The following is a 57,671-nucleotide window of genomic DNA, read 5'->3' as shown; positions in this document are numbered from 1 at the left end:
AGTGTTAGTGTAGTGGGTGATTTCAACAACTGGACACAGGGTGGTAATTACCAAATGAACCGCACACCCGATGGAAACCGTTTCTGGCTGCGCATCACAGGCCTCACACCGAAAGTAGAATATGCTTACCAGTACATCATCGACGGTACGCTCAAAGTAGCGGATTACAATACGGAAAAAATACTCGACCCTGTCAACGATCCTGGTATTCCTGCTGCTACTTATCCATCGCTCAAATCGTATCCTACAGGGAAAACAACTGGTATCGTAAGTATTATGCAGACTGGCAAAGCCCAGTACAACTGGCAGGTGCCTGCGTTTACCAAACCCAATAAACAGAACCTGGTCATTTATGAATTGCTGGTGCGTGACTTCATTGCTGCGCAGAACTGGCAAACATTGAAAGATACCCTCAGCTATATCAAAAGGCTGGGTGTGAATGCCATTGAACTGATGCCGTTCTCTGAATTTGAAGGCAACAGCAGTTGGGGTTATAATCCCATTTTTTATTTCGCGCCCGATAAAGCTTACGGAACCGAAACAGCATTGAAGCAATTCGTCGACGAATGCCACAAGCAGGGTATGGCTGTAATCATGGACCTGGTGATGAATCATTCCTTCGGTCAATCGCCCATGGTGCAGATGTATTGGGATGCACAGAACAATCGTCCTGCTGCTAATAGCCCCTGGTTCAACCCGGTGGCTACCCATCCTTATAGCGTAGGGTACGATTTCAATCACGCATCACAAGCTACCAAAGACTTTGTTGATCGTGTAACGACGCATTGGATGTTGAACTATAAGATAGACGGCTTCCGGTGGGATCTGTCCAAAGGCTTTACGCAAACAAACAACCCCAATGATGTGGCTGCGTGGAGCGCTTATGATTCCAGCAGGATTGCCATCTGGAAAAGGATCTACGATCAAATGCAGGCTACTGTGCCTGGTAGTTATTGCATACTGGAACATTTTGCTGCCAACCAGGAAGAAATAGAATTGTCCAATTACGGTATGCTGCTCTGGGGTAATGCCAATTACAATTTCAACCAGGCCACCATGGGCTTTGCTACCGACTGGAATTTTCAATGGGGCATTTACCAGAACCGCAGCTGGAGCAAGCCCAACCTGGTTACGTACATGGAAAGTCACGATGAGGAAAGGCTGATGTACAAGAACCTCAACTATGGCAATGCCGCAGGCGCATACAGCGTAAAAGACCTGAATACTGCTTTGAAACGGAATGAAATGGCTGCTGCATTCTGGGCTATGATACCGGGCCCCAAATTGTTGTGGCAGTTTGGAGAGCTAGGTTATGATTACAGTATCAACCAGTGTCAGAATGCTACCATCGATAATAGTTGCCGCACATCTCCCAAGCCTATTCACTGGGAGTATGCTACCAACAGCAATCGCCTCTCTCTGTACAATGTGTATGCACAACTGATCAAGCTGCGCTTGCTGCCTGCCTATACTACTACATTCACTACCGGCAACCTGAGCTACGATTTGTCGGGAGCGTTCAAATGGTTACAACTCAATTCAGATTCTTTGAAAGTAATGGTACTGGGCAATTTTGATGTGAATGCGGCTACGGCTTCCATCAGTTTTCCTAGTGCAGGTACCTGGTATAATTATCTTACAGATGCTACGTACACTGCGCCTGCTACAGCACAAAGCATTACACTGCAACCCGGTGAATATTATGTGTTCACCAATAAGAATTTCAGGAATATAGTCGTAACTGCCATCAATGAACCTGGTACGCCTGTCGCTAATAATCACCTGGCCATACTGCCCAACCCGGTAAATACCAATGGTATCATCGAATATGAAATACCTGCAAGTGGTAAGCTCATGCTTGATGTATGGGATCTGTCGGGCAAACGGATGACAATATTGGAAGACGCTTATAAGACCAAAGGTTTTTACCGGGTGCCTTTTAATCGTAATGGTTTGCATACAGGTAACCTGGCCGCCGGAACATACTTACTCCGGATGCTCATCAACGGAAAGCAACAAACAATCCCCTTTATAATGAACAATTAAACAATCCCCTCATTTGCCAAAACTGAAAAAACAAAGTATATGAACGTAAAACGCTTGCTTCTATTAATGATCTTACCTGCGTTGTTGTTGCAGTTGTCTGCACAGGCGCAGCAAAGAACTGTTACGGGAAAAGTGACAGATTCAAGGAACGGCACGGCTTTGCAAAGCGTGTCGGTGACGGTGAAAGGATCTTCTGTTGGTACGCAAACAGCCGCCGATGGTAGTTTCAGCTTAAAAGTTCCATCTGGTGCTACCACACTGATGATCTCCAGCATAGGATATGCCAACAGGGAGGTGAAAATAAGCGATGGTGCGGTGAATGTTGCGCTGGAGCCCATCGATAAAGCATTGGGTGATGTGATTGTGATCGCTTATGGCACGCGCAAGAAAAGCGATCTTACTTCTTCTGTAACTGCTATCTCGGCCAAAGATTTCCAGAAAGGGAGCATCGCATCTTCCGAGCAGTTGCTGCAGGGTAAAGTAGCCGGTTTGGAAATCACTTCCGGTGGTGGTGCCGCGGGTGGCGGCAGCCGTATCCGTATCCGCGGAGGCGCTTCCCTCAACGCCAGCAACGACCCGTTGATCGTAATCGATGGTATTGCTGTAGATGGTAATGGTGTTGCCGGTTCTGCCAACTTGCTGAACACCATCAACCCCAATGATATTGAATCGATCAGCGTATTGAAAGACGCTTCCGCCACTGCACTGTATGGTTCAAGGGCATCAAATGGCGTATTGATCATCACTACCAAGAAAGGCTTCAAAGGGAAAGTGCGTTATAATTTCAATACCCAGGTTTCTTCCGGGTCAGTGGCTAAAACAGTTGGTGTGCTAAGTGGTGATGAGATCAGGAGCATCATCAATGCAGATGCTGCAGCCAGTGGAGATAATACGTATAAAAAATTACTGGGCACGGCAAATACCGACTGGCAGAAACAAATTTATAAGACAGCTATTGGCAACGATAACAATATCAGCGCCAGCGGTGGTATCGGAAATATTCCGTTCCGCCTTTCGCTCGGATACCTGAACCAGGATGGTATACTGAAAACAGATCATTTCGATCGTATGTCTTCTGCACTCAACCTCTCACCAAAATTCTTCGATAATCATTTATCGGTTGAAGTAGCAGTAAAAGCCAGCAGAACTACCAACCGCTTTGCCGACCAGGGCGCCATTGGTTCAGCTGTTGCTTTCGATCCTACACAACCTGTATATGCGAACAATAAATATGGCGGCTATTACGAATGGCTGCAGCCAGATGGCAAACCCATTGACCTGTCAACCCGTAACCCACTGGCCCTGCTGAACCTGAGAGACAACCGCTCTACGGTGAACAGGCTGATCGGTAATGTGCAGCTTGATTATAAACTGCATTTCTTCCCCGACCTGCATGTGCTGACCAACCTCGGAATCGATAATGCCAGTGGTAGCGGCAACGATAACACAGATTCTGTTTCTGCCACCAATTACAAAACGGCAGGCCGTTATGTGCACTATGAACAAAAGAAAAAATACACACTGGCCGGTGTATCGTTATTGTATAACAAAGATATCAGGAGCATCGATAGTAAACTTGATGTGTTAGTGAGCCATGAATACCAGGATTTCGTTACGGAAGTGAGCAACTTTGCTTCTTATGGTCAGAATGGTGTACTGATTCCCGGAAGCACGCCTACATTCGCTACCGACAGACCTGAGTTCCGTATGGAATCTTATTTAGGACGACTCAACTATTCACTTGCTGATAAATACTTCCTCTCAGCTTCAATCAGGAGAGATGCAAGCTCGAAATTCTCCACTGCCAACAGGGTAGGTTACTTCCCTGCCGTATCAGTTGCATGGAAAATAAATGAAGACTTTTTCAAAGGCAGCAGTGTTGTGAATGAACTGAAATTCCGTGCCAGCGTAGGTGTTACCGGTCAGCAAGACATTGGTAACTACTACGGATACCTGCCGAAATATTCCCAGAGCAGTAACACTGCACAATACCAGTTCGGTAATACTTTCTATAGCTTCCTTCGTCCATCTGCCTACGATCCGAATATCAAATGGGAAACTACCACCACTACCAACCTGGGTCTTGACTTCGCATTCCTGAACAACAGGATCTCCGGATCAGTGGATGTGTATAAGAAAAAAACAAAAGACCTGTTGAGTGTGATCCCTGTAGCGCCTGGTTCCAACTTTGATATCGCTTTGCTTACCAACGTAGGTAATATTGAGAACAAGGGTGTGGAATTCGCAGTGAATACCATTCCCGTAAAACAGAAAGACCTGGAATGGGATTTGGGATTCAACTTTACTTACAACAAAACAGAGATCACCAACCTGCTGAAACAGCAGGACCCTAACTTCAAAGGCATTGACGTTGGTGGTATCAGCGGTGGTACCGGAAACAACATCGGCAAATTTGCAGTGGGTTATGCGCCTTATGTGTACAATGTGTACAAGCAAATCTACGACAGAACCACCGGTAAACCCATCGAAAGCCTGTACGACGATTTGAACAGGGATGGCAGGATCGACGAATCTGACCGCTATTACTATAAGAAACCTTCAGCGGATATATTGCTGGGCATCAACACCCAGGTTATATACAAGCGCATCAGCGTAGGTTTCGCTGCACACGGATCGCTGGGTGGTTATCTCTATAACAACTTCAACTCCAATAATGGTGTTTTAAGGGCCATCAAGAATCCGATCAACTTCATTGGTAATGCTTCGCGCGACTACCTGTACACCGGATTCGTGAACAACCAATACCTGTCTGATTATTATATAGAGAATGCTTCTTTCCTGCGACTGGATAATATCAACTTCGGTTATAACGCCGGTAAAGTGTTCAATAATCGTGCACAGATGCGCATATCAGCGAGCGTCCAGAACGTGTTTGTGATTACCAAATACAAAGGACTGGATCCTGAAAACTCGAACAGCTCAGGCGTTGACAATAATATTTATCCACGCCCAAGGGTGTTCTCACTGGGGTTAAACTTTGATTTCTGATCCTGAAAAATGATTAGTATGCAAAATAATATCATAAAGAATACGATTATAGCGGCTGTTGCAGTTTTATCTGTCACCGCCTGCTCTAAAAAACTGGACCTGTTTCCGCAAAACGACCTGACGCCCGAGAAGACTTACTCCAGTGCGGCCGGTTATAAAAGCGTACTGGCCAAAATATATGGTTCACTAGCTATTACAGGTAACAACGGTCCGTCAAATAATCCTGATATCGGAGGTGGCCTCGATGAAGGTTCACAGGTAGCATTCATTCGCGGTTTTTTCAATTGCGAAGAGTTGCCTACCGATGAAGCGGTGGTAGCATGGAACGACCAGACCATCCACGATTTTCACGACCTGAAATGGACCAGCGCTGATCCTTTTTTGAAAGGCATGTATGCAAGGCCTATTTACAATATCACGCTCATCAACGAATACCTGCGGGAATCGACAGACGATAAGCTGGCCTCCAGGGGTATCACAGGTAATGATGCAGCCGATGTCAAAAAATCAAGAGCAGAAGCCCGTTTCCTGAGAGCTTTCAATTATTGGGTGATGATGGACCTGTTTGGTAACTCTACTTTTATTACCGAAGCAGATGGTATTGGAAGTGGAGGTAGCTTGCCCAAACAAATTAAACGGACTGATCTGTTTGTTTATATCGAAAAGGAACTGAAAGCGATCGATGGAGACCTGGCCCCCGTTAAAACCATTGAATATGGAAGGGTGGACCAGGGGGCTGCATGGGCGTTGCTGGCACGCATGTACCTGAACGCAGGCGTATATACCGGAACGCCCCGGTACAGCGATGCGATCACCTATGCGCAGAAAGTGATCGGCGGAGGTTATACACTGAAATCAGGATACAGCAAACTGTTCATGGCCGATAATGATAAGCAGAAAGATGAATTCATCTTCGCTATCAATTGCGATGGATTACATACACAGGCTTATGGTAATACTACCTTTTTTGTGCATGCGGCTGCGGGTGATGATGCTGCAGAGTACGGCGTAGGCGGTGGATGGTATGGTTACCGCGCTACATCGGCATTGGCCAACCTGTTTGCCGATAGATCGGGTAATACAGACCAAAGAGCACTCTTCACAACTTCCAAATTCGGCACATCCAATTCGCAAATGGCGATCAGCGATGTGAGCAATTTCGCAAACGGAGTGCATGTGAAAAAATACGTGAACATTCGTTCAGATGGCGGTGCCGTATCTGATGTTACCAAAACATTCTCTGATGTTGACTTCCCTGTTTTCCGCCTGTCTGAAATGTACTTGATCTACGCCGAGTCAGTACTCCGTGGCGGTACAGGAGGAGATGCAGCTACTGCTTTAACTTATCTCAACAAAATAAGATTCAGGGCCTATGGCGATAGTTATGGTACCAACAATGTTGGCCAACTGGCTGCGGGAGATTTGAACCTGCAACTGATACTGGATGAGCGCGCAAGGGAATTGTATTGGGAAGGACATCGCAGAACAGACCTGATCCGGTACAACCTGCTGACCACGAATACATACCTGTGGCCATGGAAAGGAGGCGTGTCTTCCGGAACTGGTGTTGATTCGAAATACAACCTATATCCGGTCCCTGCATCTAACAGGACTTCTAACAGTAACCTGGACCAGAACCCAGGGTATTAATTCTTAAACAGTCAACTTTTTGTCATGAAAAATATTTTTAAATACCTCTTCTTCTCATCCCTGCTCGCCATTACTGTTGCGTCGTGCAAAAAGGATGAAGCCAGGAATTATTTTGAAGGAGGCACGAATCCTGTGTTGACATCATCTGTGAGCAATACCATTGCACTGGACTATACCATGCGCGACCAGGAAGCGATCAAACTTTCCTGGACCAATCCCAATTATAAATTCACTTCAGGCATTGGATCGCAGGATGTTTCTTATTTGGTAGAGATCGATACCAGCGGCGCCAACTTCACCAATCCGGGCAAGCAAACGGTTGCTGTTAGCAAGGACCTCTCTTTGTCTATCGCACAGGGACAGTTCAACGACTACCTGTTGAATCAGTTGCAATTGAAACCCGGCATGTCACACAATCTTGAGATCAGGGTGAAATCTTATATGGCCAATAATGCTGCCATGCTGATTTCCAACGTGCTGAAATTCGCCGTAACACCGTACGCGATTCCTCCCAAAGTAACACCACCCTCTGGTGGCGTTTTGTACCTGGTAGGTGACGCCACGCCGGGTGGGTGGAATAATCCTGTGCCCGTGCCCAGCCAGCAGTTTACACAGATAAGCCCTACTTTTTATGAGATCACAGTGGCACTCACCGGAGGCAAGCACTATCTGTTCCTGCCTAAGAATGGCGACTGGAGCCACAAGTATGCTGTGAAAGACAATACCATTGCCGGTTTGGGAGACAGTGGCGGAGATTTTATTGCAGATTCTGGACAAGATATTCCTGCCCCCACTGCAAGCGGTACCTATAAAATACAGGCCGACTTCCAGCGTGGCAAATTCATCGTAACCAAACAATAAACGCAACGATTAAACAAAATGACTATGAAATATTTTGCAAAACTCAGTTTCCTCGCAGTGCTGTTGATTGGTTTCTTTACAGCCTGTGAGAAGAAGGTGGGCGATCTGCCATATTACCAGCCGGGAACTGCGGTTACATTGAGCAGTTCTTCCAGCACGGTTGCTGCTGCACCTGCAGATTCTTCAAAAGTAGCGCTCACGCTGACCTGGAGCAATCCCAAATATTCAGTAGACTCTTCAACGGTTAAATACATTGTTGAGATCGATTCCAGCGGAAGGAATTTCTCCAAATCAGTGAGCCGTACCCTCAGCGGTGCGCTGACCACTTCCTTCACCGCAAAAGACCTGAATGCGATTTTGCTGGGATATGGTTTCTCTTTTGGTGTGGCCTATGATATGAATATCAGGATCACTTCTTCTTATGCCAATAACAACGAATTACTGCGATCCAATGTGATCAAAGTAAAAATGACGCCCTACAAAATACCGCCGAAAGTTACTCCCCCTGCTTCCGGCAGGTTATTCATTGTAGGTAGTGCTACTGCCGGTGGTTGGAACAACCCCGTTCCAGCCCCGACTCAGGAGTTCACTAAAATTGATTCGGTTACTTACGGAGGTATTTTCAACCTGACAGGTGGTAATGAATATTTACTGTTACCGGTAAATGGCGACTGGAGCCACAAATTTTCCGTGGCCGATAAAACAGTTGCAAGCCTCAATGCAGGTGGCAGCTTCGGCGCCGACCTGAACGATAATATCCCTGGTCCGGCTACTTCCGGCAGGTATAAGATCATTGTAGATTTCCAGGCAGGTAAATTCACCGTTACACCATATACCGGGGTATTGCCCAGCAACCTGTTCATTGTAGGTGATGCTACTCCGGGCGGATGGAACAACCCGGTGCCGGTACCTAGCCAGCAATTTACACAGGTGAACTCTACCCAGTTCGAACTGGCCCTGTCTCTGACAGGAGGAAAACAATACTTGTTCTTGCCGGTGAATGGCGATTGGAGTCACAAGTTTGCTGTGCCAGATAATACCATCCCTTCTTTGAAAGCAGGCGGAACCTTTGCATACGATGCATCGTCGAATTTACCCGGACCGGATGCTTCGGGTAATTACAAGTTTGTAGTAAGGTTTATCGATAATAGTTATACAGTGACGAAGCAATAGCAAGCAGTGGTTTTTGGTTGAAAGAAGGGGGCATAAATGCCCCCTTTCTCATGAAAACAGGTGCTGACTTGTTATCAAACATTACATTGCTTACATTGCACCATTAACACCAACGCGATGTTGTATTCCATGACAGGTTATGGCAGGGCAGAGCAGACCCTGTTCGACAAGACTTTTCTTATTGAAGTTCGTTCGCTGAACGGCAAACAGTTTGACCTCCGGTTGAATATCCCGGCGCTGTTAAAACCTTTTGAATTCGATATACGCAATTTGCTGAATGAAGGGTTGCAAAGAGGAAGTGTGGAATGTGTGATCACCATCAAACAAAACGGTGCGTCCAAACCTGTTACCATCAATACCGATCTGGCCAAAGCTTATTACCAGCCCGTATCGGAACTGGCCAATGAGCTGAAACTCCCGCACGGAGACATTCTCAGCACCATCCTGAAACTACCCGATGTCATCACCCCTTCTACCGAAACATTGAGCGATGAAGAATGGAAAAGCTTTGAGCGTTTGATGAAAGCCGCTATTGGCGATCTCAATGAACACCGCAAGGATGAAGGTAAATCGCTCGAGACTGATCTACTCCTGCGGATTGCCAATATAGAAGCGCAACAACAAGCCATTCAGGCCCTGGAACCCAAGCGGAGAGCAAAGATCAAGGAAGGATTGGTTAAAGTGCTGGAAGACAATGTGGGGAAAGACAATTATGATCCCAACCGCATGGAACAGGAACTGATCTATTATATTGAAAAAATCGACATCAGCGAAGAACAGGTGCGACTGAAAAACCATTGCGATTATTTCCGTACGATACTGGAAGAAAAAGATATCAGTAAAGGGAAAAAGTTATCGTTCATATTGCAGGAACTCGGAAGAGAGATCAATACCACCGGTTCCAAAGCCTACGACTCACAGATGCAGCAATGTGTGATACTGATGAAAGACGAGCTGGAGAAGGCCAAGGAACAGGTATTGAATGTGTTGTAGCTTGCCCGTATCTTTGAAAAAAAATCTCCTTGAACAAACTCCCCATACTGCTGGTTGCCCTGGGCCTTTTGTTATTACAGGCCTGCGATACACTGGATGTTTATGAAAAGATGGCTTTTTTCCCGCAACATGAATGGAAAAGCAGCCAGAAACCCAACTTCCGCTTTCAAATAGAAGATACCGTATCGACTTATAATATCTATGTAGTGATCAGGCATGAAGACGCTTACCGCTACAACAATATCTGGTTGAACGTAACCACACAGGCGCCGTTTGATACAGCCAGGAAGCAGATGCTGAACCTCATCCTGGCCAATAATGCCAAAGGTTGGCTGGGCGTAGGCATGGGCGATGTGTTCGATCACCGCATCCTCATCACCCGCCATCCGGTGAAACTGAAAAAAGGAAATTATGTCTTCACCCTGCAACAGGCCATGCGCGAAGACCCCCTGCCATATGTACTGAATGCAGGCATCCGTGTTGAAAAAACCAAGCCATGAGTTTTTTTAGATCAAAAAAACTGGCCATTGTAACAATTGTATATTGGTTCCTGCTGCTGTATATGATAGCAGCCCTGTCGTGGTGGTTCATTGCATTGGAGAAACAAAACAAAGAGGTCAGCACCATCAGGCTCCAGGAACTTAAAAAAGACGATCCTGCTTATTTTGTTAAAGCAGTACAGATCGAAGAAGCGAAAAATCGGAAAACATCACAATACATTGGCGAAGGCATGACCTTCCTGGCGTTGGTAGTATTGGGCGCCGTGTTCGTATTCCGTACCACACGCAAACAGATCCGCTTTGTACAGCAACAACAGAACTTCATGATGGCTGTTACCCATGAGCTGAAAACACCCATCGCCGTTACACGTTTGAACCTGGAAACTTTACAACGAAGAAAGCTGGACGAAGAGAAGCAACAACAACTCATCAGCAACAGTCTCCAGGAAACCAACAGGCTGAACGCCCTGTGCAACAATATGCTGCTGGCCGCCCAACTGGAATCGGGTGTTGATTTCACCACCCAGCCCGAACTCAATTTTACCGACCTGGTAGAAGGCTGCATTGATGATTTTAAAAACCGGTTTCCCAACCGCGAGATCAAAGAGGAGATAGAAGAAGGAGTTTACCTGAAAGGAGAAGACCTGCTGTTACAGATGCTGGTCAATAACCTGGTAGAAAATGCGATGAAATACTCACCGCCTGCTTCAGCCATTATAGTGAAACTGGTTGCATCGGATGACGAAGTACTGCTGGCCGTGACAGACGAAGGCAGCGGCATCCCTGATACGGAGCGGAAAAAAATATTCGATAAATTTTACCGCATAGGGAATGAAAATACCCGCTCTGCCAAGGGTACGGGCCTGGGATTGTATCTCTGCGCAAAAATTGCCGAACGGCACAATGGCTCCATATCTGTGGTGCATAACCAACCACAAGGCAGTATTTTTACAGTATTATTCCAGACCTGATCCGTAGACCGTTCAAAAGACCGAAACAAATGAAAGATCATAAAGCGAGCATATTGCTGGTGGAAGATGAAGAACATCTTCATGAAACACTCAAACTGAACCTGGAACTGGAAGGTTATGAAGTGAGCTCTGCTTTCAACGGTACAGAAGCCCTCAAAAAAGTAGGCAACGAATATTTTGATCTCATCATCATGGACATCATGCTGCCCGAGATCGACGGCATCAGCGTAACGGAAAGCATACGCATCAACCACAATGAAGTGCCCATACTGATCCTGAGCGCTAAGAATACGGGCAGCGACCGCGTGTTGGGATTGAAAAAAGGAGCTGATGATTACCTCACCAAACCTTTTAACCTGGAAGAACTGTTCCTGCGGATTGAAAAGCTGATCGAGAAAAATAAAAAGCTGCAGGAAAAAGAAACGGTAGGGGATAACTATGAATTCGGCGGTAATCAAATCGATTTCAAAGCCCAGGATGCTATTGCCTGGAATGGAGAAAGAATTGAGCTGAGCAGGAAGGAAGCCATGCTGTTGAAGCTGCTGGTTGAGAACAAAGGAGAAGTAGTTACCCGCGAAAAAATATTGCAGGTAGTATGGGGTTATAATGTGTATCCCACCACCCGAACGATCGACAATTTCATCCTCAGCTTCCGGAAATACTTTGAACAGGACAGCCGGAACCCCCGCCATTTTCACTCGGTAAGGGGGGTGGGTTATAAGTATACCGACTAAACAATTTTTTCTCTCCTTTTACGTTATGTTTGTCACAAACCGAACCTGACAATGTCATTGCAAACGATCATAGATTTCCTGGAGCCTGTAAGTATTGCACAACTTTCCAATGATGAAGGGTTCAGAGATACCCAACTGGGTAGACATATAGCAGTATACGATGAAGTGTTCCCCGATATCGACCATGCAGACCTCGTATTGGTTGGCTGCGGAGAAATGAGGGGTGCAGGTATCCAGTACACCCATACAGATGCACCCGATGCCATTCGTAACGAATATTATAAACTGTTTCACTGGCATACCGATGTAAATGTGGCGGATATAGGCAACGTAAAATGCGGGGCCACTTTGCAGGACAGTTACGCTGCCCTGCGCATGGTAGTGAACGAACTGATTGCCCTGAACAAAAAAGTAGTGATACTGGGCGGGTCGCACGACCTCACCATGGCACAATATGCTGCATACGGACCGCTGAACAAGATCATCGACACGGTATGTGTGGATGCGCGGATGGACCTTGATATGGAGAGCGTATTGCCCGCCGATAATTTTTTGGTAGACTTGTTTACGGGTACACCTAACCACCTCAGGCATTACACGCATATTGGTTTTCAAAGCTATTTCCTGCATCCGCAGATGCTGGAAACGATTGATAAATTACGCTTCGATTGTTACCGCGTAGGAAAAGTGAAAGAACATATCGAAGAGATGGAACCTTCTATCCGCAACAGCGAATTGTTCAGTTTTGATATTGCCGCTATACAGCATTCACATGCGCCGGCCAACTACCTCAGTCCAAATGGATTCAATGGAGAAGAAGCCTGCACCCTCATGCAATATGCGGGTATGAGCCATATCTGTAACAGTATTGGCATCTATGGTTATGTAACTTCCCAGGACGTACAACAACTCACAGCGAAACAAATATCGCACATGCTTTGGTACCTGATGGATGGTATCAGCAAAGGCAAAAAAGAAGCCATGCTCACTGAAAGGACTGAGTTCAATGAATTCACCATGGCTTTTGCAGAAGTGGAAACAGTGTTCCTGCAAAGCAAACGCACCGGTCGCTGGTGGATGCAATTGCATGACGGACAATATGTAGCTTGCAGTTACCTCGATTATCTTACTGCCGGTAACAATGATATTCCCGAAAGATGGCTTCGTGCTGCTGAAAGAAGTTGATAGGCACGATCATTTTCCAAACATCCTGTCGAGATAGTCTTCTTTGAATTCCAGGAAAGTGGGACTGCCCGTAGGCGTTGCATTCGGACTGCTACAAGCAAACAATTCCTCTACCAACCTGAGCATTTCTTGTTGCGTTAAAGACTGACCGGCTTTGATGGCCTGTTGCCTGGCCATGCATCGCACCAGTTTCTCACGTTTACTGAATTTGATATCGCTGCTGAAATGTTTGAACTGTTCTATGAGCAGTTCAATGGCATGCTTTTCATTGCCTGGCACTATATCTGCCGGAATGCCCTGTATCACAAAACTATTGTTGCCAAAGGGTTCTACCTCATAGCCAATGCTTTGCAAATCGGGCAGGAGGTCCTGCAACAATGCGGCATCAGCTGCGGGTAATTCTAATGTAACGGGGAACAGGCTTTTCTGTGTGGGTATTTTGCTGCTGTGTGCTGCCGTGCTGTAACGGTCGTACAATATCCGTTCATGCGCCAGTTGCTGGTGCACCAAAATAAAACCGCTGAGGGTAGAAGCAATGATATACGTGTTATGCAATTGCAACAAAGGCGTATCGGGTATTACCACCCATTTTTTAGTTTCTTCAATAACAGGTGCAGTAACAGGTTGAGCAGGTTGAATGAAAAATTCTTTCCACGCCTTCAACTCACTTTTGTTTTCTTTTTCAATAAAATGCGCCTGGTTCTTCTGCGTGAAAGTCCTGTAGAGACTGGAAGAAACAGCTGCATCTTTCTGATCGGTTGTGAACGGTTTACTCACGGCATCGAGCTGTTGTATCTCCTGGTTCAAGGTAAAGTCAAGTGAAGGAGCGATGCTGAATTGTGCCAGTGCGTGTTTAACAGCAGCCTGCACAAAAGCATAAATGATCTTCTCATCTTCGAACTTGATCTCCTGTTTGGTAGGGTGTACATTGATGTCTACCTGCGCAGGATCAAGCTCAATATAAATAACATAACCAGGGAAGCTGTCTTTAGCGATCAATCCTTCAAAAGCCGTATTGACCGCATGATTGAGGTAAGCGCTTTTGATGAAGCGGTTGTTGACAAAGAAATACTGGTCGCCACGCGTCTTGCGCGCTGTTTCCGGTTTACCCACAAAACCGTAAATGTTCATGTAGTCGGTCTGCTCTGAAACACTTACCAGTTTTGCATTGTATGGATTGCCCAATACCTGCACGATGCGTTGTTTGAGGCTGCCTGGTTCCAGGTGAAATACTTCCTGCCCATTGCTGGTGAGCGAGAAAAAGATATGGGGAAAAGCCATCGCCACGCGAATGAACTCGTCTATGATATGCCGCAGTTCGGCAGCATTGCTTTTCAGAAAATTTCTGCGGGCAGGCACATTGAAGAAAAGGTTCTTCATGCTGATATTGGTTCCTGCCGGGGTGGAGCAGGGCTCCTGTTTGATCACCAGGCTGTTCTCTATTTCTACAAAAGAACCCAGTTCATCTTCCTGCCTGCGTGTCTTGATCTCTACCTGCGCAACGGCGGCAATGGATGCCAGCGCTTCGCCGCGGAAACCCATGGTTTTGATGCGGAACAGGTCGTCGATCTCACGGATCTTGCTGGTGGCGTGTCGCTCGAAAGCCATACGCGCATCGGCGGGACTCATGCCCTTGCCATTGTCTATTACCTGCACCAGCGCTTTACCGGCATCGGCCACCAGGAGGCGGATCTCGGTGGCGCCGGCATCCACCGCATTTTCCAATAATTCCTTCACTGCACTGCCCGGACGCTGGATCACTTCTCCAGCCGCTATCTGGTTGGCAATATTATCGGGCAACAACTGTATGATATCAGCCACAAAACTCCTGTTTGATAAAGTTTGTAAAAATACTACTCTCCCTGCTTATCCGCAGCCTCATTCAACTAATTTTGCCATTCAAAATCCAAAGAAATGAATGTAAGCGCGGATATCAGGAAGCTGGAAAGGCATTTTGTTCCGGCCGATTTTAAAGTAACTACCTGGGAAACACTGGAGCCCTTTTTTGTGGAATTGACCAATCGCCCCCTTCCTACAAAGGAAGCGTTGGAGCATTGGTTGAAAGATATCAGTGAGCTGGAAGCAGTAGTAAGCGAAGATGCCTGCTGGCGCCAGATACGCATGACCTGCGATACAACCGACCCCGCGCTGGAAGAAGCATTCACTTATTTCTGTATGGAGATACAACCGAAACTGCAACCATACAGTGATAAGCTCAACAGGAAACTGATCGATTGTCCCTTTACCACAGCGCTGGACCAACAGAAATATTTTACTTACCTGAGAAGCGTAAAGAAAAGCATCGACCTTTTTCGCGAAGCCAATATACCCATACAGGCCGAACTGAGTGTGATGCAACAGCAGTATGGGGCCATCGCAGGTAAAATGACGGTAGAAGTAAACGGGCAGGAATACACACTGCAACAGGCTGCGAAATTTCTCGAAAGCCACGACCGCGAGCTGCGCGAAACAGTTTACAGAAAGATACAAGACCGGCGGCTGCAAGATAAAGACGCCATGCACACGCTGTATTCCGGGCTAATAGCCAAACGCCACCAGGTAGCGCTGAATGCAGGTTTTGCGAACTACCGTGATTATAAGTTTGTTGAACTGGGCCGCTTTGATTATACCAAAGAAGATTGTTTCCAGTTCCATGAAGCCGTGAAGCTGCACGTACTGCCCTTAATTGAAAAGATCTACGAAAGGAAGAAACAAAAGCTCGGACTCGATACGCTGCGTCCCTGGGATACAGAAGCAGAGCCGGATGGTGTAATGCCGTTGAAGCCTTTTGCAGACGGGAAAGACCTCTATGAAAAATCAGTAGCGTGCTTTGAAGCATTGAATCCTTTTTTTGCCAACTGTTTGAGAAAGATGAACGAGATGCAGCATTTCGATCTTGAAAGCAGGAAGGGCAAAGCGCCCGGAGGGTATAACTGTCCGCTGGCAGAGAGTGGCGCTCCATTCATTTTTATGAATGCAGCCGGACAAATGAGCGATGTAACGACGATGGTACACGAAGGCGGACATGCTGTACATTCTTTCCTGGCCCATCACCTGGAGTTGAGCGCATTCAAAGAATATCCTATGGAGATTGCAGAAGTGGCCAGCATGTCGATGGAGTTGTTCACCATGGATCACTGGCAGGCTTTCTTTGATAAGGAAGAAGACCTGGTTCGCGCAAAAGAGCACCAGTTGGAAAGAACCATTACCATTTTCCCATGGATTGCCATCATTGATAAATTCCAGCATTGGGTGTACGAGAATCCAACACATACCGTAGAAGAAAGAACCGCTAAATGGATGGAAATACTGGAAGAGTTTTCTGCAAAAAGTATCGATTATACCGGGCTCGACCATTTCCGGCAGATCGGCTGGCAAAGGCAATTACATTTGTTTGAAGTGCCTTTCTATTATATTGAATACGGAATTGCACAGTTAGGGGCTATTGGTTTGTGGATGCAATACCAGCAAAACCCACAGCAGGCTTTGCAGCATTATATCCATGCACTGAGCCTGGGTGGAACCCGTACCCTGCCTGAATTGTATGCTGCCGCAGGTTTGAAATTCGATCTTTCACCTGCACACATCAAAACATTGATGGAGTTTACGACAAAGCAAATGGCTGAACTGATCGGTGATTAAGGTTTCGGCGGCTGCTGGTTCGGGTTTTGCGGAGGTTTCTGCCCCTGCCCACCACCACGGTTTTGTTGTCCGCCCTGTGGCCGCTGTTTTTGTTGTGGCCGCTGACCACCTTGATTGCCTTGCTGAGGAGGACGGTTTTGGTTTTGTTGTCCGCCTTGCCCTTGCGCTTGAGGTCTTTGACCTTGACCTTGTTGCCTGGGCCCTTTTTGCTGTCCGCCATTACGGCCTTCTTGCTGCTGCCGTTGCTGGTTTTTTTGTTGGTCGCGGCGGCGGCGATCGTTCTTTTCCAGGGTGCGAAGGCTGATCTGTCCAACCAGTTCCACAAAAGCAGTCTCCGTTTCTGTCTGCTTATTAGCCGATATTTCTACTGCCTGTAATTCCTCTGCCTTTTGCCCCTGTTGGTTCATCCGCTTGATTTCTTTCACGCGCTGGATGGTTAAAGGATAATGTTTGGTATTGTTGGGCAGGGAATACCACATGAGGTTTTTAAAGATATCTTTCTTCACCAGTTGAGCGGTACCCATCACTGTTTCGAGGGAATCGGCATAATCGGGGAAATGCTGCAATGCATCGAGATAAGTATCCAGCTCGTAATTCAGGCAACATTTCAAACGGCCGCATTGTCCGCTTAATTTGGTCTGGTTGATGGAAAGGTTCTGGTAACGCGCTGCAGTGGTGTTAACGCTTTTGAAGTCGTTGAGCCAGGTGCTGCAACAGAGCTCGCGGCCGCAACTGCCAATTCCACCTACTTTGGCGGCTTCCTGTCGGATACCGATCTGGCGCATCTCCACTTTTACCTTGAAGTCGCCGGCATATATCTTGATCAGCTCACGGAAATCAACGCGGTCGTCGGCGGTATAAAAGAAAGTACCTTTCTTGCCATCGGCCTGTATTTCCACTTCACTCAGTTTCATTTGCAGGTTCAGCTGCTTGGCGATGGCGCGGCTACGGGCTAAAATTTCTTTTTCGCGGCCCTTACTTATTTTAAAAGTCTCTATATCTCTTTCGGAAGCGCGACGAAGTATTTTTTTCATTTCAGGGTTCTGTTCATCCACCCCTTTCTTTTTCAACTGGAGGCGTACCAATTCCCCGGTAAGGCTCACTTCTCCTACATCAAATCCGCCTACCCCTTCTACCGACACATAATCGCCCTTTTCGAAGAACTGCAAAGTAGTATTGCGGAAAAACTCTTTCCGGCTGCCCTGTTTAAAGCTCACCTCAACTACCTTACAATTGCTTTCGGGATCGCTGAACGGGAGATTCATCAGCCAATCGTGCACATTCATCCGGTTACAGCCACCTGTGCTGCAACCCCCATTGCTTTTACATCCCCCCGGCTTACCACCAACTGCGGTTCCACAAGATCCACATCCCATTCGATATAAGTTAATAGGTTAACGACTTGGTTAGGAGAGGATGGCTTGTGTGGGGACTACAGTACTGCGCGTGGCTGCTGTTCTGTCACTTATGGTACATGCGGATTTCCGTTGTACAGCGATCAGGACGATATGTCATTTGTGCAACCTTGCATAGCATCAATGCTTTCAAAATTATAGTGATAAGCGTTGTACGTTCTGTTTCCCCCTACAGGTTCATGCTCTCCGGATCCGCTCCGGGCGAATCCTCAATTATTCAAAATTAGGGTTTTGTTCTGAATGATGTGGTATAGTTTGATGGTAAGGGCCTGGAACAGCATTTTGGCATTGGCATTCCGCTCAATATAGTAAGCTGCCCGGTCCAACTCCTCGATAATGGCTTGCTGCTGGCTTACCGAAGCGATCTTATTGAGGCGGAGGGCAAAATCCCGCTCATTATCGCCCATCATCAGTTGCCCGGCACCCAGTACCTTAATACGGACGCTCAGTTCCAGCAGGTGGTTGAAATAACGCAGGAACTGTTTCTGTTTCTCCCTTCCCAGCTTACTCACTTCCTCTGTAAACTTCACCTGGGCCAGGGGACCGCCTTTCAGGGTGGCATTCAGCCAGTCGCGCAGCAGGCTTTGCCAATCTTCATCGGAATGCTGCAACAACTGGAGGGCTTCGCGGTAATTGCCTTCAGAGATGCCGGCGATCTGACGGGCTGTTTCAACACTGGCCTGGGCCCTTTCTACCAGGGCTTGTTCCACCTCATTGTTTTCGAGCGAAGGGATTTTTACCAACTGGCAGCGGCTGAGGATCGTGGGCAATATCTGCTCATCGTTCTCGGCCACCAGTATAAATAAAGTGTTGGGGGGCGGTTCTTCTATCAGCTTCAGCAGTTTATTGCCTTCCTTGCCCAGGTATTCGGGCATCCACAGCACCAGCACTTTGTATTCACTTTCGAAACTTTTCAGGCTCAGCTTGCGGATGATGTCATTGCATTCATCAGCCGTGATATTACCTTGCTTGTTCTCAGCGCCGATGAACTGGAGCCAGTCATACACATTGCCATAAGGGAATTGTGTGATGAATTCGCGCCATTCACTGATATAATCGGTGCTAACGGGTTTATCGCCACTTTTCCTGGGGATCACCGGGTATGAAAAATGAAGATCGGGGTGGATCAGTTGTTCTGCCCGTTGGAATGCAGATTCTCCAACAACCTGCTCCGGAGTCAAAAAAGAAGGTTTTGATTCCAGTGCGGTAAATCCGCCGAACAAATCGGCCACTTCGGGAGATGCCACCGGCTGACTCACCACATATTGTGCAAATGCCAATGCAAGGGGTAGTGTTCCACTGCCTTCACGCCCTAGAAAAAGCAGTGCGTGACTGAGCCTGTTTTGCTCTACCATTTCTACCAGGTGCTGCTTCGTGGCGGACTGACCTATAACGTCTTTGAATTGCATGAAGGAGCAAAAGTAATACTGAAAGACCTATTTCAGGTACTTCAATATTTCCTCATCGTCGGGCTTTACTTTGCTGGGAAAATAAGCGATCATTTTTCCGTCTTCATCCAACAAAAATTTGTTGAAGTTCCAGGCAATGGTTGCATCCAGCACGCCATTCTGGTCTTTGCTGGTAAGCCATTTGTAAATGGGCGCTGTATCATCTCCTTTTACGCTAACCTTGCTGGCCAGGGGAAAAGTTACACCGAATCTGGCTTTACAGAACTGTTGTATCTCATCATTGCTGCCGGGCTCCTGTGAGCCGAAATTATTGGCCGGGAAGCCAACGATCACCAGCTTGTCTTTGTATGTTTCATATACTTTCTCCAGCGCCTCATATTGAGGAGTGTAACCACATTTGGAAGCTGTATTTACCACCAGTATTTTCTTGCCTTTGAATTTGGCAAAATCTATCACACCTCCATCAATGGATTTCACTTTGAACTGGTGTATGCTAGGGCTGACGGGCAAGGTGAATGCACTTAACAACGCGGCTATAGCAAATGTCATGAGGTATTTCATGGGTAATTATTTAAGTACTAAAGTTAACATGATTATAGGAAATGCGGATGTTCAATTTGATGAATGGGCGGCTATCAGATGGTATACGCCACGGCGCCAATGCTAACGCGCACATTGCCAGCTTTTAGCAGTGCAGCTCCACAGGCTTCCAGTGTAGCGCCGGTAGTGATCACATCATCAATGAGTAAAACGTGTTTGTTTTGAAGAGATGCCGGATCGTTGAGAGCAAATACATTTTCCATATTTTGCCAGCGGCTGAGCCGGTTCTGGTGCGTTTGGGTATCGGTGAACCTTGTTCTGCTGAGAGCATGGGCCAATAAAGGTTTGTTCCATACAGCAGCAATTCCTTCACAGATGAGTTGTGCCTGGTTATAACCCCTGCGGTATTCTTTTTTTCTGTTAAGCGGAACGGGTATCAGCAGGTCTATCGTTTCAAACCTGCCGCTGGCTTCCAGCATTCTTCCCATCATCCTGCCAAAAAAATAACCCAGCTCGCGTTGTTGTTTGTATTTGAGTTGCACCAGCAGGTGCTGCAGGAGTGAATGTTTGGTGAAATAATAAGCGGCTCCGGCCTGTATTACCGGCAGGCGGCCATAAAAAATCTTTTCAACAGGATTGCCTTGCAGGGGGAAGAAATTTGTTCCGGGTAATTGCAGCAGGCACTTGCCGCATAACAGGTTGCTGTGCTCGAGGATATCGGTACCGCATCCTTCGCAATTATGCGGGAAAAAAAGATGACCGAAGTCCGCCGCAATGGATTTCAGCAAAGCGATCATGCATCCAAAATAAGCGGTATGCGGTGATGTGCGAACAGGTATTTGCCGAAAATCTAAAACAGTTGGCGATACACTTCATCTACCCGGCCTAACGGAATGATCTCGATCCTGAATGATTTCGGGTTGAAACTTTTTCTGTTGTACTGCGAAACGATGATCTTTTCAAAGCCGAGTTTCTCTGCTTCAGCTATGCGTTGCTCGATCCTGTTTACGGCCCTGATCTCACCATTCAATCCTACTTCACCCGCAAAACAGATATGCGGCGGCAGGGGTATGTCTTCATAGGAAGAGAGCAGTGCGCAGATTACGGCCAGGTCAAGCGAAGGGTCTTCCACCTTGATGCCGCCGGCGATGTTTACAAAAACATCTTTCATACCAAACTGGAAGCCGCCTCTTTTTTCCAACACGGCAAGTAATAACTGCAACCTGCGCAAATCAAAACCTGTTACCGTTCTTTGCGGTGTGCCATATACGCTTTGTGTTACAAGTGCCTGCACTTCTACCAGCAAAGGCCGCATACCTTCGATCGTTGCAGCAATGGCGCTGCCGCTCAACTGCTCTTCACGCTGGGCAATGAGTATTTCAGAAGGATTGGATACGGTGCGCATGCCTTCACCCGTCATTTCATAAATGCCCAGCTCAGCTGTACTGCCGAAACGGTTCTTCAAAGTACGGAGGATGCGGTACACATAATGCCGGTCGCCTTCGAACTGCAATACGGTGTCTACCATGTGTTCCAGTATTTTCGGACCGGCAATGGCGCCGTCTTTCGTAATATGACCGATAAGGAAAACAGGTGTGCCTGTTTCTTTTGCAAAGCGATGGAATTCAGCGGCGCATTCGCGGATCTGCGATACACTGCCGGCCGATGAATCGATGAGATTGGATTGAAGGGTTTGTATCGAATCTACAATGACCAGTTTCGGTTTCAGTTTTTTGATTTCCTGGAAGATGGTCTGCGTAGCGGTTTCAGTGAGTAAATAAAAATTAGGATTGATGATCTTCAGGCGATCGGCACGCATCTTTACCTGCTGTTCGCTTTCTTCTCCACTGATATATAATACTACGAGTTCATTGGCTAATAATCCGTTTTGTAAAAACAAGGTACTCTTACCAATACCAGGCTCGCCTGCTACCAATACCAGGCTGCCCGGAACAATACCTCCGCCCAGCACGCGATTCAGTTCAGGATCTTTTGTAACGATTCTTTTTTCTTCACCGGCGCTTACCGCTTCCAATGCAATAACCCGGGAACCTTTTTTTTCTGGATGATAACCATCCCATTTCACTTCCTGTTGCCCACCTTTTTGCAATACTTCTTCGGTAAATGTATTCCATTGCGCACAGCCCGGACATTTGCCCAACCATTTGGCACTTTCATAACCACAATTGCTACAGAAAAAAGCCGTTTTAATTTTACTCATAAGAGGCTAAAGGTAAACAGCTAAAATAAAATGACATGAATCGTTGATACATTTCATGCTTTGATATGCGATGATTGAACTGCTACCATAATCATTAAAAATGATCAAAACAGGCAATCGAAATAAATGGAAGGAAAAAACGTTGCAGACCTGCTTAAGGATATGTAAAAGGGTCAGCATTACTGCCGACCCTGTTTACTTACTAACCCATTAAATTCTGCCACTAAATTACAAAAACAGGCCACATTGCAAAATTATTTTTTGTCCTTGTGCATAAATTAAATGCCCCCCGAAAGGGCCGCCCCGGGTTAATTTTTTGTTAGGTATTTTTTACACTTCAGCTGGCCAAAATACCCATGGAGAAAGGGTTTTACGAAGAAAATGAACATTTATTAAAATTTAATATATAGGATGGTGCCAGGTAGCGTCTAAGGCTTTTCATGCAGCAATTATTTTTTTAATATTATTATCAATAGAGATTTTCCAGTCATTGAATTCATAGAAAAAAATACACCCTGATGTGGGAACGGGTACCGCCAAAAGAAAGCGAAGGATACCGGCAACCGGCATCCTTCGCAAGTGTTAAAAAAATATTAAAAATTAGTTAAAACAAGTATGGCTTTAAAACTTGATCTCCTCATCCCTTTCATCAAAGAACCTGAATTCGATGAGTTGATAATTGGTATTGGCCTGCGCTTTCAGTTTCATCTTGAATTTCCGTTTCCATTTCTTCAGAATAGAATTGAAGAAGCCTTTGGTCAGGTGCGAATAAACGATCGGGTGCACCACCAGGGTAAGGTTATTGTGCGCGTGTGTAACCAGGTAGTGCAAACGCTTTTCAATCTCGTCTTCCAGCAAAAGGGTGGAAGTGATCTTGCCGGTTCCGTGGCAAACCGGACAAACCTCGGCCGTATTGATATTCACTTCCGGGCGCATGCGCTGACGGGTGATCTGCAGTAGTCCGAATTTGGAAATGGGCAATACCGAATGTTTGGCCCTGTCGGTCTTCATGAATGATTCTACCGCTTCCTGCACTTTCTTCTTATTGTCGGGCAGTTTCATATCAATGAAATCCACCACGATGATACCACCAATATCGCGTAGCCTCAATTGTCTTGCAATCTCTTCAGCAGCTTCGAGATTGGTGCCCAGGGCATTGTCTTCCTGGTTATTGCTCACGCTCTTGTAACCGCTGTTTACGTCTATTACGTGCAACGCCTCCGTATGCTCGATAATGAGGTAAGCGCCGCTGGGCAGGTTGACCGTTTTACCGAAAGAAGATTTTACCTGTTTGGTTACGCCATACTGGTCAAAGATGGGCAGTCCGTTGTTGTATAAGGAAACGATATCTGTTTTGTCGGGTGCGATGCGCTGTATATAACTCTGCGTAACGCCGAACAAATTTTTATCGTTGACAACGATCTTATTGAAATCGGCGCTCAACAGGTCACGCAGTATGCTGGTGGTCTTGTTCTCTTCGCTCATGATCCTGACAGGAGCGGCGGCCCCTTTCAGGTTTTTCTGAATGGTTTTCCAGGTTTCTGTAAGCGCCAGCATATCCTGGTGTAATTCGGCGGTGCTCTTGCCTTCGGCAGCAGTGCGCACGATCACGCCAAAATTCTTGGGCCGGATGGCTTCCACGATCTTGTGCAGTCTTTTTCTTTCTTCGGCCGAATGTATCTTTTTAGATACGGCTACGATCTCATTGAAGGGCGTTACTACCACAAAGCGGCCGGGCAATGATATTTCACAGCTCAGGCGCGGACCTTTAGCAGCAATGGGTTCTTTCAATATCTGCACCAGCACATTGGGCTTGCCATTCAACACTTCGTTGATCTTTCCCGTTTTAACGATCTCTGCTTCCGGTTGAAATTTGGAAAAATCGAACCCATTCTCCTCTTTGTTGTTCATGGCCAGTTGGGTGAACTTGATAATGGAACGGGCATAAGGACTCAGATCGGTATAATGCAGGAATGCATCTTTTTCGAAGCCAACATCCACGAAGGCAGCATTGAGACCCGGGATGAGTTTTTTCACCTTCCCCAGGTACAGGTCGCCCACAGCAAAATTGGCGTCGGTTTTTTCGTTGTGCAGCTCCACCAGTTTTTTATCTTCCAGCAACGCGATTTCCACGCCCGCAGGAGCAGCATTAATGATTAATTCTTTGTTCACAGAACAGCAACTTTTAAATACAAAATCACTTGCCGGTATGATCATACAGCAAATAAACCACACTTGAATCTGTGAAATCTGCCACCGGAAAAGGGAAGGATAAGGAAAAGTTGCACAGTGAAGAAAGGAAGTGGCTTATGTCAGATTAGTGTTAAACGCGACCCCGGCTTTGCCTGGATCGCGTTTATATCATGGTTAGAAAGAAGAAACGAATTATTTGTTCTTCTTCTTATGACGGTTTTTTCTAAGGCGCTTTTTACGTTTGTGGGTCGCAATTTTATGACGCTTTCTCTTCTTACCACAAGGCATACTCAAAGTAATTTTATACAGTTAAACAATTAAATTTCTATTTCTTCAGTTCAAGAATTCTTTTATCAATTTCAGCCTTTGCTTCCGGTATCCGGATCAGCTTTTCGGCCACCTCATACCACTGGATGGCATTTGCTTTTTCACCATGCAGGTCGTAACATTCGGCCAGGTGAAAAATCGCTTCCAGGTTATCGGGCTGGTGTTCCACTACGATCTTGAACCTTTCAATGGCTTTATCGTACTGGCCGCTTTTCTTTCCTCCCAGACCCAATATCATTTGCCCGTACAGGTTATCGGGATGTTTCGCAACGATCTCACGCACCGGTAAAATACCTTGCATAGGATTGTCGGAAATATTGCCGAACATATAACAGGCACCCAGTCCAATCCGGCTGGAATCATTGGCCGGATTGATGGCGAGGGCTTTCTCTAAAAGAACTTTTGCATTCGTCGCCAGCCAGTTTTGCATGGCCGGGTTCGTTTCTGCCATCAGGTTATCTAAAAACAGATGGGCGGCAAAGGTGAGGCTTTTTTCAGAATTTTCCAACTTCGCTGCTTCACCGGTATAATAAGCATAAGGTTCGAACACCCGGGCCGAGTCGCTCCAGAACCTGGCCAACTGGTGATAAACATGTATTTGCTGGTCTTTTATATCGCCCCTTACAACGGCGTTTTCAAGCCGGGCAAGGCGTTCGGCCTGTGCGGGACTGATGTGTTCCTTGGCTTTCGCCAATAAAGTTTCGAACCGGATAGATGGAGAGGAAGCAACATTTGCTGCAACCGTTGCGGTGGGCTGTTTATGCGGAGGTACGGTTATACCAAAGGTAAATAATAGAATGAATGCTAATAATGCACTACTAATCAGTAACCATTGCTGCTTTTTCACTTATCGATGAATTTCTGCAAAGTTACTCCGGCTTGTGCTTGCTTTTTACTTCATTCACAAATTCTTTCGCAGGCTTGAAAGCCGGTACATAATGCTCAGGAATTTCAACCGCTGTATTCTTTTTGATGTTGCGTCCGATCTTAGCCGCACGCTTCTTGGTAATGAAACTGCCAAAACCACGGATATAAATATTCTGCCCGTTGGAAAGGCTTTCCTTCACCTCTTTGAACATGGTTTCAAGGGTTACCAATACATCTACTTTTGGAATACCGGTTTTTTCCGATATCTGGTTGATAAGGTCTGACTTACGCATTGCGGAGGGGGTTTTTTGCTATTTAACTTAAAATAAGTCAAAAAATTTGGTATTTGCAAGTAAGATGGCGTAAAAATTATAGACGTTATTGATTGATAGATAAACGGTTCACCCCGGTGAAGCGGAACAGTTTCCGCCTGTTCAGCTGTTTTATCGCATATTTGCCCCAGGCATGAAGCAAAAATTTTCAAATATGCTCATGAAATGGCACCGGCTGCATAACAGCCGGCAGATGCCATGGAAGGGTGAAAAGGATCCTTACAAGATCTGGCTCAGTGAGATCATATTACAACAAACCCGGGTAGAACAAGGGCTGGCTTATTATAACCGGTTCATCCAGCACTATCCCACCATACAACAACTGGCTGCGGCGCCCGATCAGGAAGTGCTTAAACTTTGGGAAGGACTGGGCTATTACAGCCGTTGCCGCAACCTCTTACTGACTGCCCGCCGGATCGTGAAAGAATACAAAGGCTTATTTCCGCGCGACTATGAAACCCTGCTGAGTTTGAAAGGCGTTGGCCCGTATACCGCTGCAGCCATTGCTTCCTTTGCCTATAACCAACCTTATGCCGTGGTAGATGGCAATGTATTCCGCGTGCTGTCGCGCTTTTTCGGACTCGACACTGCCATCGATACCCTGCCCGGAAAAAAACTATTCACCGGATTAGCGGACGAAGTACTCGATAAGCAATACCCGGCGCTGTTCAACCAGGCCATCATGGATTTTGGCGCTACCGTATGCAAGCCTATGGCGCCTGCATGTATCGACTGCCCTGCGCGGAAAGATTGTGCGGCTTTTCTTACCGGTAACGTGAACCGGTTGCCTGTCAAGGAAAAGACCTTGCAACGCAAGCACAGATGGTTCTATTATTTCATATTCGAACACCGGGGGAACTGGCTGGTGAACCAACGGAATCAACGCGATATCTGGCAAGGCCTTTTTGAATTTTACCTCTTGGAAACAGAAGCTGCCTGTGAATGGAACGATAAAAAAGTGATGGAATGGCTGCATGACCAGTATGGCATCGCAGATGCATTATTGGTAAATATTTCATCTGTTCAAACACAGCAGCTAACACACCAGCAGATCAGGGGGCAATTCATAGAGCTGAAACTTTCCAGTAAGCCCGATTTCCTGAAATCATACCAGTGGCAGCCAAAGAACCGGCTGAAAGAACTTCCTTTTCCCCGTTTCATCACACAATTCCTGGAAGAACATGCTTCAATAGGCTCTTAAATTTTTTCACGCCTGTTCTTTTCTTGCATAAAAAATGTTATTTTTAAGAGTAATATAACCTGCGGCGAACTAAAAATCCATCGTATGAGAGGTGTTAACAGAGTGATGTTGATTGGAAACCTGGGCAAAGATCCTGATGTACAATACCTGGAAGGTAATATCGCGGTAGCCAAATTTCCCTTAGCAACAACGGAAACCTATAAAGACCGGGCGGGCAAGCTGATCTCGCAAACGGAGTGGCATACTGTGGTATTATGGCGCGGACTGGCTGAGTTGGCGCAGAAATACCTTCACAAAGGAAGTCTTATTTATGTTGAAGGACGTTTGCGCACGCGCAGTTGGGAAGACAAAGAAGGTAACAAAAAATTTGCCACGGAAGTGGTGGGAGATAACCTGATCATGTTAGACAAACGGGGCGATGGACATGGAGGGCATGGAGATCCGATCGAAGGATACAATGCCGACGATATCCCGCCGCCTTCGGCTGACCCCGGCGAGAGCCTGCCTTTTTGATATAAAGCATAAATGATATTTTTGCCCGTAACATGACCCCATTCTTAAATTAATTACACCTGCTTTGGATCATCACTCGGTTTTGAACTTTTCATTCCAGCCCTATTTGTTGTCTGCCATACAGACGCAGGGAACAACGGTATTGGTAATGATATTATTCGTGTTGCTGTTCCTTTCTTTTGTATTGTCGGGATCGGAAGTGGCTTTCTTTTCTCTAACCTACAAAGACATCAACCTGCTCAAATCCAAACAGCAGCCGCCTTACCAGCGCATCGTTGATTTGTTGGAGCAACCCAAAACATTATTGGCGTCCATGCTCATTGCCAACTGTTTCATCAATATCGCCATCATTATTATTTCCAACCTGCTCATCGATGACATGTTCAACTTTGAAAAATTCGATGCAGTGTGGGTGGAATTCCTGATTAAAGTAGTGGCGGTTTCCTTCATACTGGTTTTATTTGGAGAAGTGATGCCAAAGGTGCTGGCCACGCAAAACAATATCCGTTTTGCCAAAGACTCAGCTACCGTCGTACAGGGCGTATCGTATGCATTCGCGGGGCTGAGCAAAGGCCTGGTAAAATATTCCGATATCATTGAAAGAAAACTGGCAAAGCGTTCTAACGGCGCTTACACCCTGCAGGAACTGGATCATGCCATCGATCTCACGACAGACAATACCGCTACAGAAAATGAAAAGAACATCCTCAAAGGCATCGTGCAATTCGGCAACATAACAGTGAAGCAGGTGATGCGTACACGGATGGATGTGCATGGTGTTGATCACGAAATATCATTTGGAGAATTGATTGCCACAGTGCGCGACCTGCACTACAGCCGGATACCTGTTTACAAAGAAGACCTCGATGATGTAGCGGGTATGATCCATACCAAAGACCTGATAGCCCACCTGGATGAACCGGATAATTACAATTGGCATACCCTGCTCAGGCCACCATATTTTGTGCATGAGCAAAAACTGATTGAAGACCTGTTGCAGGAATTCCAGGCCAAGCACATCCATTTTGCTGTGGTAGTGGATGAATTCGGCGGCACCAGCGGCATCATTACCCTGGAAGACATACTGGAAGAAGTGATTGGAGAGATCAAGGATGAGTTCGATGAAGAAGACAGCGGCTATAAAAAGATAGACGACAATAATTATATTTTTGAAGGACGTACCATGATCAACGATGTATGCAAGATCATGGAACTGCAAACCGATACTTTCGACCAGGTGAAAGGAGAGAGCGATTCGCTGGCCGGACTGGTACTGGAACTGGCCGGAGAAATTCCGCAGCCCAACCAGGTGGTGAGCAGCGGCGATTTTATTTTCACGGTGCTGGAAGTAGCGAAGAACAGGTTGCAGAAAATTAAAGTATCCATTAAACCGCGCGAGGAAGTATATTGAGATGAAAGTTGTTCAATCTGTGTTGTTGTCTGTAGTAATGATCTGTTTTGTAATGGCTTGCAACAGCACATTCACCCCCAAACCCGCCGGCTATTTCCGGATCGATTTCCCTAAAAGAGCTTATCAGTTATTCGACCAGCCCGGTTACCCGTATTCATTTGAATATCCCGTGTATGCGCAGGTAATGAAGGATACCACTTTCTTTGGTAAGCCCAATGATGAGAACCCCTGGTGGATCAATGTGGATTTTCCGCAATTCCATGGCCGGATATACATCAGCTATAAAGAGGTAGGAAAAAACAAATTCGATACCCTGATCAAGCATGCGTATGTACTCACAGAAAAACATGCATCCAAAGCCTATTCTATAGACGATTCGGTGCTGGTTACCCCCAATGGGGTACACGGCGTTTTTTTTACGGTAGGCGGGAATGTGGCTACTGCCAACCAGTTTTTCCTTACCGACTCTACCCGCCATTTCCTGCGTGGTGCACTTTATTTCGATGCCACGCCCAATGCCGATTCGCTTGGCATTGTGAACCGTTTCCTGGTAGACGATATGAAACACCTGATCAATACCTTCCGGTGGAAGTCTGGCAATTAGTTATCTTTACAACATGTTAGCAATCGACAATAAATTGATCAGCGACGAAGTGCTGGAGGAGCAGTTTGTGTGCGACCTCAACAAGTGCAAGGGTGGTTGTTGTGAAGATGGAGATGCCGGCGCCCCGATGGAAAAATGGGAGTTGGAAAAGCTAAAGGAATATTACGAAGCGATCAAACCCTATATGACGGAAGAAGGGATCAGGGAAGTGGAAAGACAGGGCAAATATCTTTTCGATAAAGAATTTGGTTGGGTTACGCCCACTGTCAACAGCGGCATCTGCGCTTATGGCTACCGCGATCAACAGGGTATCATCAAATGCGCTATTGAACAGGCGTATAATGATGGTAAACTGGATTGGAAAAAGCCGTTGAGCTGTCACCTCTTCCCCATCAAAATACAAAAAAGCAAACGCGATCCCGATGTGGAATATTTGAATTATCAACCGCGTGAAGACTTATGCCAGGCCGCTTGTGCACTGGGTAAGAAATTGAAAGTGCCTGTGTATGTTTTTTTGAAAGATTCGCTGATCAGGAAATACGGTGAAGAATTTTATGAAGCGCTTTGCGCTTTGGCCGAGCACCTGCATAAATAACCCAACGCTTACGTAATAAACTACAACGGATGAAAGAAAATGCCGAATCATTCCTTGCCAAAAGCTCCGTTAAGGCGGCCGACCTGGATCACAGGCGCAAGATCAATTTCAACATCAGTAAGTATAATGCGGTGGTGCCACAAGGAAAGAAGCAATTCGATAATGTAATGCTGGCAAGGGAAAGGGCGAAGAATGCAAAATGGGAAGCGATAGAACACCTCGATCAATACCTCGAAGAATTTGAAAAGAAAATAACGGCCCGCGGCGCTAAAGTTATCTGGGCCGAAAATGCAGAGCAGGCATTGGACGCTGTTGGCGCCATCTGCAAAGAAAAGAACTGCAAAACACTGGTGAAGAGCAAGAGTATGGTAACGGAGGAAATACATCTGAACCGTTTCCTGGAATCGAAAGGTATTGAAAGTGTGGAAACCGACCTGGGTGAATACATTCAGCAGTTGGATGGAGAACCTCCTTATCATATTGTAACACCGGCCATGCACAAAAGCAAGGAAGACGTGGCCAGGGTATTTGCAGATAAGCTGGGAACGGCGCCGGGATTGAGTCCGGAAGAACTGACGATCATCGCACGTAACAAACTCCGCGAAAAATATGTACAGGCAGAAATAGGTGTAACCGGTGCAAATTTCATTGTTGCCGATGTTGGCGGTATCGCTGTTACGGAGAACGAAGGCAATGCAAGACTAAGTTGCGCCTGGCCCAAAACACATATTGTAATTGTGGGCATAGAAAAAGTAATTCCTTCTTTGGAAGATATTGCCTTGTTCTGGCCCTTGCTGGCTACGTATGGAACAGGGCAGCAGGTAACGGTTTACAACAGCCTTGTTATGGGACCCCGTCAGGCTAATGAAACAGACGGACCCGAAGAAATGTTTGTGATACTGCTCGACAACGGCCGTACCAACCTGCTGGCCAATCCCAAAACAAGAGAAGCTTTGTATTGCATACGTTGCGGCGCCTGTTTGAATGCTTGTCCGGTTTACAAGAATATCGGCGGCCATGCGTACGAAACTACTTACAGCGGCCCCATAGGAAAAGTGATCACACCTTATTTGAAGGGCATGGATGAATACAAACACCTGAGCTATGCTTCTTCTCTTTGCGGTAATTGCACCGAAGTGTGCCCGATACGTATCAATCTGCACGAACTGTTATTGGAGAACCGGCACGAAGCCGTGTTGCAGGGTACGAGTTCCATTGCTGAACGCCTGGCCTGGAAGGCATGGAAAGCCGCGAGCCTCAGCAGGAATATGATGAACATGGGCAATGGCAGGATCAAGAACTGGGTGGTGAACAAAGTATTCAAAGGGTGGACAGCCCATCGCAGTGAACTTGATTTCAGTCAGAAAACGTTCAATGAAATGTGGGAAGAAAAAAATAACAAGGCTTAGTGCCTGAAATGCCGCATGCCTGTCATTACCATGGACAGCTTGTGTTCCACACAATAAGCAATGCTGTCTTTGTCTCTCACAGAACCACCGGGTTGAATGAATGCTTCTATACCGGCGGCGTGTGCGATCTGTACACAATCATTGAAAGGGAAAAATGCATCAGAAGCCAGCACTGCGCCTTTTAAATCGAAGTTGAATTGTTTTGCTTTTTCAATGGCATGACGCAGGGCATCGATGCGGCTGGTTTGTCCGCAACCCTTACCTACTAACTGTTTATCTTTCACCAGGGCAATGGCATTGCTCTTCAGGTGTTTGCACACCAGGTTGGCAAAACTGAGGTTCTCTTTTTCAGAAGCCGTTGTTTCGCGGCCACCCACTTCTTCCCATTTGCTGTAATTGCCTGTATCGGCGCCCTGCTCCAGTGTACCGTTCAGCAATGATTTGGCGGGTGTTTTGAGTGCAGGACGCTGTGCATTCAATACCAACAGGATCCTGTTCTTCTTGCTTTTCAGTATCTCCAGTGCATCGGCATCGAATGTTGGTGCGATCAATACTTCAAAGAATATTTCATTGATGGCTTCAGCAGTTGCTTTATCGATGGTTCCGTTGCAAACCAATACACCGCCGAAAGCGCTTTCAGGATCACCGGCCAATGCAGCGTCCCAACTGGCTTTCACTGTAGGTCTTGCTGCAATACCGCATACATTGGTATGCTTGATGATGGCAAAAGTGGTTTCGGAAAATTCCTGGATGAGTTGCACGGCTGCATCTACATCTACCAGGTTATTATAAGAAAGTTCTTTTCCGTTCAGTTGCGTAAACAATGGTTCCAGGTTGCCATGGAAAACGGCCTGCTGGTGCGGGTTTTCGCCGTAACGCAGAGATTGTGTGTGACCGGGATTGAAATAATTGCTGATGGCAATATCGTAGTGCATCACCACTTCGAATGCTTTGGCGGCAAAAGCCCTGCGCTGCTCGAGGGTGGTAGCTCCTTTTTGTTCAACAAGCAGTTTTTCCAATGCAGTATAATCTTCTTTGGCTGCGATCACTACCAGGTCCCTGAAATTTTTGGCAGCCGCGCGGATCATGGAAGGTCCGCCTATATCGATCTTTTCAATGATGGCTTTCTCTTCTGAAGTATTCCGCAGGGTTTCTTCGAAAGGATAGAGGTCTACAATTACCAGGTCGATCTCTGGAATTTTGTACTCTTTCATTTCCTGCAGATCCTGTGCTTCACTTCTTCTACCGAGGATACCGCCAAAAACTGCGGGGTGAAGGGTTTTCACCCTGCCACCCAGTATTGAGGGGTAAGTAGTAAGGCTTTCTACCGCCACGCAGGGAATGCCCAGGTCTTCCAGGAATTTTTGGGTGCCACCGGTAGAATAAATGGTGATGCCTAATTCATGAAGATTTTTAGCAATGGGTTCCAGTCCGTCTTTGTAAAAAACTGAGATCAGTGCAGATTGAATGTTCTTTTGCATGGTGGTAGGGTCTTAAAAGGAGGTGCAAAGGTAATGTCTGCCGCTCAGAGTACAAGGCTTAACAGGCGAAAGAGTGGTAATAAAACCAGGCAAACCATTGCCCAGAGCAGGCCCTGTGGCTTTCTATGCATCAGCCACCAGGCCAGTGCGGCGATACATCCATATAAAACAATCGTTTGCCAGAGACCGGGGTCCAGGTTGTGTATGACAGCAAACGGAATGTTATCGGTACGGGTGATCAATGTGTTCAATTGGAAGATGAGCCAGCAAATAATTTTACCAGTGCAGGAGGCCAGCACGGGTAAAGGGGCAACTAACAATAAGAACAGGCATCCGTAGAGGATCAATCCGGATAAAGGCACCGCAAAGAAATTGGAAAACAGGAAAAGGGTAGGAAACTGGTGAAAATGATAGAGCAGCAGCGGAAAAGTCAGTATCTGTGCTGCCAATGTGATCGCATGCAGTTTCCACAACTGATCGAGTAATTTGTTTTCGAAATGAATGCTTTTATACAATGGCTGCAGAAATAATAAAATACCCAGCACGGCGCTATAGGAAAGCTGAAAACCGATATCCCACAAAAAGAATGGATTGTATACGAGCAGGCAGAATGCGGAAGCTGCGAGTGAATTCAGGGAATGCCCTTTTTTGCCCATCAGATCGCCTACAAGGATGAAGGAAAAGGTAACGGCCGAACGAAGGATAGAAGCTCCTGCACCGGCGAGCAGACTGAACCCCCACAGGGTACAGAAAACCAACAGGGGCGCTATCCTGCCAATAGCCGGAACAGCACGTAAAGGTTTCAACAGGAATACCAGCAGACCGTAGATCATACCCAGGTGCATACCACTGATGGCAATGATATGCACCACGCCAGTATTGCTGTAAGACTGCATCAGTTCTTTATCCAGGTCATTCCGGTAGCCGATCAGTAAGGCTTCCGCTACACCCGCTTCTGTGTGACCGTTGATATAGGTGCGAAATGTATGAATGACAAAATCCCTTACCCTGAACAGCATGTTGGTAACGGGCTCCGCTAATGTGTTGTTGAGTAATTCGTAATCATGAGAAGAGAGGAATGCCTGGTAATGAATGCCCTGGCTTGCACAATATTTGCGATAATCGAAACCTGCTCGCGCATCATTGGTAATTGGCTGCAAGGTTTTGTACAACAGCAGCTGTGATCCGTAAACGAGCCCATGGTGCAGGTCTTCTTTTTTAAAATACAGCAATACATCGCCCTGTACTTTTTTCCAACGGTTGACTTTCCCAGCGCCTGGTTGTTGTACATGCGTGATAGTGGTAAGGGCTTTAAACGACCGCCGTTTTTCAACGAGGGGCTCCTGTAATACGGCTATCAGTGTATCGCCCGGATGATAGTGGTTACCCAACCAGTTTGGCCGGTTTTGCCATTCATGTAAGTAGAAACTGGTCATACCTGCACTCAGTATCAGTAAGTGAACAGCTATGCCTGCTGCTTTTCTGAAACGGAATTTTTTTGTAACAGGCAAGAGCTGGTAAAAGAGAAAAAGACATGCTCCTGTTGCAGCCAGCAAACCAGCTATCATCCATGTTGGATGAATAATATCCTGTATGATGATGCCTGTAATGAGAGCCATCAACAGGCGAAGAAAAGGGCACTGTTTCCACGCAGGTATTCCGTATCGCTTCATGAAGCGAACATACTACGGGATACTTCGGACAGAACGGAGTATGGATGTGCTTACTTACTCAGGTTCATACTTCTTTCCTTGTACAATGTGCGGAAGTATGGATCCCTCAGGTCTTTGATGAAACGGATGGCTTCTCCGGTACTTTTCATCTCAGGTCCCAGCTCTTTGTTTACACCGGGGAATTTTTCAAAACTGAACACGGGCTCTTTAATGGCATAGCCATTGAGTTGCTTGTCCATCTGGAATTCGGTGAGTTTGGCCGCGCCCAGCATTACTTTGGTAGCGATGTTCAGGTAAGGGATCTGGTAAGCTTTGGCAATGAAAGGCGTGGTGCGGGAGGCCCTGGGGTTGGCTTCGATCACATATACTTTGCTGTCTTTGATGGCAAACTGTATGTTGATAAGACCTTTGATATTGAGTGACCTTGCAATTTTTTCACTGTAATATTCCATGGTAGCCACTACCATCGGGGAAAGGTTGAAAGCAGGAAGAACGGCATTGCTGTCGCCGCTGTGGATACCTGCGGGTTCAATATGTTCCATCACCCCCATGATGTGGAAGTTTTCACCATCGAAAATGGCGTCTACTTCAGCTTCCTGGCAACGGTCGAGGAAATGGTCGATCAGGATCTTATTGCCTGGTAAATGTTTCACGAGGCTGATCACGGCCTGTTCCACTTCATCATCGTTGATCACGATGCGCATTCTTTGTCCGCCCAGTACATAACTCGGACGAACCAGCACCGGGTATCCAACTTTATTGGCCACTTCAATGGCTTCTTCAGCAGTGTAGGCGGTACCATATTGAGGGTAAGGAATATCGAGTTCTTTCAACAGATCACTGAAACGTCCACGGTCTTCGGCAATATCCATACTGTCGAAAGAAGTGCCGATGATCCTGATGCCTTTCTCGTGCAGGCGTTTGGCCAGCTTGAGGGCAGTTTGACCACCCAGCTGTACGATCACGCCTTCGGGCTGCTCCAGTTCAATGATTTCCCACAAATGTTCCCAAAATACGGGCTCGAAATACAGTTTGTCGGCCATATCGAAATCGGTAGATACCGTTTCAGGGTTACAATTGACCATAATGGCTTCGTAACCGCACTCTTTGATGGCCAGTAAACCATGCACACAACAGTAGTCGAACTCAATGCCCTGCCCGATCCTGTTGGGGCCGCTGCCTAAAACAATGATCTTTTTCCTGGAGGAAGGGATTGATTCGTTGGAATTAAGTCTAGGATTCATTTTTGCGAAAGATTGCGCAAAATTAGGGGATTCGGGGGAATTAATTGGCAACAACTACCATCTCTTGCAACGCTCGCGCCATTCCTGCTTGAGTTTTTCCCTTTCTTCGGGACTCATATTGTGCCATTTCTCGCGCAGTTCGGATTTCCAGCCGCCATTGCCGCCGCATCCCGGGCCGCCCCAGCGGCCCTTGATACCTCCGAAGAGTATCTTTGATAATACCAGGAGCCCGATCGCCTGCCAGAAATCGATGACCGGAACGGTTACGATGCCCACCAGTACATGATTCCACAATTGCATGACCACATATCCCAGGAGGCTGGCTATGAAGAGGGCAATTACGATACATCCCAGGATTTTTTTTATCCAGAATTTTTTGTTCATTTCAATTCGTTTACTAATGATATAATAATTCGTTTTTAAGTGTAAGCAGTCTTTCCCTCAGGTGCAGCACTGCATAGCGCTTACGGCTGATGAGGGTGTTAACAGTTTCCCCTGTTTGCTCTGCGATCTCTTTGAATGGCACCCCTTCAATTTCGTTCAGTATGAACACATCGCGTTGGGAAGCTGGTAGTTCATTCAGCGCTGCGTAGAGCGTTTCCCAGAAAAGTGAACGGAGATAATCCGTTTCGGGAGAATTGCGTTCGTCGAAAAAAAGGTTGGTCCAGTCGAACTCCGTTTCGTCTGAGCCGCCTGTATACAAGTCCTCGAGCAACTCGGGCTTTTTCTTTCGGTTGCGGTCGGTGATCTTGTTCCGGGTAACAGTGAAGAGCCAGGCCGTAAGTTGCTCAATAGGTTTGGTATTACCGAGCAATTGGTAAAAAACATCCTGCAGGATATCTTCCGCATCGGCTTCATTGCCCACGCGTTTGCGTATGAAAGCCATCAATCGCTTGCTATACGTGTTGATGACCTCGGTAATATTGTTCTTGCGGGGTCCGCTCATGTCTGCTACTATCGTCAGCGCCTTATCCATTTGGAGAGGTAGACGGGGAGGAGGCGCTGATATTTTAAAAGTAGCGGAAATGTCTGGTTTCTGATTTGGCCATTTCCGATTTAGGGTTAGAAAAGTGTTTGTGGCGGAAGGAAACCGGGTTTCAGGAGGTTAAGGCCACAAGCGGCATTCAGACGGTCTACCAGGTAAACGGTGAGTTCGGGAGAAAAAGCTTCATCGTGCATGTGCATGAAAAAATACAATTCTTCCAGGCCCTGGTCGATCCAATATTGAATGCGGGCGATCCATTCGTCGATGCGTGTATAGTCGGTCGGGTGCAGGCTGTTGCCTACATAACGAATAAAAGCTTTGGGGATGGTCAATTGCATGTGCGCGCAATCTCTTCGTCCGCTCGTGTCTGTGATCACAGCGCCCAGCTTCCGTTCCGTTAAAAAACCGAACAGTTCTTTCCGGATGGCAGCATCACCGAACCAGGAAGGATGGCGTACTTCCAGGAAAAACTGCAGGTCTGTAGGAAGGGATTGGAGGAAATCGAATAATTCATTTTTCCTGCCTGGTGAAAAAGCATCGCTTACTTGCACGAAGATGGGACCCAGGTGTTCTCCGAAAGCCATGAGCCCTTTCAGGAATTCGGTGGTGATGAATTCTTTTCCCTGCAGGTTACCATAATGGGTAACGCCCTGGTACATTTTCGGACAAAACAGAAAATCCCTTCCTGCTGCTTTGGCTGCCCATTTACCAATGGCTGCTTCATCGTATACTTTGTAATGCGTGGCGTTGAGCTCGATGCAGTTGTAATGTTTTACATAGTGCTCGAGAAAATCCTTCTCCTTTGTTTTGGGCGGATAGATCTTGCCGATCCATTCTTTTCTTCCCCATTTGGCGCAGCCCAGGTAAAGTTTTGGAGCATCAACGCTGCGTCCACCCAGTACCTGCAGGTTCTCTTCCGGCTCTGCCGGCAATGAAAAATGAATCGACTCGAGTTCTGCTACCGGCACGCGTCCAAATTCCATATCGTTGGTTTAGGTGATGCGCTAAAGTTCGCCCTTTCCTGACAACTAATATCTATCAACTGACTTCACACAATTCTTCCCATCTCGTAGTATACCTGGGACTGCGTAGCTCCTGCCGCATTTTCCAGTTGCGGGCAGTACCGGAAGAAGCGAATTTGAGGATGTCGTCGCGCATGGCAAAGTTTACGTTATCCATGGTGCTCATGAGCAGGCGGCGGTTGTTGAGGGTTTCAGGCATGAACAGGTTACCCTGCACCGATTCGTCGGGCACGATGCCACTGAGCATCACACCTGCTTTTTTATAGGTTCTTCCTTCTTCATACAATTGTTCTGCCAGTTCTACTGCCGGTTTGATGAGTTCCTGTGTGAGGGAAGTGGCGAGCGGAAGGGTAACATGACTGCTGATGGTAGGTCCGTGTCTGAAATAAGTATTGTGCGATTGTTCTTTGGGAACGATGAATACACTCACCACTTTTGCGGCGCCATGTTGTCGCCTCAGTTTTTCTGCCGCGCGTGAAGTATAGGTAGCGATGGCTTCTTTGATGTCTTTCACATCATGCACCGGAGAGCCAAACATGCGTGTGGTGGCGATCATTTTTTTAACAAGCCGGTCTTCTCCCATTTCAATACAGGATTCTCCCCGCAATTCTTTCAGTAACCGGGTGCCTGTTACGCCGCCCATATATTTACGTCCCCAGGAAGGATCTTTGATGCTCAGTTCGTAAGCGTTGTTAATGCCTTGCTGCCGCAGTTTGTGGGCATAGCGGAATCCTACGCCCCAGATGTCTTCGATATCTGTTTTCACCAGGGCTTGTTGTATGGTGCGGGGACTATCCAGCACCAGCACGCAATCGGTGATGTCTTTGTGTTTTTTGGCCAGCCGGTTGGCTATTTTGCTCAGCACTTTAGTAGGTGCTACACCAATGGATACAGCGATGCCCGTCCATTGTTCTACCACAGTCCGTATCCGGATGGCCATTTCCCGTATCTGATCTTTAGGGATATGGTCCAGGTCGAGAAAGGCTTCATCCACCGAATATACTTCCACGCGGCCGGGAGGCAGGAGCAGGCGGAGTGTTTCCATAACGCGCCAGCTCAGATCACCATAGAGATGGTAGTTCGATGAGAAAGCAGTGACATTATGCTGCCGGATCAGGGGCTTTGCCTGGAAATACGGACCGGCCATGGCAATGCCCAGCGCTTTGGCTTCATCGCTGCGCGAGACGATGCATCCGTCGTTATTACTCAATACCACTGAGGGTTTGCCTTTCAGTTCGGGTTTAAACAGCCGTTCGCAGGAGCAATAGAAATTGTTGCAGTCAACGATCGCTTTCATAATTGGTGTATGCTGTAAACTACTACGCCCCATACGGCATAGTTAGAGAACTCATCAATCAGTATATCGCCGTAGCGTTTGTTCTCAGCTATTAGTGCAATACCCTTGATATGGGTGTGCAGGCGCCTGACCAATAATTCCCCGTTCACGATGGCTACGATCACTTTGCCGGTGGTGGCTTTGAGGCTGCGGTCCACGATCAGGGTATCGCCGCTGTAGATGCCGGCGCCGATCATGGCATCACTGTTCATGCGAAAGAAAAAAGTAGCGGGCTTGTTGTGAATGAGCTGTTCGTTGAGGTCGATACCTCTTTCCATATAATCATCGGCTGCTGCGCCAAAGCCGGTGGCATTGGCAGTGGGGATCTCCCACTGGCTGAATTGTTTGGAGCCTTTATAGGCGGCTCCGTACCACTGTTCCCCCTGCATAGAAATTAATTTTGTTTAACTAAATTATTTAGTAAATTTATGCTAAAATAATTGACAAACTAAAAAAATACCGGAAAATATGGAATGGAATTATCAACTCGTCACCCGCCTGGGAGCGGGCTCGCTGACCCTGGCTCATTTTTGGGCCAGGGAAGACATGGAAGAAACCTTGATCCGCTGGATGCACCGCATCATCAGCGCACAAAAGAGTTTCAGGGTTACGCTGCAGTCTCCCGCAGAAGAATCGGTTGTACGGATCTCCGACCGGCAGCCTTTGCAACAACTGGCCAGGGAATTGAAAATAGTAGATGACTATGTGCGGAGTTATGGTTGTCCGGATATGAAACTGATCACCAACCCCAGCCTCCCCGCCGGCACCTGCGATGCCTTGCCTGCTTCTTTCGAAATAACGGAACTGGTATTGGTACGGAGAAAACATGCATTCGATACGAGTCGCCAGGTAAATGTATTCGGCCTGCGGCCGGCCTGACCCAAAAACACAAGTATGCAAAATAGCATTCACCCCCTGGCAGATTGCCCGGTAAGCGATTACCTGCTGGTGCTGGAGCCACACGAGGCATTGCGGGCAACCATCATGGCGCTGAAACAATCTTTTGCCGAACGGTATGAATGTCCATCTGCCGTGCACAGCAAACCGCACATCACATTGTTGCGTTTCATGCAATTCAATATGCTGGAATCGCGTATCGTACAAAGACTGGATACCCTCATCAAAGAGAATCCGTCTTTTGTAGTAGAGCTGGAAAATTTTGGCAGTTTTCCCACGCATACCATTTATATAGAAGTGAAGACCAAAACGCAGATCACGGAACTGGTGCGGTCGTTGCGTCCGGTGCAGCGGTTGTTGAAATTCGATGCGGAACACAAACCACATTTCATTACCGAACCACACCTGACGGTTGCGCGGAAGCTGCTGCCCTGGCAATACGAGAAAGGATGGCTGGAGTTCAGTAACAGTCATTTCAGCGGACGGTTCATGGCCCAACATGTATTGCTGTTAAGAAAAGAGGCAGGTACTAAAAAATATGAACTCGTAAAACGATTCGAATTACTGAACGTAAAAAGAGTAGAACCAAAACAGGCGAGCCTGTTTTTTTAACGAAGAGGTTTTGTATATGGAAGAAGAACAAGAACAACCAACATCGCCTGACCAATATCTAAAAGGCAGGGGGGCGCAGTTCAATCCGCGTAACCGTTTCCTCAAAAATGAAAGGGTGCGGGAACATATAGAAGCCATTGATGACTGGACGGAGCACAACATTGCAACGGTGTACCTGGAAGACCAGGCCAAAGGTATTGTGAATAAAGTGGAGAGTCCCGATGTAGGGATGTTCTACAGTATGAATCCTTACCAGGGCTGTGAACATGGTTGTATTTACTGTTATGCGCGCAATGCGCACGAATACTGGGGATACAGTGCGGGACTGGATTTTGAACGGAAGATCATTGTTAAAAAAAATGCGCCGCAATTGCTGCGTAAATTCCTCATGAACAAGAACTGGCAATGCGTGCCCATCAGTCTGAGTGGTAATACCGATTGTTACCAGCCGGCAGAAAAAAAATATAAGATCACCAGGCAATTGCTGGAAGTGTGCAATGAATTCAACCAGCCGGTAGGTATGATCACAAAGAATGCCGGCATATTGCGTGATAAAGACCTGTTGCAGGAGATGGCACGTAAAAGACTGGTGAGTGTATTGGTGAGTATCACTTCCTTCAATGAAGATTTACGCCGTGCCATGGAACCGCGTACAACAACTGCAAAGCAAAGGCTGCAGGTAATAAAAGAATTGAGTGATACCGGCGTACAGGCAGGCGTGATGCTGGGTCCTATGATACCTGGTTTGAATGAGCATGAAATGCAACGCATCATGGAGGCCGCCAGTCAGAATGGAGCAAAGTTCAGTGCGTATACTTTTATACGGCTCAACGGCGCCATTAAACTTATTTTTCACGACTGGCTGTATAAAAACTTTCCCGACCGTGCCGATAAAGTATGGCACCTGATAGAGAATGGTCACGGTGGACAAGTGAACGACAGCCGTTATGGCGTACGCATGCGTGGAGAAGGACCGATCTCAGATTTGGTGCGGCAACAATTCATCAAGTATAATAAATTATACAAACTCAATGCAGAGCGTTGGGAACTGGATTGTTCGCAGTTCAGGAGGCCCGGTGAGCAAGGCCGGCTATTTTGAGGGTACTGTTTTGTGGATACCCGATTTGTCTTATTTTCAATACGCACAAATCTTCATCAAACCGGTTAATACCCATCAGTATTCCTGAACCCATATTGAAACGTACCCTTTCCCTGCGAACCACCATTGCTATTGTAATAGGCGGCGTGATTGGGTCGGGTATATTTATGAAGCCGGCATTGATGGCCGCACAATTGCAATCGCCACTGTTGTTATTGAGTGTATGGATGGTAGCGGGTATTGTTACTTTGTTCGGGGCTTTGTCGAATGCGGAAGTGGCGGTGATGTTTCCGGAAACAGGCGGACAATTTGTATTCTTTCAAAAAATGTATGGTCCCCGTTTTGCCTTCCTGTATGGATGGGCTGCTTTCGCCGTATTCAATACAGCCGGCAATGCCTCCATTGCTTATGTGTTTTCTCAGTATGCCAATTATTTCATTCACTTACCCAGGTTGTCGCTTGCAACGGAGCAGGCTTATCACCTGCATATACCCGGGGTAGGAACTATTTTTCCTTTGGAGCAGATAGGAGTAAAACTGCTTACCGTGTTCATCATTGTTGTATTAACCCTGATCAATTATTTCAGTGTAGGGTATGGCAGTATGGTACAGCGTTTTTTAACGGCATTGAAAGCAGTAGCCATTGTGCTACTCATTGGTGGTATCCTGTTTTCGGGGAAAGGATCCTGGGAACACCTGGTAACTGCTACGCCACAACACCTGCAGGGATTGAATTTTATTGGTATGTACATGGCTGCAGTTGCAGGCGCTTTCTGGGCTTATGACGGATGGAACAATATCACGTTCGTAGCAGGTGAGATCAAAGAACCACAACGGAATATTCCCCGCAGTCTTTTCACCGGATTGTTTTTCTGCATTATTGTGTATGTATTGCTCAACCTGGCTTTTGTATATGTATTGCCCATTCAGCAATTGGCAAACTCCTCTTTTGTGGCGTCTGATGCCGCTTCTGTTGTTTGGGGAATGAAAGGCGGTTCCCTGATCGCTTTGTTGGTGATGTTGTTTGTATTGGGTACTACCAATGCCAATGTGCTGGCTACCGCCCGGGTTACATTTGCAACTGCTGCATCGAGCAAAAAAACAAACTGGGTCGGGAAAATACAATCGCGCTACCATACACCTGGTAATGCTTTGCTGCTGAATGCTTGCTGGACGATCATACTTATTTTCAGTGGCTCTTTTGACATGTTGACTGATATGCTCATTTTTGTGAGCTGGTTTTTCTATGGTATGAGCGCGCTGGGGGTCTTTATACTGCGGTATAAAATGAAGGATTTTCCGCGTACCTACAAAGTATGGGGTTATCCTTTTGTTCCCTTCCTGTTTGTTGTATTCGCCTTCTTTTTTCTTGCCAGTACTTTATACACAGATATCATAAATTATAGAAACGGGCATACGCAAGTGATCAATTCATTATTGGGAATATTGATCACTTGCGTTGGGATACCTCTATATTATTTTTTCAAGAACCGGAAGCCTTGAAATACTTTACTTTTATCACTCTATCTAGGAACACTCCTCGGTTGGTTTAAAATACTGTCAGCATCAATTCTGGCATTTTTTATATAATACAACAGAGAATCCCTATTACTGGTGCTTTCGAATCGTTTATACCAAATGGTATTTTTTAATACACTGTCCATTGACGGGTTATGATAACTGAATGTCTGCTGCATGTCTTTTCTTATTTCTGTTATGCCGCTTATGCTACTAGTTGTTAAAAAGTGCATAGAAATTCCCAGGATAAAAAAAACAACTTGTAAAACGATACCGACTGCTACTATATATACAGCTATTCTGAAAAGTTTGCTTTCTACTAGTTTCATACTATTTTATTTTGAAAGTGTAATTGTGTATGGAAAAGGAGTGTTGAGATTTATTGAAATCCTCCATTGTTCTGGGATAGTAGAAATAAGGCCTAATGAAGATAAACCAACAGCATAATTCATATTAAAGTAGATGGTTAGAGTATTAGTGCTCTGAAAAAAATACGAATATACATCGTCCATCGAGCCAAGCGAGTACGTCCCTATAGCCCATGAAGGAGAGATATTGATCGAGAAATTTTTTGGAATCGATAGGCTTTGCATGCTCTGGTTGATAGTAAAAGACACCGTAGCTTTAGCGTATAAGCCATTAAAAAAAACCGAACCACTAAAGTCAGTCTTAAAAGTTTTAGTTCCATCAGCATTAATTGTTACAACTGTATTTCTTCCAGAACAAGATATTAGCGACGGCATTTCAACAATTGCTGCACCACCACCACCACTCGGCGGGACAGAAGATTGATCATAATTATACGAAAAAAAGTAATCCAAACTTTGATTTAAAAGCCAATAAAGACTCCAAAAATTCATTGGTGAGCCTGAAGGTAAATATCCGGTAACTTGAACATTTGGTAATGTGCATCCTGGATCAACGACATATAACTTTTTGATTATCGGAGAAGCCGATGTTGTTTGAACCTGAGTTCCTTTTTGCGCTGTTCCTGTAACTTTTCCATCAACAACAATAAAATTATTTAGAATACTATCATTAACAGCAGTGAGTAAGATTTCACCAGAAAATTTACCTTTTGCTGAAGAAGAAGCACTTTTAAGTTCCACCCAATTATAAGATTGTTTGCCATTTAGAACGCCAAATATTAAAAATTTTCCAGATGGCTTTTTGCTGTGAATCATTAATACGACTGGCTTTCCCTTTAGCTGTGTAATTTCCACTTTATTCCAATCGAGATCATTAAAATTGTTTGAAGACATCTTTTCCTGCAAAGTCGTATATGCGACTTTTTCTAAATCAGTTTTTTGAACTACTGGTGAATTTTCCTTTGAACAGGATGCGATTAATGCCGTACAAGATATTAATACCAAATAGACAGTGTTTAATTTTTTCATACTCTTTCGGTGTTTTATGTTAGTGCTATGGCTATTATTTTGACATTCTATTTTATAAAAAATAGAAATGGCAATGAATGTGAGCTTTTAATAGAATTCTTTTTGAATCTAAGAACAGTATAAAATTGGTTAGCTCTTAGATTCACATAATTCATCCAAATTAAACTTCATTACTACTATTCAGTATGGTAAACCGTAATAGTAAAGCCTCTGATTTTTTTAGGGGGGGGTAAACTAGGGTTTTGTGAAACCCAATCAGATGAGCAGCTTAATCATATATTAAAAGTAAGGTGAATAAATAATAACTGCAATTGTATTTTCACGGAATTTTGAATGGTGTTTTCACTGGGTTTAATGGTGTTTTCAACGCAAGCACCACTCGACTATATGTGACTTTAGTACATTCAATCGAGTTGTGTTCTTCGAAAAGAATTGATAATCAGTAAAATCTGTAAATCAGGCATTTCCGCTATTTTCGCCCAAAGTATACAGTTTATGGAGGCAGTTATTACGGCCATTGGGGAGCTTTTTGAAATCGTGCAACGCAGAAAAGCAGATCGCATTGAGAAGTTACCGCAAAGCGGGAGTGACAGGATTTATTTCAGGATATATGCAGGCATGGATAGTTTTATTGCTACCTATAACCTCAATAAAAAGGAAACGCAGACATTCATTTATTTCAGCAAGCATTTCAAAAATGCAGGCCTTCCGGTTCCCCTTATCCTGGGCGTTAATGAAGACGATACCCTTTATATCCAGGAAGACCTTGGCCGTGATTCATTGCTGAATAAACTGGAACAGAACGGACATGGCGATTATGCGTATGGATTATTCCAGAAAAGTTTGTCGGCCCTCGCTAAAATGCAAATACTGGGCGACAAGGGACTGGATTACGACTGGAGCCTTACGGCCAAGGAATTTGGCAAACAAGCTATCTTAAGTGACCTGTTGTATTTCAAATACTATTTCCTAGACACCCTGCAATTGCCTTACGATAAACAAGCCATGTTGGATGATTTCGAGGCATTGAGTACTTATCTCACGCATACTGAGTATAAGTATTTTATGTTCCGCGATTTTCAGAGCCGCAACATCATTGTAAAGAACGATGAAGTGAATTTCATCGATTACCAGGGCGGAATGAAAGGAGCGCTGCAATACGATGTGGCATCTTTGTTGTGGCAGGCGAAAGCAGAACTGAGCGAAAAATGGAAAGACGATTTACTGGACTATTACATGGACCAGATCGATCAATTGCTGGAGCAGCCGGTAGACCGCGTTACTTTTGTGAGTCAGTACAACGGATATGTATTGATCCGTTTATTACAGGTGATGGGCGCTTATGGATTCAGGGGACTGTTTGAACGAAAGGCACATTTCCTGGCCAGCATTCCACTGGCACTTCGCAACCTGAAATTTTTCATAGAGAACAAACGTATCGGCATTGTAATGCCTGAGTTTACGCGGGTATTGAAACTGGTGGTAACCGATGAAATGATAGAGCGGTTTGAACCGCCACAGGCCAATGAGCAAACGCCGTTACTCATTCATATTAACAGTTTCAGCTACCGGACAGGCATACCCAACGATGAATCAGAGAACGGAGGCGGTTTCGTGTTCGATATGCGGGGAATCCTGAACCCCGGCCGGTTCGATGAATATAAAAAACTAAGCGGGAAAGACAAACCTGTACAGGATTTCCTGGAACAACGCACCAAGATGAATGAGTTCCTGAACAGCGTGTGGGATCTGGTGGATATTACAGTAGAAACCTATCTGAAACGGGATTTCAGCAGTCTGATGATCAATTTTGGTTGCACAGGCGGACAACACCGCAGTGTGTATGCTGCCGAACAAACAGCCCGGCACCTGAAGAACAAATACAAAGTAAAAGTAGTGCTCACACATACCAACCAATTGAACTGGGTACAATAAATTACGCGCGTACTATGAAAGCCATGCTATTCGCCGCAGGTCTTGGTACCCGGCTCAAACCCTGGACCGATCATCATCCCAAAGCGTTGGCGTTGGTAAATGGTAAGAGCTTGCTGCAACGTAATATTGAATACCTGCAACAGTTCGGCATCAATGAGGTGATTGTTAATGTGCATCATTTTGCAGATCAAATTATTGATGCCATTACTCAAAACGAAGGATGGGGCAGCCGGATTACTATTTCCGATGAAACAGATGCTGTGTTGGAAACGGGTGGAGGATTGAAGAAAGCAGCCTGGTACTTTGAGGCGGAAAAAGATTTTGTAGTCATGAACGTAGACATTCTCACCGATATGCGGTTGGATGATATGATACGCCGGCACGAAGCGGAACAACCCCTTGCTACACTGGCAGTATCTGGCAGGACTACTTCACGCTATTTTTTATTTGATGCTGCAAGCAGGCTCAAAGGATGGCGTAATGTGAACAGCGGCGAAGAGAAACCGGCTGGATTACAGTCTGTAAAAGACTACTCACTGTTACAGCAGAAAGCGTTCAGTGGTATTCATGTTATCAATACCGGCCTTTTCGAGGCAATGAAACAGGAAGGAAAATTCTCCATGGTAGACGTATATCTTTCATTGATGGATCATTACCCCATTCAATGTTTCGACCACAGCGGTGCGCGTTTTATTGATGTAGGAAAACCTGAAAGTATTGCGAAAGCTGAAACATGGTGCAGCTAAACCTGTATCAACTATTGGTTACACTTTGATGTAAATTTTCCGCTTATCCAACAAGTAAACAATCAGCCAATAAAACGCGATCGTTACCAATGCATATACCAGCGAGCCTACCCGCAGGTCTGAAGCGATGTCTTTGCAGATATGATTGTAAAACCAGGCGAAAGGAGAAGTATATACTTTTTTACCGGCTTCATCCAGGTGATCTACCCAACGGAACATGGCCAATACTCTTGGTAAGAACCCACTCAATACAAATATGAACAGGGGATTTTTACCAAACACATCAAAGAACCGGCTCCAGGCGCCTTTGACAGCTTTGAATTCAACGAGGTAAATGAGTGTGCCGATGGTTAACATGGCCAGTCCGGTTGTATACAGTACATAACTGCTGGTCCATATTTTTTTGTTGATGGGGAATACCATATCCCAACAGAAACCTGCAAAGATCAACACCACCCCGGCAACAAAAAGATTGCTGAGCATTTCATAGGTCTTACCTTTTTGCTGGATGTATTGTCCCACCATGAATCCCAGGATCACCTGCACAACAGGCGCCATGAGGCTGCCCAATCCTTCCGGATCAAAAGCGAGACCTTCTCCCTTGTACATGTGCGCTTCACCCAGGATGTTTTTATCGAACTGTGTACCAAAATAACCTTGCAGGCTGTAAGGATCGCCGGGAGCGCCCAGCCAGTTGCAGATGAACCAATATAATAAGAGCAATATGCCACCTGTTACAAATGCGCCTTTTGTTTTTCCGTAGAATACAATAATGGAAGCGAAGAAATAACAAAGCGCTATTCTTTGCAATACACCCAGTATACGTACGGTATCCCAACTCTTAAAAACGATATGGTCGCCATCCCATTTAACAAAGGGACTCCAATTCAGGAACAGGCCGATCAGGAATATGAGCAGGGTCCTTTTGATCACTTTCTTCCAGAAAACACCCGCGCCGGCTTGTTCAAAACGGGGCATCACGAATGCCATGGCATTACCTACTGCAAAGAGGAAAAACGGAAATACCAGGTCGGTAGGTGTACAGCCGTGCCAGGTGGCGTGCTCAAGCGGACTATAAATATGTGCCCAGCTACCGGGGTTGTTGACCAGTATCATGAGCGCCACGGTGGCTCCCCGGAATACATCGAGCGAGTAATAACGTTGATTCATGGCAGGCGGGTTGATTACCGGATGAAGATAGTAAAGGAAAATGAAAATATAGCGCCCTGATGCGGCGCCAAGCAGGGTATTTGCTTATTTTGCGCCCGTTAAGAAAGCAGTACAGATGAGCAAAAATATTATGATCACCGGTGGCGCCGGTTTTATCGGTTCACATGTGGTCAGGCTATTCGTGAACCAATACCCCCAATACCAGGTCATTAACCTAGATGCCCTTACTTATGCGGGTAATTTAGAGAACCTGAAAGACATTGAAAACAAACCCAATTACCGGTTTGTAAAAGCCAATATACTCGACAGTGAAGCGCTTGAAAAAGTTTTCGATGAATATAGTATAACCGATGTGATCCACCTGGCAGCGGAATCGCATGTGGACCGCTCCATTGTTTCCCCGCTGGATTTTGTCTATACCAATATCATCGGCACAGTGAACCTGCTTAATACAGCCCGTAAAAAATGGGCGGCCGATTATTCCAAACACCGCTTCTATCATATTTCCACTGATGAAGTATACGGTAGCCTGGGTGAGACCGGTTTCTTCACAGAAGAAACAGCTTATGATCCCCGCTCGCCCTATTCGGCCAGCAAGGCTTCTTCCGATCATTTTGTGCGGGCCTATCATGAGACTTATCACCTGCAAACGGTAGTTTCCAATTGCTCCAATAATTATGGGCCTTATCATTTTCCTGAGAAGCTGATACCATTGTTCATCAACAATATCATCAACGGAAAACCTTTGCCGGTTTATGGTGATGGGAAGTACACGCGTGACTGGCTCTATGTAAAAGATCATGCAACAGCCATCGATGCGGTGTTTCACAAAGGCGTAACCGGTGAAACCTATAATATCGGTGGATTCAATGAATGGAAGAACATCGACCTGGTGAAACTGTTGTGTAAACTGATGGATGAAAAGCTGGGCCGCAGTGCCGGAACCAGTGAGCAACTCATCACTTATGTCAAAGACCGTCCCGGTCACGACAGGCGTTATGCCATCGATGCCGGCAAGATCAATAAAGCGCTGGGCTGGAAGCCATCGGTAACATTTGAACAGGGGCTGGCCGAAACGATCGACTGGTACCTGGCCAATACAGAATGGCTAAACCATATTACCAGCGGCAATTATCAACATTATTACGAATCAATGTATAGCAACCGCTGATATGAGAGTGGAATCTACAAAACTGGAAGGCTGCTTCATCATACATGATACTGTGTTCGGTGATCAGAGAGGTTATTTCTTTGAAAGCTTCAACAAAAAAACATTCTTGCAACAAACAGGAATCGATGTAAATTTTGTGCAGGACAACCAGTCGCGCTCACAGAAAGGAGTGCTGCGCGGGTTGCATTTCCAGCATGGCGAATTTGCCCAGAGCAAACTGGTGCGTGTGTTGGAGGGAAAAGTGCTGGATATAGCGGTAGACCTGCGTAAAAAATCGCCTACCTACAGTCAGCACATCGCTGTTGAACTGTCTGGCGAGAGCCGTACTCAATTTTACGTGCCCCGTGGTTTTGCACATGGCTTTGTAGTGTTGAGTGAAACCGCAACCTTCTTCTATAAATGCGATAATTATTATAACAAAGCTTCCGAGGGAGGGATTATTTACAATGATCCCGAATTAGGCATCGACTGGGGCCTGCCGCAGGAGCAACTGTTACTGTCGGAAAAAGATACGGTATTGCCCACTTTGAAAATGATTGCAAACGAACTTAACTTTTAAACCATGAAGGGTATTATTCTCGCAGGCGGATCCGGTACACGTTTGTACCCGATCACAAAAGGCATCAGCAAACAACTGATGCCGATCTATGACAAGCCGATGATCTATTATCCTTTATCGGTTTTGATGCTGGCGGGTATCCGGGATATCCTCATCATCACTACACCGGAAGACAGTGCTCAATTCCAGCGACTGCTGGAAGACGGGTCGGAGTTGGGTTGCAAGTTCTCTTATGCTACGCAGGCCGTGCCCAACGGACTGGCGCAGGCTTTTGTGATCGGGGAGCAGTTCATCGGGAATGACAAAGTAGCGTTGATACTAGGTGATAATATTTTCTATGGAGCCGGGTTCAGTCAGTTGGTGCAGTCGTTCAACGATGTAGACGGCGCAGCTGTTTTTGCTTATGAAGTGAATGATCCCGAACGATATGGAGTGGTGGAATTCGACGAAAAACAAAATGCTATTTCGATAGAAGAAAAACCCAAGGCGCCAAAATCGAATTACGCAGTGCCGGGCCTGTATTTTTACGATAATGAAGTGGTATCCATTGCCAAAAGCATTGAACCTTCGGCGAGGGGTGAATACGAGATCACTACGGTGAACAATGAATACCTGCAACAGGGGAAGCTGAAAGTGGGTATTATGAGCCGGGGAACGGCCTGGCTCGATACAGGAACTTTTGAATCTTTGAGCGATGCCTGTGAATTTGTAAGGGTGATAGAGAAAAGGCAGAGCCAGAAAATAGGCTGTATAGAAGAAGTGGCTTACCGAATGGGATATATCAACCGGGAACAACTGACGAAACTGGCTGATAAATATGCCAAAAGCGGCTATGGGGAGTATCTGTGCAGGCTGAAAAAATAGGCTCAATGAGTGCTTGTACAAGGAATGTTAATCCCATTTATTTCCTCTTTAAATAGCGTAACTTTAGGGCAGGAATCAAACGCATCTGTTATGTCAACCATAGAGTTTAACGAGATGTTGTTGAGTAATGCTGAGTTCCTGAAGCCTTTCACCGCTACCTTGACTCATGACCAGGATGACGCCCGTGATCTTTACCAGGAAACTTTGTGCAAAGCGTTAGCCAACCAGGATAAATATCATGAGGGTACCAATATCAAAGCGTGGTTGTACACCATTATGCGCAACATCTTCATCAACCATTATCGCCGCAGGGCTAAACAGCGTACGATATTTGATCATACTCCCAATGAATTTTTACTTAACCAGGGCGCGCATGCTGTTCACAATGAGGCCCTTTCCACTATCAGCCTGAAAGAAATGCAGGCGGCGATATACAAACTCCCTGCATTGTTTCGCAATCCTTTTCTTTTATATTTTGAAGGGTATCGTTACAATGAAATCGCAAAAGCGCTCCATGAGCCGCTGGGTACCATTAAAAGCCGTATTCACTTTGCGCGTAAGTTGCTGAAGAAGCAGATCAATAGGAGTTGATGAATGTTAGATTATTCTTCTCAGAACTAACAACTCTCAACTGATAACTCTCCTTGGGTTTCTGTAATTTTAATGAATGGAACAGGTAATATTGGTTGATGAAAAGGATATTGCGTTGGGAGTGATGGAAAAGATGGAGGCACATAAAAAGGCGCTGTTGCACAGGGCATTCAGTGTTTTCATTTTTAACAGCCGTGGCGAGCTCTTGTTGCAGCAGCGATCTGTTAACAAATACCACAGCGGCGGACTCTGGACGAATACTTGTTGCAGCCATCCGCGTCCGGGTGAAGATACTTTGCAGGCAGCTACCCGGCGATTGAAAGAAGAAATGGGCTTTGATGTTCCATTGGAAAAAGCATTTACGTTTATTTATAAAACGGAATTCGTGAACGGACTCAGCGAGCATGAATTCGATCATGTATTCGTGGGTTATTATGATGGCCAGATAACCCCGAACCCCCAGGAGGCGGAAAGCTATATTTTCCAATCTTTTTCACAAGTAGCACAGTTGCTGAAAGAGGAGCCCGCCCGGTTTACCACCTGGTTCCATATTGCATTTCCCCAGATACGCAACTGGTGGAATCACCGGAATGAAATCTGAGGTTTTAAAGGCTTTCCCCTATTTTTGCGCGGTTTCCGGGCATTATTCCCAACCGGCCTCGTAGTACAATGGATAGTATAAGAGTTTCCGAAGCTCCAGATCCAGGTTCGATTCCTGGCGAGGCCACACTATTATAGGCGCGGCTATTGCAATTAATTGTAAGCCAATGATTTGTGTGGTCCGCTAAAGCAGGGTGTCAAAACTGGTGTTACTTTACGATAAATATCCAGAAGTTAAATCCCAAAGAGCTGTTCATAGCCCACATTTATCCATCCAATATTTCCAAATGATTACCATTGCCATGGTATCCAGTTCACAATATTGCAGCAGTAGCTTTATTAACTGTTGCCTTCTTTCAGTATTTGTTGTAGCCCCAAACATGATTTCATTATAAGCCCTCATCGCACCTGTACCATCTTTTACAACTTCTTCTTTTTCAAGTTCACCAATAATTGGAGCAAGCGTATCGTAGGGGTTTAATTTTGCTTCATCGGCCGGCACATATTGTTCAAACCATGGAATAGCATGTAGATAGGGATTATTATTCCAAATGGCGGGCAATACTTTTTTGATTGAGGTTTTCCCATTCATATGAGGATGAAAATAGTATTTAAGCGTTAACTCATTCATATCAACAAAACGGCCAATTCGATTTTGCTTTTTGTCTGTGGTAATACCTGTGAGCCATTCACGTAACATGTCATTTTTATAATTGTAGACATCCATTTGTTCTAAGATGCTTCGCAGTATCGTGTTTTCAAATGATGACCACATGATGGGAGTTCCAGTTGTCCCTATTACCTGCATAAGCTGTTCTGCAAAACGAAAATTCGGGAAATCATATTCACTATTGATAAATTCCGAATGCAGGGGCGCATCTCCTGGTTTTTGTATAGTATGACAGCTCCATTGAAAAGCAATAAATTCGTATGGGCGCATTCTTTTATGATATGGGATTGCGCCTGTATATGTTTCGAAATCTATAAAATGTAAAGGATATTCTAGCTTATTCAAAGCATTCTTCATTTCGCTACTAATCCACTCTGAGTTTGCCTTGGTATTTTCAAACTGTAAAAGCTGCCTTTCTCCTCTTGTGCTGTATTCCCCTTTACTGTTTTTAAATCGCTCAATATCAAGATCGAAAAAAGATACCTTTCTATTGTTAATTAATTCATTTAAATAAAATCCTTTTGAGGAGCTGCCAATGGCACCTCCGAAATACAGGTCAAAAATATGCGGACTAATATCTGAAAGTTCTTGCCAACATTCGCGATAACCATTCTTTTCTTTTACTTCTCCAATGTTGAATTCGCAACTTTTACAATTTTTACTTATAGAATAATCTTTTGGTTGGATGCCATTTTCAAGAATATTAAGATATAGATTGGTTTTGTTTACAACAAAATCCATCATTTCATTCACTTCTTTATCAACAAGCGTTAGTGTTAGTAGGTTGTCCTTTTGAAGCAGAGAAATGTATTTTCCCTTTTCAACACTGTTTTCATATTTAAATTCTACCAATGGCTTTTGAAATCGTATTACATTTTGTGCAGGTAATTCTTCTATTTCAAACTTTTCGTCGTCCATTTTGGTTATTGCAAACCATCCTGCCAATCCGTCGATATCAGTACGTTTAGCTTTGTCGGGTAATAGTAAATAGGAATGAATTTCATAATCGGGGAAAGCTTCTTTTACTGTTAATGTTTGATAAGCTACGTCTTCAATGTATTCCTCTAATTTTTTCTTTGGATTATCTTCATCATCACTGTCGTACGATTTTGATTTTACCTCAATAATATGTAATATATTCTTTTCCTTTTTTAAGATGTCGGCTCTTACAACCTTCCCATTTGATGAAAAGGTCGCCTCAAATAGCGTAATATATTCGTTGTCTTTTAATAGTTGTCTGGTAATATGAATAGCGTCCTCAATAGAGTTTCCCTTGACTTCAATGCCATCTGGGTAAAGAAGTTGTGCATACTTTGAAACAATATAACCTCCCTGTGCCAACATTTCCATGTATTCATTGGCATCGTTCATGGTAGAATACAAAGCTTTTTTATAAACCAGCTTCTTGCAACAGGATGTTGCTATTTTATAGTCAGACTTTGAAAGTGACATTGATTAGAATTTTATACCTATTCTATTTTCTTCTGTGTGTTTTTAAACGGTGCTTTAAGTACATTGCCTCTGAAGCCTTATCAAAACACGGAAGGCGACAGTGGGATGTTATTCCATGCCATTTCTGTCTACAGGTTTTAATATGGCAGCTATTAATTTTTCAAAATTTTCTTTTCCCATAGATTCTTTAAAATAAGGACTTCTTGGAGTTTTATTTGCTGTGTTTTTAAGCTCAATAAAGTTTAACTCGGGTATTTGCTTTAATTCCTTAAATTTTGAATCAAATTTATAATAGGCATCATCCCATTCTTTTTGTGTTCTGGTAAATATAATCAATGCCCCTCTGTTTATTGCTTTTGATAGTAGATGCATTGAATACGTCTGTCCTTCCAAGCCTTCAATATTTTTAAAGCGAGCAGAATGATATGGGTGTAGTTGAATAGCGAAAATTCTTTCAGATAATGTTTTATCACCAATTCTGGGGTCGTCTATCAAATCTTTCATTCTCTGGCGAATCCATTTGCCCCCTCCGGTTTCTTTGAATTCAGGATTTAAATAATAATAAGGGTATTCTTTATTTGAGTGTGTAAGATTATTTCTTATCGCTGTTACTAAGTTATCATTATTATAATCCTCTCTTTCTGCGTCTCCTCCGTTTCTTAATCCTGGATTTGTAAAAAGTATAACAACATTTGCATTGGGATTCCCAATATAAGGTTCTGGTAACAGGTCTAGATCAATAAATAGTGGGTGAGGCCCAAGGGAAGCATTATGCTCATCGATAATTTCCTTGTCTTTTTCAAAGTAATTTTGCCCTTTGAGTTCTTCCCATGGATTTTTTTGTGAATTCATATATTTATATTTTGATGTCAAAATTATTTGTTCTCACTCCGCTCTATTTAAAGTTTCAAGTCTTCATTTTACCTTATTATTTTTTAATGCCTGCTCTAACTTTTTACATAACTCCTCCCTCAAATATTTAGGGCTGATCACCTCTATAACATCTGCGTGTTGCATTAGCAGGAGTTTCAAGTCAAAATTGATTTCAATATTTAAGCTCAAAAGAGCATCGCCATTGGCATAATTTCTTTCTTTTCGTTGAGATGAATGTAATGGCTGTGTTTCAAAATATGGGACTTGCGATTTCGAAACTCGAACTTTAACTAATTCAGGACTTTTATGGTTGGTTACTGTTATGCCAATTGTACGAGAGAAATAGGTATCGGGATCAAAGCCATCTGTTGTAAAAGCTTTTTTTGATAATAAGGTTATTTGTTCAATTCTGTCGATTGCCAGTGTAATTACATCTTTCTTTCCCACTACCCGACCAATTAAGTACCAACGATTGTGGTATTCTTTCAGGAGATAAGGATAAAAATTAAAGCACTTTGCAACTCCTGTGGCAAAACGGCGATATTCAATTTTGATTTCTGTACTGGATGCAATCGCTGCAAATAACTTATTGAAATACTCTTTCATCCCCCTCTGAATGGTATGATGTTCAAATCGGATGATTTTATCGTTCCCTTCTAAACGTAATTGTACTACTGAATTAAGCCTGGCAATTGTCTCTTCAAAATCAGCCATCAAGGAAACACCATCCAATTCTTGTAGTAAAATAACCATTTTTGAAAGTTTTTCGGCTTCTTCAACTGTAAGCGCAGAATAAGAGAAATGAAATTCGCCTGAGTATAAATACTCCCCTTTCTTACATTCAATAGGTGCATCGTATTGCTCCCTTAAATATTTGATAATGCTATAAAACGTGCTATTGCTGATTCCCGTACTTCTCACTTTTCGCCTGTCAAAAGCCCCTTTTTCATCCAATTTAGTATTAATTTCTTCTATCAGTGTTTTTTTTGTCCATATTTTTTGCTTACGCTGAAGGCATTGATCAAAAATTATCACCCGTTCCATGAATGATTTATTCACTGGCATATTTCCACTTTAAATAGGTAAGAGTCTGGAAGAATAGCTTTGTTCAGTAAATATAATAAAAATGAACATATTTATGATGTGTGAAAAATACATTTCAATGTTGAAATCCATTCATAACAAAAATGAATTTACTACTGGAGAATGGGCTTCTATTTATGACCTTGAACGAGGGATATTAGCAAGATTTGGACTTCCAAACTCCTTTAAGTTATCAAGTTTTGTACAAGAGGCGGCACTTGATTCCGGCGATGTAGGAGAAGAAAGCAATCGGTTTATACAATTGCTAACTAATTGCGCTTCAGATTATTTATTGGCGCCAATACGTTCCGACAAGGAGATAATGGAGATAGGGAGGCGATGTAAAATTCCTTTCGATAATGTATTACCTTATATGGGTATTGATACTCATTCGTATTGTGTTTTTGTATACGAAGAGCTTTATTGCCAGGGGAAGATAACGGTAAAGGAAGCGATTGAAGCGTTTAAAATGTCTATGGATGATGACGATAACCTGTTAAGTAAGTTTGTACAATTTGTAGGAGAATATAATTTACAAATCAATTTCGAAATTTATTTCAGGTTGCATCAAATGCAAATCCCATTTATTGAAGCATATCTGCAACATGAAATAGATATTAGGTCTAGAAATGCTGCTGACAATAAAGACTGGCATAAGCTATTTGCAAAGGGAAAAGGATTGCCTTTCATTATTTCCATACGACATTTTTTCATTTTTAAGCTTGAGTGTTATGAGCATGGAAATGATTGTTTTCTTAATATCATCTTTGAAGGCAATAATGATCAGTGGTATGGCATTATATAATGTACCCTATATGTAGGACAGATAATGTGTTCAACTAAGATATAAAAGACCTACTAATACTACTATTACCTTTCTTTTCTTTTTTTGC

Annotated in this window: 52 protein-coding genes and 1 tRNA gene (1 of these 53 running past the window's edge); 30 read left to right on the top strand and 23 right to left on the bottom strand. The window is 45.1% G+C overall.

The window, feature by feature from the left end:
* The 10 genes from BLU98_RS14775 to BLU98_RS14730 form a co-directional block, all read left to right on the top strand.
* Positions 1–2,046 carry the 3' portion of an alpha-amylase family glycosyl hydrolase gene (locus tag BLU98_RS14775; protein WP_092726170.1) on the top strand. 840 nt of this gene lie to the left of the window's left edge, so the window shows 2,046 of its 2,886 coding nt (coding positions 841–2,886); the start codon falls outside the window, past its left edge; it ends in the stop codon at positions 2,044–2,046.
* A gap of 39 nt (positions 2,047–2,085) precedes the next feature.
* The gene (locus BLU98_RS14770) at positions 2,086–5,055 is read left to right on the top strand and encodes a SusC/RagA family TonB-linked outer membrane protein (protein WP_257575020.1); all 2,970 of its coding nucleotides are present in this window, start codon (positions 2,086–2,088) and stop codon (positions 5,053–5,055) included.
* Positions 5,056–5,073: 18 nt separating this feature from the next.
* On the top strand, positions 5,074–6,705 hold the full coding sequence (locus BLU98_RS14765) for a RagB/SusD family nutrient uptake outer membrane protein (protein ID WP_092726165.1): 1,632 nt from the start codon (positions 5,074–5,076) through the stop codon (positions 6,703–6,705).
* A 24-nt stretch (positions 6,706–6,729) separates the two neighbouring features.
* On the top strand, positions 6,730–7,566 hold the full coding sequence (locus BLU98_RS14760) for a SusE domain-containing protein (protein WP_092726163.1): 837 nt from the start codon (positions 6,730–6,732) through the stop codon (positions 7,564–7,566).
* 24 nt (positions 7,567–7,590) lie between these two features.
* Positions 7,591–8,739, top strand: coding sequence for a SusE domain-containing protein (locus BLU98_RS14755; RefSeq protein ID WP_257575019.1), 1,149 nt, complete (start codon positions 7,591–7,593; stop codon positions 8,737–8,739).
* A 117-nt stretch (positions 8,740–8,856) separates the two neighbouring features.
* Positions 8,857–9,732 carry a YicC/YloC family endoribonuclease gene (locus BLU98_RS14750; RefSeq protein WP_092726155.1) on the top strand — a complete coding sequence of 292 codons (876 nt, stop codon included), beginning with the start codon at positions 8,857–8,859 and terminating at the stop codon, positions 9,730–9,732.
* Positions 9,733–9,761: 29 nt separating this feature from the next.
* Positions 9,762–10,232: a gliding motility lipoprotein GldH gene (locus BLU98_RS14745; protein ID WP_257575018.1), complete on the top strand. Its 471-nt coding sequence runs from the start codon at positions 9,762–9,764 to the stop codon at positions 10,230–10,232.
* Positions 10,229–11,203, top strand: coding sequence for a sensor histidine kinase (locus BLU98_RS14740; RefSeq protein ID WP_092726150.1), 975 nt, complete (start codon positions 10,229–10,231; stop codon positions 11,201–11,203). The genes BLU98_RS14745 and BLU98_RS14740 overlap by 4 nt, the downstream gene beginning before the upstream one ends.
* 29 nt (positions 11,204–11,232) lie before the next feature.
* Entirely contained in the window at positions 11,233–11,937 is a 705-nt protein-coding gene (locus BLU98_RS14735; protein WP_092726148.1) for a response regulator transcription factor, read from the top strand.
* 51 nt (positions 11,938–11,988) lie between these two features.
* Positions 11,989–13,122, top strand: coding sequence for an arginase family protein (locus tag BLU98_RS14730; RefSeq protein ID WP_092726146.1), 1,134 nt, complete (start codon positions 11,989–11,991; stop codon positions 13,120–13,122).
* A 9-nt stretch (positions 13,123–13,131) separates the two neighbouring features.
* On the opposite strand, the gene mutL is transcribed toward BLU98_RS14730, so the two are convergent.
* Positions 13,132–14,943 (bottom strand): DNA mismatch repair endonuclease MutL, encoded by a 1,812-nt coding sequence (gene mutL / locus BLU98_RS14725; protein WP_092726143.1) that lies wholly within the window; start codon positions 14,941–14,943, stop codon positions 13,132–13,134.
* 93 nt (positions 14,944–15,036) lie between these two features.
* Here mutL and BLU98_RS14720 point away from each other — a divergent pair, with 93 nt between their 5' ends.
* Positions 15,037–16,764 carry a M3 family oligoendopeptidase gene (locus BLU98_RS14720; RefSeq protein WP_092726139.1) on the top strand — a complete coding sequence of 576 codons (1,728 nt, stop codon included), beginning with the start codon at positions 15,037–15,039 and terminating at the stop codon, positions 16,762–16,764.
* Here the strand turns inward: BLU98_RS14720 and BLU98_RS14715 are convergent.
* From BLU98_RS14715 to BLU98_RS14680, 8 genes are all read right to left on the bottom strand, one after another.
* A complete protein-coding gene (locus tag BLU98_RS14715; RefSeq protein WP_092726137.1) occupies positions 16,761–18,140 on the bottom strand; it encodes a PSP1 domain-containing protein in 1,380 nt (459 codons plus the stop codon). The genes BLU98_RS14720 and BLU98_RS14715 overlap by 4 nt on opposite strands.
* A gap of 248 nt (positions 18,141–18,388) precedes the next feature.
* Positions 18,389–19,588, bottom strand: a complete 1,200-nt coding sequence (locus tag BLU98_RS14710; protein WP_092726135.1) for a DNA polymerase III subunit — start codon at positions 19,586–19,588, stop codon at positions 18,389–18,391.
* A 27-nt stretch (positions 19,589–19,615) separates the two neighbouring features.
* Positions 19,616–20,149 (bottom strand): glutathione peroxidase, encoded by a 534-nt coding sequence (locus tag BLU98_RS14705; RefSeq protein ID WP_092726131.1) that lies wholly within the window; start codon positions 20,147–20,149, stop codon positions 19,616–19,618.
* A 74-nt stretch (positions 20,150–20,223) separates the two neighbouring features.
* Positions 20,224–20,925, bottom strand: coding sequence for a ComF family protein (locus BLU98_RS14700; protein WP_092726127.1), 702 nt, complete (start codon positions 20,923–20,925; stop codon positions 20,224–20,226).
* Positions 20,926–20,978: 53 nt separating this feature from the next.
* On the bottom strand, positions 20,979–22,349 hold the full coding sequence (gene radA / locus BLU98_RS14695) for a DNA repair protein RadA (RefSeq protein WP_092726125.1): 1,371 nt from the start codon (positions 22,347–22,349) through the stop codon (positions 20,979–20,981).
* Positions 22,350–22,970: 621 nt separating this feature from the next.
* Positions 22,971–24,521, bottom strand: coding sequence for an Rne/Rng family ribonuclease (locus BLU98_RS14690; protein WP_092726230.1), 1,551 nt, complete (start codon positions 24,519–24,521; stop codon positions 22,971–22,973).
* Positions 24,522–24,867: 346 nt separating this feature from the next.
* The gene (locus BLU98_RS14685; RefSeq protein WP_092726122.1) at positions 24,868–25,716 is read right to left on the bottom strand and encodes a tetratricopeptide repeat protein; all 849 of its coding nucleotides are present in this window, start codon (positions 25,714–25,716) and stop codon (positions 24,868–24,870) included.
* 22 nt (positions 25,717–25,738) lie between these two features.
* A complete protein-coding gene (locus BLU98_RS14680; protein ID WP_026768907.1) occupies positions 25,739–26,029 on the bottom strand; it encodes an HU family DNA-binding protein in 291 nt (96 codons plus the stop codon).
* Between the two features lie 193 nt (positions 26,030–26,222).
* Between BLU98_RS14680 and mutY the strand changes: the two genes are divergently transcribed.
* The 6 genes from mutY to BLU98_RS14650 all read left to right on the top strand — a co-directional run bounded on the left by mutY (position 26,223) and on the right by BLU98_RS14650 (position 31,801).
* Complete coding sequence (mutY, locus tag BLU98_RS14675; protein ID WP_257575017.1) at positions 26,223–27,269, top strand: A/G-specific adenine glycosylase; 1,047 nt, start codon at positions 26,223–26,225, stop codon at positions 27,267–27,269.
* Positions 27,270–27,353: 84 nt separating this feature from the next.
* A complete protein-coding gene (locus tag BLU98_RS14670; RefSeq protein WP_092726115.1) occupies positions 27,354–27,782 on the top strand; it encodes a single-stranded DNA-binding protein in 429 nt (142 codons plus the stop codon).
* An 82-nt stretch (positions 27,783–27,864) separates the two neighbouring features.
* Positions 27,865–29,193, top strand: coding sequence for a gliding motility-associated protein GldE (gldE, locus tag BLU98_RS14665; RefSeq protein ID WP_257575016.1), 1,329 nt, complete (start codon positions 27,865–27,867; stop codon positions 29,191–29,193).
* A 1-nt stretch (position 29,194) separates the two neighbouring features.
* Positions 29,195–29,797, top strand: a complete 603-nt coding sequence (gene gldD / locus BLU98_RS14660; protein WP_092726107.1) for a gliding motility lipoprotein GldD — start codon at positions 29,195–29,197, stop codon at positions 29,795–29,797.
* Between the two features lie 13 nt (positions 29,798–29,810).
* Positions 29,811–30,392: a DUF3109 family protein gene (locus BLU98_RS14655; protein WP_026768912.1), complete on the top strand. Its 582-nt coding sequence runs from the start codon at positions 29,811–29,813 to the stop codon at positions 30,390–30,392.
* A 29-nt stretch (positions 30,393–30,421) separates the two neighbouring features.
* Positions 30,422–31,801: a LutB/LldF family L-lactate oxidation iron-sulfur protein gene (locus BLU98_RS14650; protein ID WP_092726104.1), complete on the top strand. Its 1,380-nt coding sequence runs from the start codon at positions 30,422–30,424 to the stop codon at positions 31,799–31,801.
* On the opposite strand, the gene purH is transcribed toward BLU98_RS14650, so the two are convergent.
* From purH to BLU98_RS14610, 8 genes are all read right to left on the bottom strand, one after another.
* A complete protein-coding gene (purH, locus tag BLU98_RS14645) occupies positions 31,798–33,282 on the bottom strand; it encodes a bifunctional phosphoribosylaminoimidazolecarboxamide formyltransferase/IMP cyclohydrolase (RefSeq protein ID WP_092726100.1) in 1,485 nt (494 codons plus the stop codon). The genes BLU98_RS14650 and purH overlap by 4 nt on opposite strands.
* 44 nt (positions 33,283–33,326) lie before the next feature.
* Positions 33,327–34,955, bottom strand: a complete 1,629-nt coding sequence (locus tag BLU98_RS14640) for a ComEC/Rec2 family competence protein (RefSeq protein ID WP_092726096.1) — start codon at positions 34,953–34,955, stop codon at positions 33,327–33,329.
* A 50-nt stretch (positions 34,956–35,005) separates the two neighbouring features.
* A complete protein-coding gene (locus BLU98_RS14635) occupies positions 35,006–36,199 on the bottom strand; it encodes a carbamoyl phosphate synthase preATP-grasp domain-containing protein (RefSeq protein ID WP_092726094.1) in 1,194 nt (397 codons plus the stop codon).
* A gap of 54 nt (positions 36,200–36,253) precedes the next feature.
* Complete coding sequence (locus tag BLU98_RS14630; protein WP_092726092.1) at positions 36,254–36,583, bottom strand: hypothetical protein; 330 nt, start codon at positions 36,581–36,583, stop codon at positions 36,254–36,256.
* A gap of 13 nt (positions 36,584–36,596) precedes the next feature.
* Positions 36,597–37,175, bottom strand: coding sequence for an RNA polymerase sigma factor (locus BLU98_RS14625; protein WP_092726090.1), 579 nt, complete (start codon positions 37,173–37,175; stop codon positions 36,597–36,599).
* An 86-nt stretch (positions 37,176–37,261) separates the two neighbouring features.
* The gene (locus BLU98_RS14620) at positions 37,262–38,167 is read right to left on the bottom strand and encodes a DUF72 domain-containing protein (protein ID WP_092726088.1); all 906 of its coding nucleotides are present in this window, start codon (positions 38,165–38,167) and stop codon (positions 37,262–37,264) included.
* A gap of 55 nt (positions 38,168–38,222) precedes the next feature.
* Positions 38,223–39,503 carry a Y-family DNA polymerase gene (locus BLU98_RS14615; RefSeq protein ID WP_257575015.1) on the bottom strand — a complete coding sequence of 427 codons (1,281 nt, stop codon included), beginning with the start codon at positions 39,501–39,503 and terminating at the stop codon, positions 38,223–38,225.
* Entirely contained in the window at positions 39,500–39,931 is a 432-nt protein-coding gene (locus BLU98_RS14610) for a LexA family protein (protein ID WP_092726084.1), read from the bottom strand. Before BLU98_RS14610 ends, BLU98_RS14615 begins: the two co-directional genes overlap by 4 nt.
* 79 nt (positions 39,932–40,010) lie before the next feature.
* Between BLU98_RS14610 and BLU98_RS14605 the strand changes: the two genes are divergently transcribed.
* The 4 genes from BLU98_RS14605 (at position 40,011) to BLU98_RS14590 (ending at position 43,652) form a co-directional block, all read left to right on the top strand.
* A complete protein-coding gene (locus BLU98_RS14605) occupies positions 40,011–40,421 on the top strand; it encodes a hypothetical protein (protein WP_026768920.1) in 411 nt (136 codons plus the stop codon).
* A gap of 15 nt (positions 40,422–40,436) precedes the next feature.
* Positions 40,437–41,051, top strand: a complete 615-nt coding sequence (locus tag BLU98_RS14600; protein WP_092726083.1) for a 2'-5' RNA ligase family protein — start codon at positions 40,437–40,439, stop codon at positions 41,049–41,051.
* Between the two features lie 16 nt (positions 41,052–41,067).
* Positions 41,068–42,150 carry a PA0069 family radical SAM protein gene (locus BLU98_RS14595; RefSeq protein WP_092726228.1) on the top strand — a complete coding sequence of 361 codons (1,083 nt, stop codon included), beginning with the start codon at positions 41,068–41,070 and terminating at the stop codon, positions 42,148–42,150.
* A 95-nt stretch (positions 42,151–42,245) separates the two neighbouring features.
* Positions 42,246–43,652, top strand: a complete 1,407-nt coding sequence (locus BLU98_RS14590) for an APC family permease (RefSeq protein WP_257575014.1) — start codon at positions 42,246–42,248, stop codon at positions 43,650–43,652.
* A 20-nt stretch (positions 43,653–43,672) separates the two neighbouring features.
* Here BLU98_RS14590 and BLU98_RS14585 read toward each other — a convergent pair whose 3' ends face one another.
* Positions 43,673–43,996, bottom strand: coding sequence for a hypothetical protein (locus tag BLU98_RS14585; protein ID WP_092726077.1), 324 nt, complete (start codon positions 43,994–43,996; stop codon positions 43,673–43,675).
* Between the two features lie 6 nt (positions 43,997–44,002).
* Complete coding sequence (locus tag BLU98_RS14580; RefSeq protein WP_092726074.1) at positions 44,003–45,064, bottom strand: hypothetical protein; 1,062 nt, start codon at positions 45,062–45,064, stop codon at positions 44,003–44,005.
* Positions 45,065–45,559: 495 nt separating this feature from the next.
* Here BLU98_RS14580 and BLU98_RS14575 point away from each other — a divergent pair, with 495 nt between their 5' ends.
* Together BLU98_RS14575 and BLU98_RS14570 are read left to right on the top strand one after the other, a co-directional pair.
* On the top strand, positions 45,560–46,999 hold the full coding sequence (locus BLU98_RS14575; protein WP_092726070.1) for a RapZ C-terminal domain-containing protein: 1,440 nt from the start codon (positions 45,560–45,562) through the stop codon (positions 46,997–46,999).
* Positions 47,000–47,013: 14 nt separating this feature from the next.
* Positions 47,014–47,745, top strand: a complete 732-nt coding sequence (locus BLU98_RS14570; RefSeq protein WP_092726066.1) for a nucleotidyltransferase family protein — start codon at positions 47,014–47,016, stop codon at positions 47,743–47,745.
* An 18-nt stretch (positions 47,746–47,763) separates the two neighbouring features.
* On the opposite strand, the gene BLU98_RS14565 is transcribed toward BLU98_RS14570, so the two are convergent.
* Complete coding sequence (locus BLU98_RS14565; protein ID WP_092726062.1) at positions 47,764–48,915, bottom strand: acyltransferase family protein; 1,152 nt, start codon at positions 48,913–48,915, stop codon at positions 47,764–47,766.
* A 115-nt stretch (positions 48,916–49,030) separates the two neighbouring features.
* Between BLU98_RS14565 and rfbB the strand changes: the two genes are divergently transcribed.
* The 6 genes from rfbB (at position 49,031) to BLU98_RS14535 (ending at position 52,827) form a co-directional block, all read left to right on the top strand.
* Positions 49,031–50,086 (top strand): dTDP-glucose 4,6-dehydratase, encoded by a 1,056-nt coding sequence (gene rfbB / locus BLU98_RS14560; protein ID WP_092726060.1) that lies wholly within the window; start codon positions 49,031–49,033, stop codon positions 50,084–50,086.
* A gap of 1 nt (position 50,087) precedes the next feature.
* Entirely contained in the window at positions 50,088–50,645 is a 558-nt protein-coding gene (gene rfbC / locus BLU98_RS14555; protein ID WP_092726058.1) for a dTDP-4-dehydrorhamnose 3,5-epimerase, read from the top strand.
* Positions 50,646–50,648: 3 nt separating this feature from the next.
* The gene (gene rfbA, locus BLU98_RS14550) at positions 50,649–51,509 is read left to right on the top strand and encodes a glucose-1-phosphate thymidylyltransferase RfbA (RefSeq protein ID WP_092726054.1); all 861 of its coding nucleotides are present in this window, start codon (positions 50,649–50,651) and stop codon (positions 51,507–51,509) included.
* 24 nt (positions 51,510–51,533) lie between these two features.
* On the top strand, positions 51,534–52,100 hold the full coding sequence (locus BLU98_RS14545) for an RNA polymerase sigma factor (protein ID WP_092726053.1): 567 nt from the start codon (positions 51,534–51,536) through the stop codon (positions 52,098–52,100).
* 76 nt (positions 52,101–52,176) lie between these two features.
* The gene (gene idi / locus BLU98_RS14540; protein ID WP_092726051.1) at positions 52,177–52,701 is read left to right on the top strand and encodes an isopentenyl-diphosphate Delta-isomerase; all 525 of its coding nucleotides are present in this window, start codon (positions 52,177–52,179) and stop codon (positions 52,699–52,701) included.
* A 54-nt stretch (positions 52,702–52,755) separates the two neighbouring features.
* Positions 52,756–52,827: transfer RNA gene (locus tag BLU98_RS14535), tRNA-Arg, on the top strand.
* Positions 52,828–52,953: 126 nt separating this feature from the next.
* On the opposite strand, the gene BLU98_RS14530 is transcribed toward BLU98_RS14535, so the two are convergent.
* The 3 genes from BLU98_RS14530 to BLU98_RS14520 form a co-directional block, all read right to left on the bottom strand.
* Positions 52,954–54,822, bottom strand: a complete 1,869-nt coding sequence (locus tag BLU98_RS14530) for a DUF2779 domain-containing protein (RefSeq protein ID WP_092726047.1) — start codon at positions 54,820–54,822, stop codon at positions 52,954–52,956.
* Positions 54,823–54,930: 108 nt separating this feature from the next.
* Complete coding sequence (locus BLU98_RS14525; RefSeq protein WP_092726044.1) at positions 54,931–55,674, bottom strand: hypothetical protein; 744 nt, start codon at positions 55,672–55,674, stop codon at positions 54,931–54,933.
* A 63-nt stretch (positions 55,675–55,737) separates the two neighbouring features.
* Positions 55,738–56,760 (bottom strand): helix-turn-helix transcriptional regulator, encoded by a 1,023-nt coding sequence (locus tag BLU98_RS14520; RefSeq protein ID WP_092726040.1) that lies wholly within the window; start codon positions 56,758–56,760, stop codon positions 55,738–55,740.
* 97 nt (positions 56,761–56,857) lie between these two features.
* On the opposite strand from BLU98_RS14520, the gene BLU98_RS14515 reads away from it, so the two are divergent.
* A complete protein-coding gene (locus tag BLU98_RS14515) occupies positions 56,858–57,583 on the top strand; it encodes a hypothetical protein (protein WP_257575013.1) in 726 nt (241 codons plus the stop codon).
* The last annotated feature ends 88 nt before the right edge of the window (positions 57,584–57,671 follow it).

Source organism: Hydrobacter penzbergensis (assembly GCF_900106985.1).
Lineage (GTDB): Bacteria > Bacteroidota > Bacteroidia > Chitinophagales > Chitinophagaceae > Sediminibacterium > Sediminibacterium magnilacihabitans.
The sequence above is the reverse complement of the archived record's forward strand: the minus strand, read 5'-3'. Positions and strand labels throughout refer to the sequence as shown.

Excerpts from the sequence above, each read along its gene's own strand:
- BLU98_RS14770 (WP_257575020.1), top strand. The coding sequence starts at position 2,086 with ATGAACGTAAAACGCTTGCTTCTATTAATGATCTTACCTGCGTTGTTG.
- BLU98_RS14765 (WP_092726165.1), top strand. The coding sequence starts at position 5,074 with ATGCAAAATAATATCATAAAGAATACGATTATAGCGGCTGTTGCAGTT.
- BLU98_RS14760 (WP_092726163.1), top strand. The coding sequence starts at position 6,730 with ATGAAAAATATTTTTAAATACCTCTTCTTCTCATCCCTGCTCGCCATT.
- BLU98_RS14755 (WP_257575019.1), top strand. The coding sequence starts at position 7,591 with ATGAAATATTTTGCAAAACTCAGTTTCCTCGCAGTGCTGTTGATTGGT.
- BLU98_RS14750 (WP_092726155.1), top strand. The coding sequence starts at position 8,857 with ATGTTGTATTCCATGACAGGTTATGGCAGGGCAGAGCAGACCCTGTTC.
- BLU98_RS14740 (WP_092726150.1), top strand. The coding sequence starts at position 10,229 with ATGAGTTTTTTTAGATCAAAAAAACTGGCCATTGTAACAATTGTATAT.
- BLU98_RS14735 (WP_092726148.1), top strand. The coding sequence starts at position 11,233 with ATGAAAGATCATAAAGCGAGCATATTGCTGGTGGAAGATGAAGAACAT.
- BLU98_RS14730 (WP_092726146.1), top strand. The coding sequence starts at position 11,989 with ATGTCATTGCAAACGATCATAGATTTCCTGGAGCCTGTAAGTATTGCA.
- BLU98_RS14720 (WP_092726139.1), top strand. The coding sequence starts at position 15,037 with ATGAATGTAAGCGCGGATATCAGGAAGCTGGAAAGGCATTTTGTTCCG.
- BLU98_RS14715 (WP_092726137.1), bottom strand. The coding sequence starts at position 18,140 with ATGGGATGTGGATCTTGTGGAACCGCAGTTGGTGGTAAGCCGGGGGGA.
- BLU98_RS14710 (WP_092726135.1), bottom strand. The coding sequence starts at position 19,588 with ATGCAATTCAAAGACGTTATAGGTCAGTCCGCCACGAAGCAGCACCTG.
- BLU98_RS14705 (WP_092726131.1), bottom strand. The coding sequence starts at position 20,149 with ATGAAATACCTCATGACATTTGCTATAGCCGCGTTGTTAAGTGCATTC.
- BLU98_RS14700 (WP_092726127.1), bottom strand. The coding sequence starts at position 20,925 with ATGATCGCTTTGCTGAAATCCATTGCGGCGGACTTCGGTCATCTTTTT.
- radA (WP_092726125.1), bottom strand. The coding sequence starts at position 22,349 with ATGAGTAAAATTAAAACGGCTTTTTTCTGTAGCAATTGTGGTTATGAA.
- BLU98_RS14680 (WP_026768907.1), bottom strand. The coding sequence starts at position 26,029 with ATGCGTAAGTCAGACCTTATCAACCAGATATCGGAAAAAACCGGTATT.
- mutY (WP_257575017.1), top strand. The coding sequence starts at position 26,223 with ATGCTCATGAAATGGCACCGGCTGCATAACAGCCGGCAGATGCCATGG.
- BLU98_RS14670 (WP_092726115.1), top strand. The coding sequence starts at position 27,354 with ATGAGAGGTGTTAACAGAGTGATGTTGATTGGAAACCTGGGCAAAGAT.
- gldD (WP_092726107.1), top strand. The coding sequence starts at position 29,195 with ATGAAAGTTGTTCAATCTGTGTTGTTGTCTGTAGTAATGATCTGTTTT.
- BLU98_RS14655 (WP_026768912.1), top strand. The coding sequence starts at position 29,811 with ATGTTAGCAATCGACAATAAATTGATCAGCGACGAAGTGCTGGAGGAG.
- BLU98_RS14650 (WP_092726104.1), top strand. The coding sequence starts at position 30,422 with ATGAAAGAAAATGCCGAATCATTCCTTGCCAAAAGCTCCGTTAAGGCG.
- purH (WP_092726100.1), bottom strand. The coding sequence starts at position 33,282 with ATGCAAAAGAACATTCAATCTGCACTGATCTCAGTTTTTTACAAAGAC.
- BLU98_RS14640 (WP_092726096.1), bottom strand. The coding sequence starts at position 34,955 with ATGAAGCGATACGGAATACCTGCGTGGAAACAGTGCCCTTTTCTTCGC.
- BLU98_RS14635 (WP_092726094.1), bottom strand. The coding sequence starts at position 36,199 with ATGAATCCTAGACTTAATTCCAACGAATCAATCCCTTCCTCCAGGAAA.
- BLU98_RS14630 (WP_092726092.1), bottom strand. The coding sequence starts at position 36,583 with ATGAACAAAAAATTCTGGATAAAAAAAATCCTGGGATGTATCGTAATT.
- BLU98_RS14625 (WP_092726090.1), bottom strand. The coding sequence starts at position 37,175 with ATGGATAAGGCGCTGACGATAGTAGCAGACATGAGCGGACCCCGCAAG.
- BLU98_RS14620 (WP_092726088.1), bottom strand. The coding sequence starts at position 38,167 with ATGGAATTTGGACGCGTGCCGGTAGCAGAACTCGAGTCGATTCATTTT.
- BLU98_RS14615 (WP_257575015.1), bottom strand. The coding sequence starts at position 39,503 with ATGAAAGCGATCGTTGACTGCAACAATTTCTATTGCTCCTGCGAACGG.
- BLU98_RS14610 (WP_092726084.1), bottom strand. The coding sequence starts at position 39,931 with ATGCAGGGGGAACAGTGGTACGGAGCCGCCTATAAAGGCTCCAAACAA.
- BLU98_RS14605 (WP_026768920.1), top strand. The coding sequence starts at position 40,011 with ATGGAATGGAATTATCAACTCGTCACCCGCCTGGGAGCGGGCTCGCTG.
- BLU98_RS14600 (WP_092726083.1), top strand. The coding sequence starts at position 40,437 with ATGCAAAATAGCATTCACCCCCTGGCAGATTGCCCGGTAAGCGATTAC.
- BLU98_RS14595 (WP_092726228.1), top strand. The coding sequence starts at position 41,068 with ATGGAAGAAGAACAAGAACAACCAACATCGCCTGACCAATATCTAAAA.
- BLU98_RS14585 (WP_092726077.1), bottom strand. The coding sequence starts at position 43,996 with ATGAAACTAGTAGAAAGCAAACTTTTCAGAATAGCTGTATATATAGTA.
- BLU98_RS14580 (WP_092726074.1), bottom strand. The coding sequence starts at position 45,064 with ATGAAAAAATTAAACACTGTCTATTTGGTATTAATATCTTGTACGGCA.
- BLU98_RS14575 (WP_092726070.1), top strand. The coding sequence starts at position 45,560 with ATGGAGGCAGTTATTACGGCCATTGGGGAGCTTTTTGAAATCGTGCAA.
- BLU98_RS14570 (WP_092726066.1), top strand. The coding sequence starts at position 47,014 with ATGAAAGCCATGCTATTCGCCGCAGGTCTTGGTACCCGGCTCAAACCC.
- BLU98_RS14565 (WP_092726062.1), bottom strand. The coding sequence starts at position 48,915 with ATGAATCAACGTTATTACTCGCTCGATGTATTCCGGGGAGCCACCGTG.
- rfbB (WP_092726060.1), top strand. The coding sequence starts at position 49,031 with ATGAGCAAAAATATTATGATCACCGGTGGCGCCGGTTTTATCGGTTCA.
- rfbC (WP_092726058.1), top strand. The coding sequence starts at position 50,088 with ATGAGAGTGGAATCTACAAAACTGGAAGGCTGCTTCATCATACATGAT.
- rfbA (WP_092726054.1), top strand. The coding sequence starts at position 50,649 with ATGAAGGGTATTATTCTCGCAGGCGGATCCGGTACACGTTTGTACCCG.
- BLU98_RS14545 (WP_092726053.1), top strand. The coding sequence starts at position 51,534 with ATGTTAATCCCATTTATTTCCTCTTTAAATAGCGTAACTTTAGGGCAG.
- idi (WP_092726051.1), top strand. The coding sequence starts at position 52,177 with ATGGAACAGGTAATATTGGTTGATGAAAAGGATATTGCGTTGGGAGTG.
- BLU98_RS14530 (WP_092726047.1), bottom strand. The coding sequence starts at position 54,822 with ATGTCACTTTCAAAGTCTGACTATAAAATAGCAACATCCTGTTGCAAG.
- BLU98_RS14525 (WP_092726044.1), bottom strand. The coding sequence starts at position 55,674 with ATGAATTCACAAAAAAATCCATGGGAAGAACTCAAAGGGCAAAATTAC.
- BLU98_RS14520 (WP_092726040.1), bottom strand. The coding sequence starts at position 56,760 with ATGCCAGTGAATAAATCATTCATGGAACGGGTGATAATTTTTGATCAA.
- BLU98_RS14515 (WP_257575013.1), top strand. The coding sequence starts at position 56,858 with ATGTTGAAATCCATTCATAACAAAAATGAATTTACTACTGGAGAATGG.